45 protein-coding genes (2 of these 45 cut by a window edge) are annotated in these 57,671 nt (G+C 47.7%); 27 read left to right on the top strand and 18 right to left on the bottom strand.

Annotated features, from left to right (window positions below):
• Window positions 1-761, top strand: partial view of an ADP-ribosylglycohydrolase family protein gene (locus ACVA53_RS06055; protein WP_255040942.1) — the 3' portion only. The gene continues 208 nt to the left of window position 1, outside the view; the window shows 761 of its 969 coding nt (coding positions 209-969); its start codon lies beyond the left edge, outside the window; the stop codon is at window positions 759-761.
• Window positions 762-862: 101 nt separating this feature from the next.
• On the opposite strand, the gene ACVA53_RS06050 is transcribed toward ACVA53_RS06055, so the two are convergent.
• From ACVA53_RS06050 to pabB, 4 genes are all read right to left on the bottom strand, one after another.
• Entirely contained in the window at window positions 863-2,224 is a 1,362-nt protein-coding gene (locus tag ACVA53_RS06050) for an L-serine ammonia-lyase (RefSeq protein ID WP_446504709.1), read from the bottom strand.
• A 234-nt stretch (window positions 2,225-2,458) separates the two neighbouring features.
• Window positions 2,459-3,712 (bottom strand): aromatic amino acid transport family protein, encoded by a 1,254-nt coding sequence (locus ACVA53_RS06045; RefSeq protein WP_255040940.1) that lies wholly within the window; start codon window positions 3,710-3,712, stop codon window positions 2,459-2,461.
• 181 nt (window positions 3,713-3,893) lie between these two features.
• Window positions 3,894-4,502 carry a CoA pyrophosphatase gene (locus tag ACVA53_RS06040; RefSeq protein WP_446504708.1) on the bottom strand — a complete coding sequence of 203 codons (609 nt, stop codon included), beginning with the start codon at window positions 4,500-4,502 and terminating at the stop codon, window positions 3,894-3,896.
• A gap of 248 nt (window positions 4,503-4,750) precedes the next feature.
• Window positions 4,751-6,154: an aminodeoxychorismate synthase component I gene (pabB, locus tag ACVA53_RS06035; RefSeq protein WP_446504707.1), complete on the bottom strand. Its 1,404-nt coding sequence runs from the start codon at window positions 6,152-6,154 to the stop codon at window positions 4,751-4,753.
• Between the two features lie 264 nt (window positions 6,155-6,418).
• On the opposite strand from pabB, the gene ACVA53_RS06030 reads away from it, so the two are divergent.
• The 4 genes from ACVA53_RS06030 to ACVA53_RS06015 all read left to right on the top strand — a co-directional run bounded on the left by ACVA53_RS06030 (window position 6,419) and on the right by ACVA53_RS06015 (window position 13,612).
• Entirely contained in the window at window positions 6,419-7,927 is a 1,509-nt protein-coding gene (locus ACVA53_RS06030) for a fumarate hydratase (protein ID WP_446504706.1), read from the top strand.
• 462 nt (window positions 7,928-8,389) lie between these two features.
• Window positions 8,390-9,430: an efflux RND transporter periplasmic adaptor subunit gene (locus ACVA53_RS06025; RefSeq protein ID WP_255040936.1), complete on the top strand. Its 1,041-nt coding sequence runs from the start codon at window positions 8,390-8,392 to the stop codon at window positions 9,428-9,430.
• Window position 9,431: 1 nt separating this feature from the next.
• Window positions 9,432-10,514, top strand: coding sequence for an efflux RND transporter periplasmic adaptor subunit (locus ACVA53_RS06020; protein WP_255040935.1), 1,083 nt, complete (start codon window positions 9,432-9,434; stop codon window positions 10,512-10,514).
• A 2-nt stretch (window positions 10,515-10,516) separates the two neighbouring features.
• A complete protein-coding gene (locus ACVA53_RS06015) occupies window positions 10,517-13,612 on the top strand; it encodes an efflux RND transporter permease subunit (protein ID WP_446504705.1) in 3,096 nt (1,031 codons plus the stop codon).
• 126 nt (window positions 13,613-13,738) lie between these two features.
• On the opposite strand, the gene pyrC is transcribed toward ACVA53_RS06015, so the two are convergent.
• On the bottom strand, window positions 13,739-14,770 hold the full coding sequence (gene pyrC, locus ACVA53_RS06010) for a dihydroorotase (RefSeq protein WP_255040933.1): 1,032 nt from the start codon (window positions 14,768-14,770) through the stop codon (window positions 13,739-13,741).
• A 238-nt stretch (window positions 14,771-15,008) separates the two neighbouring features.
• Window positions 15,009-17,012 carry a methyl-accepting chemotaxis protein gene (locus tag ACVA53_RS06005; protein ID WP_255040932.1) on the bottom strand — a complete coding sequence of 668 codons (2,004 nt, stop codon included), beginning with the start codon at window positions 17,010-17,012 and terminating at the stop codon, window positions 15,009-15,011.
• A gap of 443 nt (window positions 17,013-17,455) precedes the next feature.
• Here ACVA53_RS06005 and hinT point away from each other — a divergent pair, with 443 nt between their 5' ends.
• The 8 genes from hinT to ACVA53_RS05965 all read left to right on the top strand — a co-directional run bounded on the left by hinT (window position 17,456) and on the right by ACVA53_RS05965 (window position 24,758).
• Window positions 17,456-17,806, top strand: coding sequence for a purine nucleoside phosphoramidase (gene hinT / locus ACVA53_RS06000; protein ID WP_107348449.1), 351 nt, complete (start codon window positions 17,456-17,458; stop codon window positions 17,804-17,806).
• A 299-nt stretch (window positions 17,807-18,105) separates the two neighbouring features.
• Window positions 18,106-19,491: a COG3014 family protein gene (locus tag ACVA53_RS05995; protein WP_255040931.1), complete on the top strand. Its 1,386-nt coding sequence runs from the start codon at window positions 18,106-18,108 to the stop codon at window positions 19,489-19,491.
• Window positions 19,491-19,877 (top strand): YcfL family protein, encoded by a 387-nt coding sequence (locus tag ACVA53_RS05990; RefSeq protein WP_255040930.1) that lies wholly within the window; start codon window positions 19,491-19,493, stop codon window positions 19,875-19,877. The genes ACVA53_RS05995 and ACVA53_RS05990 overlap by 1 nt, the downstream gene beginning before the upstream one ends.
• Window positions 19,878-19,928: 51 nt before the next feature.
• Window positions 19,929-20,522 carry a penicillin-binding protein activator LpoB gene (gene lpoB / locus ACVA53_RS05985; RefSeq protein ID WP_255040929.1) on the top strand — a complete coding sequence of 198 codons (594 nt, stop codon included), beginning with the start codon at window positions 19,929-19,931 and terminating at the stop codon, window positions 20,520-20,522.
• Window positions 20,523-20,540: 18 nt separating this feature from the next.
• Window positions 20,541-21,431 (top strand): phosphotransferase, encoded by an 891-nt coding sequence (locus ACVA53_RS05980; RefSeq protein WP_446504704.1) that lies wholly within the window; start codon window positions 20,541-20,543, stop codon window positions 21,429-21,431.
• Window positions 21,432-21,585: 154 nt separating this feature from the next.
• Window positions 21,586-22,431: a DUF6279 family lipoprotein gene (locus ACVA53_RS05975; protein WP_255040927.1), complete on the top strand. Its 846-nt coding sequence runs from the start codon at window positions 21,586-21,588 to the stop codon at window positions 22,429-22,431.
• An 85-nt stretch (window positions 22,432-22,516) separates the two neighbouring features.
• Window positions 22,517-23,059, top strand: coding sequence for an alpha/beta hydrolase YcfP (ycfP, locus tag ACVA53_RS05970; RefSeq protein WP_446504703.1), 543 nt, complete (start codon window positions 22,517-22,519; stop codon window positions 23,057-23,059).
• A gap of 409 nt (window positions 23,060-23,468) precedes the next feature.
• Window positions 23,469-24,758, top strand: a complete 1,290-nt coding sequence (locus tag ACVA53_RS05965; protein WP_446504702.1) for an NAD(P)/FAD-dependent oxidoreductase — start codon at window positions 23,469-23,471, stop codon at window positions 24,756-24,758.
• A 105-nt stretch (window positions 24,759-24,863) separates the two neighbouring features.
• On the opposite strand, the gene hflK is transcribed toward ACVA53_RS05965, so the two are convergent.
• From hflK to ACVA53_RS05950, 3 genes are read right to left on the bottom strand one after another with little or no spacing between them, the layout of a single operon-like run.
• Window positions 24,864-25,748 carry a protease modulator HflK gene (hflK, locus tag ACVA53_RS05960; protein WP_255040924.1) on the bottom strand — a complete coding sequence of 295 codons (885 nt, stop codon included), beginning with the start codon at window positions 25,746-25,748 and terminating at the stop codon, window positions 24,864-24,866.
• The gene (hflC, locus tag ACVA53_RS05955; RefSeq protein WP_255040923.1) at window positions 25,732-26,634 is read right to left on the bottom strand and encodes a protease modulator HflC; all 903 of its coding nucleotides are present in this window, start codon (window positions 26,632-26,634) and stop codon (window positions 25,732-25,734) included. The genes hflK and hflC overlap by 17 nt, the downstream gene beginning before the upstream one ends.
• 2 nt (window positions 26,635-26,636) lie before the next feature.
• Entirely contained in the window at window positions 26,637-28,286 is a 1,650-nt protein-coding gene (locus ACVA53_RS05950; RefSeq protein WP_255040922.1) for a cation transporter, read from the bottom strand.
• Between the two features lie 344 nt (window positions 28,287-28,630).
• On the opposite strand from ACVA53_RS05950, the gene ACVA53_RS05945 reads away from it, so the two are divergent.
• Together ACVA53_RS05945 and ACVA53_RS05940 are read left to right on the top strand one after the other, a co-directional pair.
• On the top strand, window positions 28,631-30,751 hold the full coding sequence (locus ACVA53_RS05945; protein ID WP_255040921.1) for a metallophosphoesterase family protein: 2,121 nt from the start codon (window positions 28,631-28,633) through the stop codon (window positions 30,749-30,751).
• A 78-nt stretch (window positions 30,752-30,829) separates the two neighbouring features.
• A complete protein-coding gene (locus ACVA53_RS05940) occupies window positions 30,830-32,539 on the top strand; it encodes an ElyC/SanA/YdcF family protein (protein ID WP_255040920.1) in 1,710 nt (569 codons plus the stop codon).
• A gap of 211 nt (window positions 32,540-32,750) precedes the next feature.
• Here the strand turns inward: ACVA53_RS05940 and ACVA53_RS05935 are convergent, their stop codons facing one another.
• The 5 genes from ACVA53_RS05935 to ACVA53_RS05915 all read right to left on the bottom strand — a co-directional run bounded on the left by ACVA53_RS05935 (window position 32,751) and on the right by ACVA53_RS05915 (window position 38,931).
• Entirely contained in the window at window positions 32,751-33,224 is a 474-nt protein-coding gene (locus ACVA53_RS05935; protein WP_373689541.1) for an FKBP-type peptidyl-prolyl cis-trans isomerase, read from the bottom strand.
• Window positions 33,225-33,344: 120 nt separating this feature from the next.
• Entirely contained in the window at window positions 33,345-33,917 is a 573-nt protein-coding gene (locus ACVA53_RS05930) for a GNAT family N-acetyltransferase (protein WP_255040919.1), read from the bottom strand.
• 135 nt (window positions 33,918-34,052) lie between these two features.
• Window positions 34,053-34,865, bottom strand: a complete 813-nt coding sequence (locus ACVA53_RS05925; RefSeq protein WP_255040918.1) for a peptidoglycan binding protein CsiV — start codon at window positions 34,863-34,865, stop codon at window positions 34,053-34,055.
• Between the two features lie 29 nt (window positions 34,866-34,894).
• On the bottom strand, window positions 34,895-38,350 hold the full coding sequence (mfd, locus tag ACVA53_RS05920; protein ID WP_446504701.1) for a transcription-repair coupling factor: 3,456 nt from the start codon (window positions 38,348-38,350) through the stop codon (window positions 34,895-34,897).
• A gap of 2 nt (window positions 38,351-38,352) precedes the next feature.
• Complete coding sequence (locus ACVA53_RS05915) at window positions 38,353-38,931, bottom strand: PilZ domain-containing protein (RefSeq protein WP_446504700.1); 579 nt, start codon at window positions 38,929-38,931, stop codon at window positions 38,353-38,355.
• A gap of 189 nt (window positions 38,932-39,120) precedes the next feature.
• On the opposite strand from ACVA53_RS05915, the gene lolC reads away from it, so the two are divergent.
• From lolC to lolE, 3 genes are read left to right on the top strand one after another with little or no spacing between them, the layout of a single operon-like run.
• Window positions 39,121-40,329 carry a lipoprotein-releasing ABC transporter permease subunit LolC gene (gene lolC / locus ACVA53_RS05910; RefSeq protein ID WP_446504699.1) on the top strand — a complete coding sequence of 403 codons (1,209 nt, stop codon included), beginning with the start codon at window positions 39,121-39,123 and terminating at the stop codon, window positions 40,327-40,329.
• Window positions 40,322-41,011: a lipoprotein-releasing ABC transporter ATP-binding protein LolD gene (lolD, locus tag ACVA53_RS05905; protein ID WP_255040914.1), complete on the top strand. Its 690-nt coding sequence runs from the start codon at window positions 40,322-40,324 to the stop codon at window positions 41,009-41,011. The genes lolC and lolD overlap by 8 nt, the downstream gene beginning before the upstream one ends.
• Window positions 41,011-42,255, top strand: a complete 1,245-nt coding sequence (gene lolE, locus ACVA53_RS05900) for a lipoprotein-releasing ABC transporter permease subunit LolE (RefSeq protein WP_255040913.1) — start codon at window positions 41,011-41,013, stop codon at window positions 42,253-42,255. The genes lolD and lolE overlap by 1 nt, the downstream gene beginning before the upstream one ends.
• Before the next feature lie 243 nt (window positions 42,256-42,498).
• Here the strand turns inward: lolE and ACVA53_RS05895 are convergent, their stop codons facing one another.
• Complete coding sequence (locus tag ACVA53_RS05895) at window positions 42,499-43,017, bottom strand: DUF2062 domain-containing protein (protein WP_255040912.1); 519 nt, start codon at window positions 43,015-43,017, stop codon at window positions 42,499-42,501.
• Window positions 43,018-43,048: 31 nt separating this feature from the next.
• On the opposite strand from ACVA53_RS05895, the gene ACVA53_RS05890 reads away from it, so the two are divergent.
• The 5 genes from ACVA53_RS05890 to kdsB all read left to right on the top strand — a co-directional run bounded on the left by ACVA53_RS05890 (window position 43,049) and on the right by kdsB (window position 49,264).
• Window positions 43,049-45,448, top strand: coding sequence for a DNA internalization-related competence protein ComEC/Rec2 (locus ACVA53_RS05890; RefSeq protein ID WP_446504698.1), 2,400 nt, complete (start codon window positions 43,049-43,051; stop codon window positions 45,446-45,448).
• Window positions 45,449-45,584: 136 nt separating this feature from the next.
• Window positions 45,585-47,342 carry a lipid A ABC transporter ATP-binding protein/permease MsbA gene (gene msbA, locus ACVA53_RS05885; RefSeq protein ID WP_446504697.1) on the top strand — a complete coding sequence of 586 codons (1,758 nt, stop codon included), beginning with the start codon at window positions 45,585-45,587 and terminating at the stop codon, window positions 47,340-47,342.
• The gene (gene lpxK / locus ACVA53_RS05880; protein ID WP_255040909.1) at window positions 47,342-48,358 is read left to right on the top strand and encodes a tetraacyldisaccharide 4'-kinase; all 1,017 of its coding nucleotides are present in this window, start codon (window positions 47,342-47,344) and stop codon (window positions 48,356-48,358) included. The genes msbA and lpxK overlap by 1 nt, the downstream gene beginning before the upstream one ends.
• The gene (locus ACVA53_RS05875; RefSeq protein ID WP_107348429.1) at window positions 48,339-48,518 is read left to right on the top strand and encodes a Trm112 family protein; all 180 of its coding nucleotides are present in this window, start codon (window positions 48,339-48,341) and stop codon (window positions 48,516-48,518) included. The genes lpxK and ACVA53_RS05875 overlap by 20 nt, the downstream gene beginning before the upstream one ends.
• On the top strand, window positions 48,518-49,264 hold the full coding sequence (gene kdsB / locus ACVA53_RS05870; RefSeq protein WP_255040908.1) for a 3-deoxy-manno-octulosonate cytidylyltransferase: 747 nt from the start codon (window positions 48,518-48,520) through the stop codon (window positions 49,262-49,264). Before ACVA53_RS05875 ends, kdsB begins: the two co-directional genes overlap by 1 nt.
• A gap of 57 nt (window positions 49,265-49,321) precedes the next feature.
• Here the strand turns inward: kdsB and ACVA53_RS05865 are convergent, their stop codons facing one another.
• The 3 genes from ACVA53_RS05865 to elyC all read right to left on the bottom strand — a co-directional run bounded on the left by ACVA53_RS05865 (window position 49,322) and on the right by elyC (window position 52,917).
• Window positions 49,322-50,197, bottom strand: a complete 876-nt coding sequence (locus ACVA53_RS05865) for a DMT family transporter (RefSeq protein WP_446504696.1) — start codon at window positions 50,195-50,197, stop codon at window positions 49,322-49,324.
• 204 nt (window positions 50,198-50,401) lie between these two features.
• On the bottom strand, window positions 50,402-51,790 hold the full coding sequence (locus ACVA53_RS05860; protein ID WP_446504695.1) for an L-cystine transporter: 1,389 nt from the start codon (window positions 51,788-51,790) through the stop codon (window positions 50,402-50,404).
• Between the two features lie 335 nt (window positions 51,791-52,125).
• Entirely contained in the window at window positions 52,126-52,917 is a 792-nt protein-coding gene (gene elyC / locus ACVA53_RS05855; RefSeq protein WP_255040905.1) for an envelope biogenesis factor ElyC, read from the bottom strand.
• Window positions 52,918-53,037: 120 nt separating this feature from the next.
• On the opposite strand from elyC, the gene cmoM reads away from it, so the two are divergent.
• The 4 genes in view from cmoM to mukB are tightly spaced (each overlapping or abutting the next) and all read left to right on the top strand, a layout consistent with a single transcriptional unit that may run on beyond the window.
• On the top strand, window positions 53,038-53,859 hold the full coding sequence (gene cmoM, locus ACVA53_RS05850) for a tRNA uridine 5-oxyacetic acid(34) methyltransferase CmoM (RefSeq protein WP_255040904.1): 822 nt from the start codon (window positions 53,038-53,040) through the stop codon (window positions 53,857-53,859).
• Window positions 53,856-55,178, top strand: coding sequence for a chromosome partition protein MukF (gene mukF / locus ACVA53_RS05845; RefSeq protein ID WP_255040903.1), 1,323 nt, complete (start codon window positions 53,856-53,858; stop codon window positions 55,176-55,178). The genes cmoM and mukF overlap by 4 nt, the downstream gene beginning before the upstream one ends.
• A complete protein-coding gene (gene mukE / locus ACVA53_RS05840; RefSeq protein ID WP_255040902.1) occupies window positions 55,159-55,887 on the top strand; it encodes a chromosome partition protein MukE in 729 nt (242 codons plus the stop codon). Before mukF ends, mukE begins: the two co-directional genes overlap by 20 nt.
• On the top strand, window positions 55,887-57,671 hold the start of the coding sequence (gene mukB / locus ACVA53_RS05835) for a chromosome partition protein MukB (protein ID WP_255040901.1). 2,679 nt of this gene lie beyond the right edge of the window; 1,785 of the gene's 4,464 nt are visible here — the first part of the coding sequence; its start codon is at window positions 55,887-55,889; its stop codon lies off the right edge, out of view. Before mukE ends, mukB begins: the two co-directional genes overlap by 1 nt.

The raw sequence follows: 57,671 nt of genomic DNA, 5'->3' as shown, positions 1-57,671 counted from the left end.
GCGAGTGGCTGGCACTGTATATTCGCCTGCTCAGTGAGCCTGGTATTGAAACCCATCGTTTACAGCAGGAAATTGTCGATTACTTCGGCCCTGGCGGGGAGTTTATTGGCTATGTCGATAGTCCGACCAAGGCTTTGTTACTGTCGCTGTTTTCCCTTCCACCGGAGGATTGGCCGGAAGACTCCGGGAGCGATGATGATCAGAACCCTGCGTTATGTGCGGTTCCCGTCTTGGTTGCCTTGAAGATGCCGTCTGAGAGGCTGGAAAGCGAAATAGACCGTATTGTCGGTGTCACCCATCAAAATGAACTGGCACTCGCCTGCGCCAAGGCATTTGCCAGCGCCCTCAATGAAGCATTACGCTCAAGGCGGATGGAGCCTGTACTCAATGTCCTGAAAGTAAAATGCCCAGAAGTGGTACAGGAAAAGATCGAGCAGGTACGGCTGCTCAACGGCGATGTGAACGATCTCTCGCACGTTTTGTCCATTGCCAACAGTGCTTGTCACCTTGCCGACAGCCTGCCAGTGGCTGCTTGGGTGTTGCAAAACAGTTCGAGTTATACCGAGGCGGTACTCAAAAATATTGCCGTCGGTGGTGATAGCTGTGGCCGCGGGATATTGGTCGGTGCTATAGCCGGAGCCTGCTATGGTTTTGGCGACAGTCAGGGGATCCCTATCTCATGGGTCACGACGTTGCAATGCGGCGAAGCATTGGCGGAAGATATTGAGCAGTTGCTCCACAATGCTGGTGGGGCGTTCTAGGCCGAGTCGTTCGATGAGCTATTCGGTTTTATACCAACCTCAGATACAAAAAAAGCTACCCACAGGGGTAGCTTTTCAATTTTTACAGTGAGTGGTGAAAATTAGCAAACAACCTTGATTGCTAGACCACCCTGAGACGTTTCACGGTATTTCGCGTTCATGTCTTTACCGGTTTCAAGCATCGTTTCGATAACTTTATCCAGTGATACGCGAGGCTCAGAAGAGCGGCGTAGTGCCATACGTGAAGCGTTGATCGCTTTAACGGCTGCGATACCGTTGCGCTCGATACATGGAACCTGAACCTGACCAGCAACAGGGTCACATGTTAGGCCTAGGTTATGTTCCATTGCGATTTCAGCTGCCATACAAACTTGCTCAGGGCTACCACCCATTAGCTCTGCAAGGCCAGCTGCGGCCATTGAGCAAGCTACACCCACTTCACCCTGACAGCCTACTTCAGCGCCAGAGATAGAAGCATTACGTTTGTATAGACCACCGATAGCACCGGATGCGGCAAAGTAGCGCGTGTACTCTTTCGGACCAACAGCCTGGATGAATTTGTCGTAGTAAGCCAAAACTGCAGGGATGATACCGCACGCACCGTTTGTCGGTGCTGTTACTACGCGGCCACCTGCTGCGTTTTCTTCGTTAACCGCAAACGCATACATGTTAACCCAGTCAACAACCGTCATTGGATCGTTGCTTAGCTTTTCTGTTGTCATGAGCTGCTGACGTAGGGCGGCAGCACGGCGAGGTACACGTAGAGGGCCTGGCAGGATCCCTTCTTCACTCATACCGCGATCCATACACTCACGCATGGTACGCCAGATGTTGGCAAAGTAAGTGTTGATCTCGTCTTCGGCGTTCATTGCACGCTCGTTAGACATAACCATTGAGCTGACTGACAGGCCGTGTTCCTTACACTGGTTTACCAGCTCTTCGGCTGTAGTAAACATGTAAGGTACTTTTACCGATGATTCTGATGCTTTGCCGAAGTTTTCTTCGTCAACAATGAAACCACCACCGATAGAGTAATAAGTCTTGGTGTAGGCATTTTCTTCGCCGATGAAGGCGTTGATAGTCATGCCATTTTCGTGAAGAGGAAGATTGGTAGTATGGAAATTCATCCCGCCTTCACGCGGGAAGTCTACCGTGTGGCAGTGCATGCCAACAGGAAGACGCTCTGTTTCTTCAACGCGCGCGATAAAGCCAGGGATGCTGTCGATGTCAACATGTTCAGGGCTGTTACCAGCCAGACCCATAATGATTGCGATATCAGTGTGGTGACCTTTACCGGTAAGAGAAAGCGAACCGTAAACATCCACGGTAATTTTAGTCACGTCACGAAGTTTGCCCATGGTACGCAGGTCATCGATAAACTCTTTGCCTGCTTTCATTGGGCCGACAGTGTGTGAACTGGAAGGACCCACACCGATTTTGTAGATATCAAAAACACTGATCATTGCTAATACCTCAGTCAGGGTAGCTATCTAGTTACCGTTAGACTGTAATAGTTTTTATCATTCCCGCCCCTTCCTTGGCGAGATAATTAAAACAAAAGAGCAGGGGCTAATGCGTCCTGCTCTTTAGTGCCTCTATTGTACGGAATCTGAGTCAGAAGACTATGCGTTGTAGCACATTTTCTTACTAATTCAATTCATACTGGTTAATTATCATTAAGTTGATGATAATTAACCTTACAGTGCACCGTAGATTACAGAAGTAATCGCCGCAATACCACATAGTGCTGTGAAAACCTGAGCAGGAACAGAAGTCTTGTACTTAGCCATTGCTGGTACTTTCTGCATTGCAAAGATTGGCATTAGGAACAAGATGCCCGCAATCATTGGTGCGCCCATTGTTTCGATCATGCCCAAGATGCTTGGGTTAACGACTGCAACAACCCAAGTTGTTACTACGATGAAGCCTAGAGAGATTTTCTCGATCTTGCTCTTTGGCATTTTAGAGCTTGATTTAACCAGACCAACTAGACCTTCGTGAGCACCTAGGAAGTGGCCGAAGTAGCTAGAAGTAATCGCAGCGAAAGCAACCATTGGGCCCATTAGGGAAATCATTGGAGACTCGTGGATGTTTGCTAGGTATGACAGTACTGAGATGTTTTGTGCTTGTGCGTCAGCTAGCTGCTCTGGAGATAGAGATAGCACAACAGAGAATACGAAGAACATCACGAAGCCCATCAGCATCATTGCTGCGCCACCAGTGATCATGTCTGTTTTCTGAACGGCGTTGTCACCGTATACGCGACGTTGCTCTTTAGAGAACTGAGAGATGATTGGGCTGTGGTTGAACGAGAATACGATGATTGGGATGGCTAGCCAGATGATTGAAGGCATTGCGCTCCAGTCTGGGCTAACAGAAACCATTGAAGAGTTCCAATCAGGGATTAGGTATACAGATAGCGCTAGTAGAACAAGTACTAGTGGGTAAACCATCGCTGAAGTTGCTTTCAGCATTAGTTCTTTACCAAATACAACACCCGCAGTCATTGCCATGATCAAGCCACCAGACAGGATCCAGCGTGGTAGAGATTCCATTTCTAGTTGGTTAACCATGAAAGAGTCAACAGTATTGGTAATACCAACACCGTAGATAAGAACGATTGGGTAGATGGCGAAGAAGTAAGCAAAAGTGATGATGTTAGCGCCAGCTTTACCGAAGTGTTCTTCAACAGTATCAGTGATATCAGCTTCAGGGTTTTTCGCAGAAAGAACGAAACGCGCCAAGCTCTTGTGAGCAAACCATGTCATTGGCAGAGCAAGCAGAGCAAGAATAACAAGAGGCCAGAAACCACCCGCACCTGCTTTGATAGGCAGGAACAGTACACCCGCGCCAACAGCAGTACCGAAAAGTGATAGCGCCCATGTTACGTCTTGATACGTCCATCCTGCTTTTGCAGCAGTAGTCGCTGCGGTGCTTGTAGATGTTTGCATGATTATATATCCAAAGTTAATTACGGAACGGAAATTAGGAACGGAGCGCATTTTCGTGATTTATTGCAGGAAAACTTTGATCGAGATCTCGTTCTGTAACGGGGCTAAATTGCAATACAATTTAGTGTGACTTGGGTCACATTGAGTGGCGGGGTAAAATTAGGGCGATTAACGTGTCAGATTAGATTTTCTCATACCAAAGCTGATCTGACAGTACTTTGAGCATTTGGGCTGTAGCCCCCCAGATTGAATACTTGCTGAATGGAATTGAATAAATATTGTGATTATTGCCTCTGAAAGTAACTTTTTGTATCCGTATATTCATCGGGTTTAATACGTGCTCAATAGGTGCTTCGAACAACTCATCAACCTCGTTAGGATCCAGCTGTGGCCTGTAATCTGGTGAAATCACCGATAAGTATGGTGTGACGATATAACCGCTGATTGTTGGTAAGCTTGGTAGCTGTCCAATAATACTGTCACGGTTGCATAAAACTCCAATCTCTTCTTCTGTTTCCCGTAACGCAGTATCAATTAAATCAATATCTTGTGGCTCATATCTACCGCCAGGAAATGAAACTTGTCCCGGGTGGTGTTTTAGGTGGTCAGCCCTACGGGTGAAAATCATACTGAAAGAGCCGTGGCGGGGAACCAGAGGGATCAAAACAGCAGCAGGTTTTAACGGACGGTTTTCAAGGTTGTACTGGCGAACACGAAGCGTGTGGCTTTTATCGTAGTTGGCTTGCGGGGCCAATAAGAAGCGGGTGATGATCTGTTGTTGAAAATTCATAAACCTTCCGTGGTGTCGCTATTACGGCATACTAATAACTATAGATGTTGAAACAGCCACTTAGCGAATTTCTTTTGACTCATTGTTGTTTCAGCGCTGCGGATCCATGCAGCTTTTGATAAGCAAGACTATAGATAAAAATGTGCAAATACAAACAAACCCACCGATAACCAAAACGAAAAGACCAAGACAAACACAGTGTTTTTCTTGGTCTTTATTTTGTTCTTAGTCGGTGTTTTTTGCTCAGACTAGTTTTCGAGTACAGGCAGGATGCGGCTCAGTTTGTCGAGTGTTTCCTGGTACTCGCTATCGACCTGGCTGTCGGCAACAATGCCACCACCAGCCCAGACATGGAGTAACTGGTCATTAGCAACCAAGGTGCGGATTGTGATGCTGGTATCCATCTGTCCGCAACGGCTGATATAGCCAATACTGCCACAGTAAGCACTTCGACGATTTGGTTCTAGCTCTTCAATGATCTCCATGGCCCTGACTTTCGGTGCCCCGGTAATCGAACCTCCTGGGAAGCAGGCTCGCAGCAGATCGGTAGCTGTATATTGCTGATCAAGCTTGCCAGTCACCGTGCTTACCAAGTGGTGGACAGCAGGAAAGCTTTCGATATCGAAGAGTGACGGGACTTTCACTGAGCCCGGTTTGGCAACACGGCCGATATCGTTTCGCAGCAAATCGACGATCATCAGGTTTTCAGAGCGATCTTTTTCCGCAGAGCGTAGGTCGTCTGCCAAAGCTTCATCAACAGATGGGTCTGTGTTCCGTGGTCGGGTTCCTTTGATCGGCTTGGTTTCAATATAACCATCTCGATGTTGAAGGAATCTTTCCGGTGATACAGAAAGGATGGCGCTGTCACTGGTGCGGAGAAAACCTGAAAAAGGTGCTCCGTTGCGCTCTTCCAGTAACCGATACGCCTGCCATTCATCACCCTGATAACTGGCGGAAAAGCGCTGGGTTAAATTGATTTGGTAACAATCCCCTGACAGCAAATACTGCTGGATACGGTCGAATTTGTTGCAATATTCGTCTTTATCCATGTTGGCTTGCCATGGCGATGTTAATGCAAAAGCAGCAGGCTGTTGCGAATTCGTCGCAGCGGTTGTTTGCTCTACAGATAAGCGGTGCTGTTGCAGCCATTGCATGCGATCACTGCCTTCCGGATAGACGAGGTAAAGCTGCTCGGTTTGATGATCGGCAATAAGCGCCCAGTCGTAAATGCCCACAGCCATGTCTGCAGTGGCAATATCATGCTGGGCTGTGGTTGCTATTTTTTCGACTCGCCGTCCTAAATCATAGCTGAACAAGCCAATGGCACCGCCGATAAAAGGGACATCTTTCAAAGGGGTTGTCGATGGAGCTAACTGTGATTGTATCGCTTGGATTAGAGTGAATGGGTCGTCGTTGCTCGTTTTTTCATCACTATTTGAAAAAGTAATACGGGTTGTTTCACCATATGTCTCTAAAGTGGCCAAAGGATCAGCAACTAATATGTCGAATCGATTATCAGGATGATCCGAAGCTGCTGAGCGTAATATCATAGCCCACGGCAGTCCCGCAAACGATTCAAACCACGTTAGCGAGGCGTCTTTGTGGTACTCGAGTTGTTCAATACTCAGTTCTGGATGTGATTTACAAATCATTTTCTTTTTTGTGACAGGTGTACGTCTGGCGCATGGCGCGAAATTATTCGCAAGAGTATCATAAACACAGAATTTAATCCGACGCCCAAGGACGTCCTGAAAGCATTATTTTTAGTGAGTAGCACTTAAATAAGCTGAATGGAGAAATGCCATGAGGATCATGGCCGTGTGGTTGCATTTCATTACTGAGAATGTGAATCACAACCTACACTGGAAGCAGAAAATCGGGCGCCAGGGAATGATAAAAAATCAACGAGGGCAGATATGACCGTCATCCGTAAACAAGATGTAATTAGTAGTGTGGCCGATGCGCTGCAGTACATTTCTTACTACCATCCGCTCGACTTTGTTCAAGCTTTGGAAAAAGCTTATAACAAAGAGCAGAGCCAAGCTGCGAAAGATGCGATTGCTCAGATCCTTATCAACTCGCGTATGTCAGCTGAAGGTCGCCGACCAATCTGTCAAGATACCGGTATTGTGACCTGCTTCGTTAAAATTGGTATGAATGTACAATGGGATAGCGATCTAACTGTACAAGAAATGATTGATGAAGGTGTACGCCAAGCGTATACCAATCCGGAAAATCCGCTACGAGCCTCTGTCGTAGCCGATCCAGCCGGTAGCCGAAAAAACACCAAAGACAATGCGCCTGCTGTTGTGCATATTGATATGGTTCCGGGCGACAAAGTTGAAATTCAAGTGGCGGCCAAAGGGGGCGGCTCTGAAAACAAAACCAAGATGGTGATGTTAAACCCGTCAGATGATGTGGCTGAGTGGGTTGAAAAAACAGTTCCTCTAATGGGAGCTGGTTGGTGTCCTCCGGGTATGCTGGGTATTGGTATCGGTGGTACTGCTGAGAAAGCAGCGGTATTGGCGAAAGAATCCCTAATGGAGTCAATCGATATCCACGAACTGCAAGAGCGTGGTGCGCAGAATGCAGAGGAAGAGCTGCGTCTGGATATTTACAACCGAGTGAATAAGCTGGGTATTGGTGCACAGGGCCTTGGCGGTCTAACAACTGTGTTGGATGTCAAAATCAAAACAGCGCCAACACATGCAGCCTCTAAACCTGTTTGTATGATCCCTAACTGTGCGGCGACTCGCCATGTACATTTCACGTTAGATGGAACGGGTCCTGCTGATTTGTCTCCACCTAAGCTGGAAGATTGGCCTGAAGTGACATGGGAAGTCGGTGACAACGTTCGCCGTGTTAACCTTGATGAAATTACCAAAGCAGACGTGCAAGATTGGCGCTCTGGCGAGACCGTACTGCTATCAGGAAAAATCCTGACCGGTCGTGATGCGGCACACAAGCGCATCCAGGATATGTTGGCCAAGGGTGAAGATTTCCCGGTTGATTTCAACAATCGCTTTATCTACTACGTCGGTCCTGTTGATGCAGTTGGTGATGAGGTTGTCGGCCCTGCTGGTCCTACGACATCGACACGTATGGATAAGTTTACCGATATGATGCTTGAGCAAGCCGGTCTTACCGGCATGATCGGTAAAGCTGAGCGTGGTCCTGCTGCAATCGAATCGATCAAGAAGCACAAGGCGGTTTACCTGATGGCTGTTGGTGGTGCCGCTTACCTAGTGGCTAAAGCAATCAAACAGGCGCGCGTGGTCGCATTTGAAGATTTGGGTATGGAAGCGATTTACGAATTTGACGTCGTAGATATGCCTGTCACGGTTGCGGTTGATGCTGAAGGGGTAAATGCTCACCAAACTGGTCCAGATACCTGGAAAGTGAAAATTGCAGAGTTTGAAAGTTAATAGTTTAGCCCTAGAAGGTTAGTACACATATTTTCATCTATTTAATAAGGAGCCGAAAGGCTCCTTTTTTGTTATCCGTGTTATTGGGTCGTATGACGTCCACTATTGAGTCATACAAGAATAGCTATACCAACCGACATAAATACTGATCAACTACTTATCCAGACTGGTATTAAGCCTGCTTCAAAAAATCAACGAATCGTTTGTATTTAGATTTCTTAACCTGATTTTTTCTGACTTCTGCTGATTTCGTTTTTTGCCTCTCGTTGTCGTCTAACGCTCTGTTAGTTTCGTTGCTTTGTTTAATAAGCTGTTTTTTTGTTGTTTTTCTGATGTTTGTTTAATTTTTGTAGCGATATGTGGGCTATAGTATTAACAAGCATTTTGGTGTTATGTGGTAGCGCTTTGCGTGATTAGCATCATAAATAAATACAACAATAATGAAGAAATACAGAGGATTTTATGGGACGCGTGATGTGGGCCCCGGCCTTGCTAGCATTATTGGTACAAGGATGTGGGGACAAAGAAGTCGTCATTCCTGAACCCGACTCTAGGCCTGTCAAGCTTGAGGCTGTATCAGTAGGCAATACTGAAAGTTTTCGGACATTCCCCGCGGTTGTAGAAGCGGGAGATAAAGCCGTACTGGCTTTTCGAGTATCCGGACAATTAGACAAGGTCAACGGCAAGCCTGGTGATGTTGTCAAGCGGGGACAGGTCCTCGCTCATCTTAATACCGATGAACTAAGCCTTAAGCTTGAACAGGCAATGGCCGATTATGAATTGGCCTATGTACAATACAAACGAGACAAAGAGTTACTCAAAACCAATGTGGTATCGGAACTGGACTTCGACCGCTCGGAAGCTGAATTAAATCAGGCTAAGGCCGATTTAGACAAAGCCAAAGCCAATCTCAATTATGCTAGCTTGGTTGCGCCATATGATGGAACGTTGTCACTTTCTTTGGTGGAAAACTACGAATATATTACGGCTAAGCAACCAGTGATGCACATTCAAAGTGCCGGTTTGATTAACGTGACTTTCCAGTTACCGGATCAGTTGCTTGCCCGTTTCCAGCACCATTCTGACTTTGAGCGGGATCCCACCGTAACCTTCGATACTATTCCCGACCAGACTTTTTCGGCAGAGTTTAAGGAAATCGATACCGAAGCCGATGAGAAAACCTCAAGTTATAAAGTCACCCTATTTATGGAACGTCCACAAGGCTTCAACTTGCTACCCGGTATGGCTGGGCATGTACGTGTGATTATTCCGCTAAATGCCAGTGGTTCAATTCCTTCTCGAGCGATTTTGACCGAAGGCGAAAGCACGTTTGTTTGGCATGTTGATGACCAAGGGATTGTCTCTAAGGTGCCAGTCCAGCTTGATGATAGAAGAAGGGTTTTAAGTGGCTTGAACGACGGTGACTTGATTGCGACATCTGGCGTACAGGAGCTGCAAGAGGGACAAAAAGTGCGTAAGTGGGTCAAGGAGCGGGGACTGTAGGATGAAGATGTTAACGCTAATACCTTTAGTGCTGGGAGTGACACTCGTTACTGGTTGTGAAAAGGCAGCCGTAGAGCCTCGCACCGTTGTTGCACCCGTAGCCATTGCTGAAGTGCACATGGCGCAGTCGGCGCCTCAGTTGATCTTTCCGGCAGTAGCGGCAGCAGCAGATAAATCGAGCTTGTCATTTAGGGTACAAGGCGAAGTGAGCTTTATCGGGGTACGCCCCGGCGATCAGGTTAAAAAAGGCCAGTTATTGGCCCGCATTGACCCGACAGATTACAAGCTAGAAGTAGATGATGCCCAAGCCAAGTTCAATGTGTCTGATAGCCAATACCGTCGTTCGGCCAAACTGGTCAAGCAAGGCTTTTTGCCGCAATCGCAATTTGATGAGTTAAAAGCACAGCGCCGGATCGCCAAAGCCAATTTGGATTATGCCAAGCTCAACCTCGGTTTTACTGAACTTAAAGCGCCTTTTTCAGGAGTGATCTCACGGGTGCCCGTTGAACAGTTTGAGAGTGTACAGATAGGCCAGTTAGTGATGAACCTGCACCTTGCTGACAAGGTCGATATCATCATTCAGGCACCAGATCTGATTTATTCGCAAAGCACGGCGGTGGAAGTTCAGGAGTCTCAACCGGGAGCGACAATCTTGCTTGAAGATGGCTCTGAATTTAAAGCCTATTTGAAAGAGTTCACCACCGAGCCTGATCCTGATTTGGGCTCATTCCTTGTTACGTTATCTATGCCGATGCCTAAAGATCGCTTTATTCTTGATGGAATGGCTGTTGAGGTGAAAGCGGATGCCCAAAAGTTAAAAGTTTACCCTAAGGGAGAAGCGGTCATACCGCTTGAAGCCATCTTTAATGAGGATGGTGATGATTTGGCGATGGACAATAAATTCGTCTGGGTTGTTAACGACGATAACACAGTGACCAAACGCAAAGTTGTTACTGATAAGGTGGTGCCAGAAGGTGTTCGCCTGTTGGAGGGACTAGAGACAGGCGAGCATATTGTTGTCGAAGGGGCAAACAGATTACGTGAAGGCCAGTCGGTCACCATAGTAGACAAGGAGGCAGGCTGATTATGAAACAGGATATTGCAGCTTATTTTATTCGCAACAAAGTGATCAGCTGGATGCTGACACTGATTTTCCTGATTGGCGGGACCATGGCCTTCTTCGGGCTGGGGCGTTTGGAAGACCCGGCATTTACGATTAAAGATGCTATGGTGATCACAGCTTACCCAGGGGCGACACCTCTGCAGGTTGAAGAAGAGGTGACTTATCCGATAGAAAAGGAGATCCAGCAGCTGATCTATGTTGATGAAGTCAATTCGGTTTCCAGCCGCGGTCTTTCTCAAATCACCGTCACCATGAAAAACAATTATGGACCGGATGATCTTCCGCAAATCTGGGATGAAATGCGGCGTAAGGTCAACGATCTCAAGCCTTCATTGCCGCCGGGCGTGCAAGAGCCCTCGGTGGTGGATGATTTTGGCGATGTGTTCGGTATGCTGCTGGCCGTTACAGGTCAGGGCTACAGTTACAAAGAGCTGAGCGATTATGTTGATTATCTGCGTCGTGAAGTTGAACTGGTGGATGGTGTCGGTAAGGTATCGGTTACCGGTACCCAGCAAGAACAGGTGTTCATTGAAATATCGATGCAGCGCTTGAGTAGTTTGGGGATTTCGCCGCAAACAATCTACAGCACGCTCGAGACCCAGAACCTTGTCACCAGTGCAGGGGCGGTGCGTATCGGGTCTGAATATATCCGCGTCCATCCAACCGGTGAGTTTCAGAATGTCGATGAACTGGGTGATTTGATCATTACAGATAGCGGCGCCGAAGGATTGATTTACCTTAAAGATGTCGCCGAAATAAAGCGGGATTTCCAAGATGTCCCGAGTAACTTGATCAATTATAACGGGCGGCAGGCACTCCATGTTGGGATTTCCGCTGTTGAAGGGGTCAATGTTGTTGAAGTCGGAAAACGGGTTGAACAACGGCTACGTGAACTCAAAGAGCAGCAGCCCGTCGGTATCGATATCGGGGTGGTGTACAGTCAACCGACAGAGGTCGACAAATCGGTCAGCGGCTTCGTCATCAGCCTAGGTCAAGCCGTTGCGATTGTAATCATTGTCTTGTTGTTCTTTATGGGGTTGCGTTCTGGCCTGTTGATTGGCTTGATCTTGTTGCTGACCGTGTTAGGCACATTTGTCTTTATGAGTTGGCTGGCGATCGATTTGCAGCGGATCTCATTGGGGGCACTGGTTATTGCGCTGGGTATGCTGGTGGATAATGCGATAGTGGTGGTCGAAGGGGTGCTGATCGGCATGCAGAAGGGGCGAACCCGGATGCAGGCGGCTTCAGATATAGTGACCCAAACCAAATGGCCGCTGCTTGGCGCGACGGTGATTGCCGTGATGGCGTTTGCACCGATTGGCTTATCTCAGGATTCAACCGGTGAGTACTGTCGAACGTTGTTTACCGTCTTGCTGGTTTCACTCATGCTGAGCTGGTTTACGGCAATCTCACTGACGCCGTTTTTCAGTGACCTGTTCTTCAAAAGTGTTAAGACCGGTAATGATGACCCTGATGCCGACCCTTACGCCGGCAAGCTTTTTGTTTGGTATAAGACCTTCCTTGAGTTCTGTATGCGCCGGGCGTGGATGACCGTGATAGTACTGATTGCCATGCTAGGGGCGAGTTTGTATGGCTTTACCTTGCTTAAGCAGTCTTTTTTCCCGTCATCGACGACACCTATGTTTATGGTGGATGTTTGGTTACCGGAAGGCACTGACATCCGTGCTACCAATGCGACGTTGAAAGAGCTGGAAGGTTTTGTGGCGCAGGATGAGCGGGTCGATTACGTCAGTACCAGTGCTGGTAAGGGCTCACAGCGTTTCATGCTGACTTATACGCCAGAGAAGAGCTATTCTTCTTATGGTGAGCTGGTTATTCGGGTTAAGAGCTTCGAAGATGTGTTGCCGGTAATGGCGACTATCGGGGAGACGCTGGATACGAAACATCCTGAGCTTGAATATAAGCTCAAGCAGATCATGCTGGGCCCATCATCCGGTTCGAAAATCGAGGCACGCTTGGTTGGACCTGATCCTACCGTACTACGGACCCTTGCCAAACAGGTTGTGGATATTCTCAATGCTGATCCTGGTGCATTTAATATCCGCCATGACTGGCGTGAGCGTAATAAGGTTATTGAACCTATCTTTAACGAAAGTCAGGCCCGTCGCTACGGGATCACCAAAAAAGATGTCGATGATTTGTTGCAGATGTCCTTCTCTGGTTTAACTGTCGGAATCTACCGAGACGGGACGAACTTGATGCCGATTGTCGCTCGTTTGCCTGACGAAGAGCGAGTGGATATCAGCACTATTGAAGGGATGAAGATTTGGAGCCCGGCAACGGAAGGATATATCCCTCTTCAGCAGGTGATTAATGGCACAAATGTGATTTGGGAAGACCCATTAATTGCACGAAAAGACCGTAAGCGAATGCTTACAGTGATGGCTGACCCTGATCCATTAGGTGACGAAACTGCTGCAACCGTGCAGGCTCGCATCCAGTCGAAGATTGAAGGGTTGGATTATCCTCCAGGTTATTCGTTGGAGTGGGGCGGTGAGTATGAGTCATCGGCTGATGCGAAAGCCTCTCTGTTCCAAACCATGCCAATGGGCTATTTGGTGATGTTCTTGATCACGATTTTCTTGTTCAACAAGGTCAAGGAAGCCCTGATTGTCTGGGCGACAGTACCGTTGGCAGTCATTGGGGTAACGACAGGCTTGCTGTTGCTCAATACACCATTTGGTTTTATGGCCTTGCTCGGTTTCCTCAGTTTATCAGGCATGTTGGTGAAAAACGGAATCGTCTTGTTGGATCAAATCGAAATCGAGATAGCCAGTGGTAAGGAAAAATACCAAGCGGTTGTAGATGCGGCTGTGAGTCGTGTCAGACCGGTGTGCATGGCGGCCATTACCACCGTTTTGGGTATGGTGCCATTGCTACCGGATGTGTTTTTCAAACCAATGGCGGTGACCATTATGTTCGGCTTGGGCTTTGCTACGGTACTGACGCTAATCGTGGTGCCTGTGCTTTATCGCCTGTTCCACCATTTGCCGTTGCCGGGTACCAGCCCTGCAGCGCCGGAGCCAGTACCTAGCTAAATCCAATTAGGATTTAGCTAGGTTGAATGAACAAAAGGGGCGCAATATGCGCCCCTTTGTTGTTTAGCAGATTGTTTGCTGAAGAGTCTTCGACAGCCTGCTTGTCTTATTTTGTCTGACTGCAGGTTAAGCCGTTACTGTCCACGTCATTTCTTCGCCAGCGCGAATCGGTACCACGACATCGTTACCAAAAGACATGGTCTCAGGTACAGCCCAGTTTTCTTTGGTCAGTGTGATGGTATCGGCGTTGCGAGGAAGACCATAGAAATCCGGACCGTTGAAGCTGGCAAATGCTTCCAGCTTGTCTAATGCGCCTGCTTGTTCGAAGACTTCGGTGTATAACTCGATGGCAGCATGCGCCGTGTAAGAGCCAGCACAGCCACAAGCCGATTCTTTGCGCTCTTGGGCGTGTGGTGCCGAGTCAGTACCTAGGAAGAACTTCGGGCTACCGCTAGTGGCTGCTTCTACCAGCGCCTGCTGATGGATATTGCGCTTAAGGATTGGTAGGCAGTAAAAGTGCGGGCGGATCCCGCCGACTAGCATATGGTTACGGTTGAACATCAGGTGGTGTGCCGTGATGGTGGCAGCCACATTAGGGCCTGCATTGTTAACAAACTCTACCGCATCTTTGGTGGTGATATGTTCAACCACGATTTTTAGGTTTGGCATCTGTTTAACGATAGGGCCCAGCACTGTATCGAGGAATTGCTTCTCGCGGTCGAAGATATCGACATCGTGAGTGGTTACTTCACCGTGGATCAGCAGAAGCATGCCTTCTTCCTGCATTGCTTCGAGCGTCGGTATTAATTTGTCGATGGATGTGACACCCGAATCGGAGTTAGTGGTTGCACCTGCAGGGTAAAGCTTGGCGGCATAGATATGTCCGGTTGCTTTGGCTTTGCGAATTTCGTCTGGCGTGGTGTTGTCGGTGAGGTAGAGGGTCATGAGAGGAGAGAAATTGCCTTGAGGCTTTTCGGCAAGGATACGATCTCGGTAAGCAAGAGCTGCTTCAGTATCGGTTACCGGCGGAACCAAGTTTGGCATGATGATGGCTCGACCCATATAGCGGCTGGTATCGCGAACAGTGTCATTAAGCACGTCGCCATCCCGCAAATGTAGGTGCCAGTCATCAGGACGTGTAATCGTAATAGTCGTCATTGTTGCTTCCCTCCCAAAAAAAATCGACCGATTCTAAAACCTCAGCTGGAGCTTGTAAAGCGGCATCTTCAAACTATTGAATTAATTGACGCAGAAAAGAGCAAACGATTGCTTACTATAGTTAATTCAACGGTTTTTTTTGACTATACAGATGAATCAAAAGCCAGCGGGATTGAACTGCCCCCCAATAGTTGGACAACCATTATTGGGGGCTTTTTATTGAGTTAAGAAGCAAATGCTAGAGCTTGAAACGGTGAACTAGGTCATTTTGCTGGTGAGCTAGGTGATCAAGCTTGCCACTGGCTTCAGCAACATCCTCCATGGAGCGGTAGTTTGAATCGGCTATATGGCTGATATCTTCCAATGAGCGGGCAATAGACCCTGTCGTACTGTGCTGCTCTTCAGCTGCTTGGGCGATTTGGGTGCTCATCTGGCTGATTTCGAGAATAATCGCTTGGATCTCTTCCATCGCGCTATTGGCATCTGACGCTTGGGTAATGCTGTTATCCATTTCACTGACACAGCTCTGCATGACTTCGACAGCTTGTCCCGAGCTGGACTGTAGACGCTGGATCATCTGCTCGATTTCTGATGTTGAGTCGGTTGTCCGCTTGGCCAGTACCCGCACCTCGTCAGCGACCACGGCAAAACCTCGACCTTGCTCACCAGCTCGTGCCGCTTCAATGGCGGCATTGAGTGCTAGCAGATTGGTTTGATCGGCGATATTACGGATCACATCGAGGATCGAGCCGATATTGCTGCTCATCACCTGTAGATCTGAGACGGCGTGAACCGATTTATCCAAACGCGTAGAGAGCTGGTGGGTTGTGTTGATATTGCGGCTCATGACTTCGCGGCCGGTGCTTGATGCTTTCTCAACCTCGTGGACGCGCTCCATGGTGATCTGCGCGCTGTGGGAAACGTCAGCGACAGACTGCTCCATCTCGGTCATCGCAGTGGCGACAGAGGCCGTCTGCTGGCGTTGCTCAAGCAGTCGATTCTTGGCCTTGGTGGTTGTAGATTGGTTTTCTTCAGCGACAGCCGTGAGATCACTGGAAGCCTGGCTGAGCTTGCCGAGGATCTCTTGCAGGTTGTCGGCAAGTGTATTGATGTAGTTACCCAGTTTGCTGAACTCAACGAATTGGTTCACTTGGCTGCGTTTGGTCATATCACCTTTTGCTAATGCTTCAAGGGTCGATAATGTTGCATTCAGCGGTTTGCGAACGCTTTGTGCGAGATACCATCCGATGAACAGGGCAAACAGGGTGGTACCAACCCCAAGTAAGGTCGCATTGCGGTAACCTTGACTGTAGGTCCTGTCTGCATTGGTGATAGCGGTATCCATTTGGGTACTCGCCTGAGCACTGAAACTACCAAGCAACTCCATCGCTTGGTCTATTTCATTCGCAAGGATGGCAATATTCTCATAGAGGCGGTTGCGTGCTTCGATATACTGGAAGTGTGTATCAAGCACACCGCCGGATTGGCCAATATCCTGGGTGTACTGAGTTATTGGCTTATCAAATATCGGTTTGAGCTCAGGCATCATTGCCAGCAGTGAGCGGTAGGCATTATTGAGGTGATTGATATTACGCCTGTTACTTTTCATCGCTTTATCAATGATATCTATATCTTCTGTTGCCAGTGCATCTGAAGTGACGACTTCGGTTTCCTGCAGTTTGACAAAATAGTTCTTGGCGATCATTTTGACCGAAATGCTTTCTTGATCGTCAACATAATCTTTCATCCTGCTATTGAGACTACCGTGCAGCTGCTGGAAGCGTCGGGCTGATTGCTGGCGCTCTGCTTGGGCAATCAGTTGGGTCCGGTAATTGTCCATCGCAGTATGAGCTTCGCGAAAGTAACGATTTTCCAGCGCGATAAGTGCTTCAAGCTGGCTGCTGAGAGCCATATTATCCTGCGCGGCACTTTCGAGCTGTTCAAAGGCATCGAGAAATTGTTGGTGAGCGTGGCCGAATTGGTTTGCATAAGTATCCATTCGCGCCAGATCTTGGCTGGTGAGATAATCCTTGTAGATTTTATCGGCAGCTAAAAGCCTGACACTGACTTGGTTTGACAATGATACCAAGGGTAAAGATTGGTTGGTGACGATTTGGAGTTGTTGATGGATCCGACTGGTGCCGTCGAGCATCATTACCAGTGTGGCAGCAAAAAGCATGACCATGACGGCGATACCGGTATACATACGTCGAATGACGGAGGTCTGTTTCGTTGTCTTCATAATATCCCTAAAAAAATACAAGCAAGCGACAGCCGATCTTACTTATGGCAATGTAATACGAAGTTAGAGTTATGGTTTTGGTCTTCGTACAAAATGTGACGCTTAAATTTTCGGAAGCAAAAAAGCAGCCTAAAATGCGTCAAAATTGACTCTGTTGAGTAATAAATCCTTGATATGGTTCTTGATGTTCGTGCCAAATAGTAAATGATTTCGCTTCTTACATTCTTTGACCGCTGCATCAAAAAATAACTTTGTTATCTAGCCTGTTGGTATTTGTTCAAGGCTACGTTCGATGGACGACGAAAGGTGTTTGGAGTAAGTGAATGTGACGGATAGAAAAAAATCACTGGAAAAAAGATTAAAAACAACGTTCAATATTGCTCTTGTTTATCTAGTCGAGCATACTGCAAGTGTAGATTCGATAACGATATATGGAGCAAGACATGGCTGAAGAGACCATTTTCAGTAAGATTATTCGCAAGGAAATCCCAGCTGATGTTGTGTATCAGGACGATTTAGTGACAGCTTTTCGCGATATTAACCCGCGTGCACCAAGCCACATACTGATCATCCCTAATAAATTGCTACCGACCGTCAATGATGTGGAAGCAGAAGACGAGTTGATGATGGGGCGCCTGTTTACCGTTGCCCGTAAATTGGCAGAGCAGGAAGGTATTGCTGAAGACGGTTACCGTTTGATCATGAACTGTAATCCACATGGCGGCCAAGAGGTTTACCATATTCATATGCACCTGTTGGGCGGTCGCCCGCTAGGGCCAATGCTTGTGGGTTAACACAAGACTTGGTTAGCCAGCGGGCTAACTGAGGACGCGTGAACTTCTGTTCCAAGTTGAAGTCTGAGTGCGTGTATTTATACCAACCCACATACATATTTGATCAGTCTTGCTGGTTAAAATCGCTGTTCTCTGCGTTAGATATTTTGTAATTAGAGCCACTAGTGACTGCAATATCTGCCTTGATAACAACGATTTTTCCAGTGCAAATACTTGATCAACGACTTATCCAGATTGGTATTACGGCGATTTTGCCGGTGGTAAGGGCACTCAGGCTTTTTATTAGGGTTAGTTATAAGATGTTGAAACATGCCGTTGTTGCGGTACTGTCTTTGGGGTTGGTCGCTTGTGCGAACCTGTCGACCCAGAGCTTATTTAGTCATTATAGTGCGGCAAACAGCAAGACCCATCAGGCAATGCAGCAGGGCTTGTACCAGCAAGCGTTGGACGTATTGCCTGATGCGCCTGCAGGTGAAATCCTTGATGGAATGGAAAAAGGGCGGGTCGGTTTTGTCGCTGGCCAGTATCCGCAAAGCTATGGTGCACTTCAGTCTGCTGACAATGCGGTAAAAGAGCAGCAACGCCAGGCCAGTATCCAGATATCGGAAGGGTTCAATCAGGTTGGCTCGTTACTGACCAACGACAATATGATCACCTACCAGCCTGCGGACTATGAGCTGGGTTTTTTGCATTTATATTTGGCGCTTAATTACCTGCAACAACGTGATCTTGGTGGTGCTTTGGTCGAAGTACGACGGGCTAATCAGGTACAAGAAGCTGCCAAAAGACTGCGGGAAGCTGAACTCAACAAAGCAGCGAAAGAAGCACGCCGCAAAGGGATGGAGCAAAACCTTGGAGCCGTTTTGGCTCGGTACCCGGATGTTGGTAGTCAGTTAGGCAACATTCAGAACGGCTACTTGTTTTTTCTCTCAGGGGTGTTGTACGAAGCCGACGGTGATCTGAACAGTGCATACATCGACTATAAGCGGGCACTGGCCGTGGCACCAAACAACCCGTTTGTTGCCGAAACAGTACTGCGTTTGGCAACACGTATGCGTATGGATCAGGACCTACCATCTTTGCAAGCGCGATATGGCATATATCAAGCACCTTCTGCCAGTACTGGCAGGGTGGTCGTGTTTGACGAACAAGGTGTGGTATCGGCAAAAGACGGCTGGCGTTTGCCTATTTGGCTGACAGACAGCCGAGGTGATGGTGTCATTTACAATCTGGCGTTGCCTTATTATGGAAACCCGTCCAAAAAAGTTTATTCGCCATTGCAACTCAACGGCAAACCGCTGGTTGACAGCACCGTCGCCAATGTCGATGGGATGGCACGTTACAGCTTACAGGAAGATCTACCCGTGATTGTGCTCCGACAGGCTTTGCGAGTCGCAGCCAAGAACGAAGTGCGCAAAACTGCGGCGAGGAAAGGGGATGATATCGGCAACGTGTTGACCAATATTTTCAATACCCTAACTGAACAGCCAGATACTAGAAGTTGGCAAAGTTTGCCGGCCTCGGTAGCAATTGCTCAGCAAGATATCGCGGCAGGGCAGTATGCTCTTGCTTGGAATGGCCATCAGATAGATGTTGATGTAAAAGCAGGCAGAACAACCATGGTTTGGGTGTCACGCCAGGGAAATCAGCTGACCGGTTGGTCAGTCTTATTGGGGAATAACTAATGAGAATATTACTTGTATTAGGGATGGTTTTGGGCTTAGCCGCTTGTTCCACGACAACCTCCGGGATCAGCATTGAAAGCAGTAACCAAAGCGTGGTGATTGGCAACTCTCACTTGGCCAGTCGCCTATCGATTGAACAAGCCAGGATTTCTGACGTCAACGGACTGATGAAGGCAGGGGTGCCGGTGACCAGCCAGATTGATTCTGATCTCAACCTGCAATACCGCTTTTATTGGTATGACGCTCAGGGCCTTGAGGTTAGCGGTAGCGATACTCCATGGCGCCAGGTTGTGCTGCACGGTAAAGATACAATGACATTACAAGCGGTTGCCAGACATCCTCAGGCAACGCAATACCGGATTTATATCCGAAAAGCAGACTATTAATTTTGGGATTAGCACCGTAGTAAGTGCTGTTTGACTGATAAAGGTAAGACAATGAAAAAAAGCGTAATCGCATTAATGGGTGTGGCTGCACTGATGGGCGGCTGTGCCCAGAAGGTGAGCTATGGTGATGCTCAGCAGGCTGAAACAACCACTATTGAGTTTGGTTCGACAGATTTACAAAAGATTGCTGAAGAAATGACAGACAGCATGCTGACATCTGGCTCGGTTGCTTACATTACCGGTAATGGCCAGCGCCCAATCATTGTTGTTGATAGCATCAAGAATAAAACCAGCGAGCATATTGATACCGAGTCGGTAACCGACTCGGTCAGTACGCGTTTGCTAAACTCGGGTAAATTCCGTTTTGTGGACATGACTCGTGTCGAAGATGTACGCAAACAGCTTAACTTCCAGAATAACGATGAGCTGGTTAACCAGAGCACAGCTATTCAGTTTGGTAAAATGGTCGGTGCGGAATACATGCTTTACGGTAACCTGTCGAGCATTGTGAAGTCAGCGGGTAGTGACAAAGATGTTTACTACAAAATGACCATGCGCTTGATGGACTTGGAAACTGGCCTGATTGAATGGGCTGACGAAACCGAGATCCGTAAGCAGGAGTCGAAGAGCCTTCTGGGCTGGTAACATAGGCCTTCCGGTGACATGAGTATCGAAAACTTACAGGCTCTGCTTGGAGCTAGGATGCCGGAGTACCATTTAGACAGAGCCAAACCTCTCAGCGGCGGTCTCAGCAACCGCTGCTGGCAGGTCGTTATTACGCACTGTCAGACCGGGCGGTGCCAAACCCTTGTATGGCGGCCTTGCTCTGCGTCATCAAAGGCTTTTGGAGTATCACGCCAGCAAGAGCATGATGTACTCCAGGCCATTTCCCCTTATGGCAAACATGATATAGCACCGCGCCCCTTTGCCCTTCTCGCTGAGGGGCTATTCGTTGAGTGGGCCGACGGTCAAACCGCTACACCAGATCTCCCTGTTAAAACCGTCATGGACTTATTAGGGACTATACACCAACTTCCTTCTCCTTCGTGGCGGCTGGACTGTCAGCTCCGGGGTGCACATTATTGGCAGTATGTCGGTGGTGCAGTGGAGGAGTCTCAACTTTGCCGTATCCATGCTTATTTCCAATCTCTGCCTATTAAGACATGGTTTGCTGACACGTGCTGTCATCATGACTTGGGGTGGTATAACGTGATTGTTGCACCAAACGGTCAGCACCAAGTGATTGATTGGGAGTATGCGGCCGCAGGCGACCCGTCATTGGATTTAGCGCTGACTATTGCAGCCAATCAGCTTGAAATATCAGAGGCTATCTCTCGCTATTGTCAGTGTATGGGCATTACCGATGCTACCGAGCAGGCGCGGTGGTTGTCGGCCGTTACGTATTGGCAGCCATGGTGTGATTATTTGGCTATGCTATGGTTTTACGTTGGATCACAATATTTTTCTGACCAAGAGCAACCCGATGAAGGCTATCTTTCGCAAGCTCGATTATTACAAGAAAAGCTGTGGAACGATCTGCAATTATCTGATTAGTTGATACTTTTAACTTTCCTTCGTCTACAATCAGAAACGGTAAGTAATTTGTGTCCATAGGGCTTGTATACTGTAGTAATGATTCTATATGACGTTCAGCTGCGTCATTTCGCTAAGTGGGTACTAAGCATCAAGGTTCGATGAGGGGAATGTGATGAGTACGAAGATCCCAAAATGGGCAGCGTTCACCTTGAGTGTGGTAATGGTTGCGGGGTGTACCACTCGCTTGGCCTATAACAACCTCGATGTATGGTTAAGCTACCGTCTTTCTTCATATGTGACGCTTAATTCTTCCCAAGACTCGACATTTGACCGTGGATTGGATCGTGCTCTAGCACTCCACCGACGGCAGGAGCTACCCAAAATCCACCGTGCGATTGATCGTCTGCAGGCTGATCTGCTTTCTCCCATGACATACGGTCAGGTGCAGGAATACTACACAGTGTTTACCCAATTGGGGCAGGACTCGGCAGCAATTCTGGCCGAGCCTTTAGCGGATGTATTCTCCCAGTTTAGCAACACTCAAGTTGCGCAAGTTGAAGCGAGTTTGCGCCAGCGTTTTGCTAAATTTGATCAAGAACGCAGTAAATTAAGTGACTCTCAAAAATTAGCCAAACGCGTAGATCGGCTACAAGATTTTACCCAAGACTGGGTAGGATCACTGACTAGCAGGCAAAAAGAGTTACTGACAGAATTGGCAGGCTACCAATTGGAAATGGCGCCAATCTTTCGCTCAATGCGCAACGGCTATTTTGAACGTTGGCAGCAATTGATGAAAAACCGTACCCAACCTGAGTTCAAGATACAACTGACTAAGCTGGCACGAGACATGATGGCGCTGAACAGTCCACAGTATCAAAGTGAGATCCGCTTCTACCTCAATCGCCGCTTTGAGCTAATGCGACGCCTCAACCATACCATGTCGCCGTCACAGCAATCTTACCTGAACCGTAAGCTGGTCGACCTACGGAAGGATGTTGCATTGCTGATCAATCAATAACGGATATTTACTGTGAAAGTAGTGTCAACAAACCCTACAAAACGTGGTAGATTGATTTTACTGATAATCACAATAGGGAAGAATAATGATTATTTATCTGCATGGCTTTGACTCAACAAGCCCGGGGAACCATGAAAAGGTATTGCAGCTTCAATTCATTGATCCTGACGTACGTTTTGTGAATTACAGTACCCTGCACCCCAAGCATGATATGCAGCACTTACTCAAAGAAGTGCTCAAGCTAAAGGAAGAGTCTGCTGATAAGCAACCGCTGATTTGTGGCGTGGGACTTGGCGGATATTGGTCTGAGCGCGTTGGCTTTCTTTGTGGCATGAAGCAGGTTATTTTCAACCCAAACCTGTCCCCAGAATGCAATATGGAAGGTCGCATCGACCGCCCTGAAGAGTATGCTGATATTTCCACCAAGTGCGTAACAGATTTTCGTAGCAAAAACGCAGGTAACTGCCTGTGCATACTGTCCACAAATGATGAAGTCTTAGACAACAATCTCACTAAAGATGCGCTAGGTGACTTTTATCAGATTATTTGGGACGAGAACGAAACGCATAAATTCAAGAAAATTTCTCAGCACCTGCAAACAATAAAAGCATTCAAAGAAGCCTCCTAACTTCTATTTGTAAGCAGACGGTATGTGTCCGTCTGCTTTATGCCTGTCCTATCTATGTCAATTGTGGCATCTACTGCTCGCTTCTTTCGTCAACAAATTAGCATGGGTGTTATTTGCCGTGCCTCAGTACGCCATACTATGCTCTGGGGAGCATGGCGAACCCGATTGTGCTGCTAGTTTTGATCTTAATCAATTATTTCTTGCCTTGAAATAATATTTGCTTATAATGAAAATCTTAACTTTTTTTGAGATTAATCAAAAAAAGTTAAGATAACCAAATAAAGAAGGTGCAGTAAGCATCCTGAGTGTACCTGAACTTAAATTATTGATAGTAAAGAATTATACTGACTGGATTTAGTTCGGGTCAGCTTGAATTTGTAAGTTTTTAAATTTGTGAAAGGAAGTAGTGATGACACGTATTATTGTTGTCGGTGGTGGTGCTGGTGGTTTGGAGCTAGCAACTAAGCTGGGTCGTACCTTGGGCCGTAAAGGCCGTGCTAAAGTGACGTTGGTCGACCGTAAGGGGAGCCATTTGTGGAAACCACTGTTGCACGAAGTCGCAACAGGCTCTATGGACGCAGGTGTTGATGCGCTTAGCTATCGTGCACATGCGAAAAACCACTCGTTTGATTTCCAAATGGGTAGCCTGAAAGATATCGACCGTGAACGTAAAGTGATCACACTTGCTCCATTGCATGACAAACAAAATGAATTGCTGATGCCTGAGCGTGAGCTAGAGTACGATATCCTTGTGCTGGCTATCGGGTCTACTTCTAACGACTTCAATACTCCTGGCGTGCGTGAGAGCTGTATTTTCTTGGACAGTCCAGAGCAGGCGCACCGTTTCCGTACAAAAATGAACAACCAGTTCTTGAAACTGCATGCAAACAAAGAGCAAAAAACGGTTGATATCGCAATTGTCGGTGCCGGTGCAACCGGTGTTGAGCTCTCTGCTGAACTTCATAATGCAGTGCAAGAACTTAAAAACTATGGTTTTGGTGATCTGGACAGCTCACGCTTGAATGTTAACTTGGTTGAAGCTGGTGAGCGTATCTTGCCTGCACTACCACCGCGTATTTCTTCAGCTGCCCACAGTGAGCTAACCAAGCTTGGTGTAAATGTTCGTACTGCGACTATGGTAACCAAGGCTGATGAAACTGGCCTGACAACCAAAGATGGCGAGCATATCCCTGCCCAAATCATGGTATGGGCGGCAGGTATCAAGGCGCCTGATTTTATCAAGGATATCGCCGGTCTTGAGACTAACCGTATCAACCAGTTAGTGGTTAAGCCGACCCTGCAGACAACGCGCGATGACGATATCTACGTGATTGGTGATTTGGCTTCCTGTGCACAGGAAGACGGTAGCTTTGTCCCACCACGAGCTCAGGCCGCTCACCAGATGGCAAGCCGTTGTTTCTCTAACATTGTGGCAAAAATGACAGACCGTGAACAGAAGCTATATACCTACAGTGATCATGGCTCGTTGGTTTCGTTGAGCCGCTTCTCAACGGTTGGTAGCTTGATGGGGAACCTGACCAAAGGCTCGATGATGGTTGAGGGACGCATTGCTCGCGTGGTGTATATTTCCCTTTACCGCATGCACCAAATCGCGTTGCACGGTGTGGTGAAAACCAGCCTGATGATGCTGGTTGGTCGTATTAACAGGGTTCTTAGGCCTAACCTCAAATTGCATTAATCGATATAAAGTTACATTAATCGCAATTACATCAGAACCGGAGCGGCTGCTCCGGTGATGTTTTATACCTCATCAAATACACAGTCGCTTAATTGGGGACGATGATTATCGTCCATCCGTTACTTGAAGCTCTACCTTGGATGTAATTGCTTCTAATGATTCATAGTAATAACGTTCTAATGCGACTGGCGTTTCTAGGCCTGACATAATTGATTGATATCGAGATGCATCACCTTGTGCAGATTGAACAATCTCTTGGTACTTGGCTTTACTTTGTAGTTCTATTTGATTAATGGCGCTTCGTGCCGCGACTTGTGCTGTTTCCCTGTTTGCCAGGGCTTGTTCTATCCGCTGCATTTTTTCAGCGGGTGCGGCCTGGACTCTATCAAAAGCGCGTTTGGCAGAGCTAGGGGGCTCCAACCGGCGAATGGTAATCGAGTTAACTCGTAACCCCATCTTTAAGTCATCAGCCATAAATTGCACATTATCACGCAGTTCTGATTGCAACTGAGAGCGGCCCGTTGTCAACAAGGTTTCAAAATCTTGTTTGGTCGTGTAGTAGATAGTCTTTGACATGGTGACTTGCTTAAGCAAGTTCTCAACATCATCTGCAGCGTAATAAAAGAGTGCAGGCTCTGCGACGGTGTACTGTATTTCCAAGCGCATGTTGACTAAATCTCCCCCACGGGTGGTCAACTCCGATTGCAAATAGGCGGCTTGATACTCTCTAGAAAAGTCGATAACGAGTGATCGCAGTTCAGTCACCGAGATTAATTCAACGTCATCAATCGGGTAGGGTATACGGTAATGCATACCTGGCAATACATTGTCATTGATTACTTTTCCGAGACGTGTCACCACGCCTCGTTGTTCGGCATCAATCAAATAAAAACCGCTTAACAGATATATGACCGGAAAGGCGGTCGTTATAATCATCAACCAACGCCGAGCCGATTGAAATGTGTGAACGATATCATGACGCAGGTTCATCTGTACCTCCAGATGGGCGATTGAAGAGTGGTTCAAACATTTCCAGATCTGCAGGTAACACTATGCGGCTTCCTTCGCCAAACATAGATTGATAGGCTTCCATAGAGCGGATAAGTCGGTATAGTTCTGGATTACTCTCAAATACATCCGTAAATAATTCGGCCGCTTGCGATTCGGCTTCACCCAATAAATGCTGATCATCACGGTAGGCTTTCGCTCTCATCTCTCGTATTTCAAGCTCTGTTTCCGCCTGAATCTTCGAGGCGGTTTCCATTCCTTCTGCACGATATTGCCTTGCGAGACGATCCCATTCTGATGCCATACGCTCGTAGATAGCTTGCAAGTTTTGGATTGGATAACCGAACTGATAAGGCGCCACAGATACAACCTCAATGCCAAGTTCGCGCATTGCTTTGGTCGTGACGGATTCAGTGACACGCTCGAACAGTGCATCGATCTGGTTATCTGTTGCATCGGCACTGAATATGCCTGAGATTGGAACCGATGCTATCTCAGAGCCAATTTCACCATTGGCCAGTGTTTCTAAGCGCAGTTGTGCAACTTCAATACTACGAGCACTTGTTAGAAAATGAATGGGATCTTCGATACGCCAGACGAGATAAGCACCCATCACCACATTTCTACGGTCACGAGTACCGTATTCCGTCGATGGAAGTGACAATGTTTGTAATCGCTTATCAAGGCGTACTGTCGTTTCAATCGGATCAGGCCATTTTAAGGCGGGACCAGCGCTAGAGATAACCGAATTAGGCCGACCAAATTGACTAACGATGACTATCTCAGACTCTTTGACTTGAATGATGCTCGATATTACTGCGATGCCTGTCAGTAAAAATAGAATCGCAATAGTAAGGTACTTGTTCATGGTTATTCTGTTTCCGGTAATGACAATGGCGTACGTAAGTCCCACTTGTCGACATCTGGATGTAAGAGGGTGATAAAGGCGTCTTCAAAGCTATTCTCTAGCGTATCTGCAAGCAAGTTAAATGCGAAGGCATCAGGTTTAGCACGCTGGATGTCGCCGAGAGGCTTAAGTTTGGCAATCTCTCCATCTGCCTGATAAATCCTTTCAGCGGCAATGGCTTGGTTGCGCTTTTGTTGCAGAACGAGTTCAGATCGAGCAATCGGTATGTCGTGTAATCGCGAGGCAACGGCTTGGTTAACCATATCTCTGCTTTCATGAAATGCATTGTGAACATCTCTATACACATCGGCCAATCCTGCTGGGGGCTGTAAGCGATTGATGGTCACACTTATAATTTCAATGGGTAGCGCTAGGTTAGCTAGGTTCTGCTGAATTTTATTTGCGACTTTCGTGTTGAAATCAGAATAACGTTGACCAACGAAGTGTGATTGCCTTTCGATGGCTACTGACTGCCACAGTGCATTGCTCGCAGTCATTTTTATTAGTGACTCAACACCAGCCACATTTCGTTCTACGCTAATAACATCACTGATACGGTATTGCACTTCAACCTGTACGAACATCAGCGATTCGTCACCGGTTAATAGGTAATCGGTTCCATCGCTGCTATTGGCTTGGTTTTGAGTCTGTAGCCACAGGTTTTCACCAGGCGCTCGCGCTCCATTGCCTATGACCGAACCGACTTGAATCGATAGTACTGAGCCATCTTCCCATTTTTGTAATACACCTAGTGGGTATGGCAAATTATATTGCAGTCCCGGCTCTAGGTACTCATTGATTGGTTTTGATAAGAAATATGACACACCGGTTTCACCAAGGTTTACTAGGGAGAAGCCTGAACATAAATAAATACTGATACTTGTAATGTAAATATGTTTTGAGTGTTCTTGTATATGTTTTTTCGCTAATAAATATCTATTCTTTACTCTACGAAATTGCAGCCTGTATTTAGATCTTAAAGAATGAAACCTATGTAATCCCAATCCGAAAAAAGAATGTAACGATGAGTATAATAATTTCAATCCAGAAAGTGTTATTAGCAATAAAATAACAGAGGCAACGTATTTGTCTATGTTAAGGCTGACCATTTCACCGATTAAGGAAAGTAGCACTGCAACAGAGGTCAGTAAGTCCATATGACTGTGATGAGCATCGGCCTCTAGCGCTAAAGAGCCTGTTTGTTGTCCTACATACCACTTGAATTTTGATATTAATAATAAAGCAATAATAACGACGATGGTGCCAACTATACCAATAGCGGGATTAGTGATCTGTTCGCCTAAACCTGCTCTTAATTGTCCCCATAAATAAAAAGGTGCTGATAGCAATAATATTGCAACACCCATAGACAATAAAGATTCTAGCTTATCAGCTCGTTGATCTGCTCTATCACGGCACTTGGAGTGCAAGTAAGTCCGGTAGAGAAGCCCCGCCAGTAGTACAATAGAGACGAAAAGGTCACCTCCAGAATGTATTGCATCAGCCCATAATGCAGCACTCGTTGTGATCACCGCTAATCCTAAACGTAGGATTGTTAGGAATAGGTCTGTTCCAATAGCAATCAGCGAAGTTCGTATACGTCGGTCAAACATAATTAATTCAAATGAAATGTGAGAAGCGCATGTTAGTTATCTATTGTGAAGGAAATATTACGATTAATTAAGTTTTACTATATTTATCGACAATATTAATTGTGTCGGTAACTGTTTGTTGGTTTGATTTTATGCTCGTAATTATGCTCGTAATTATGCTCGTAATTATGCTCGTAATTATGCTCGTAATTATGCTCGTAATTATGCTCGTATTGTTTCGGCGGTTGTATATTTTTAACATCATAGATTTATCTGTATTATAAATGAAGTAAAACTGAAACTATTTTTGTATACGATTACATCCCGCAATATCACGCATAAGTTGTAATCATTTAGGGAATATAATGAAGTTTCAATTGTCAACCATCGCAGTATTAACTGTTGCGCTTCTTGCTGGGTGTAATTCTAGCTCTGACTCGTCAACCAATACCGTCATTCGTGATGGAGATCCTATCACTCCAGATATGAAAATTGGATTATTGGCTGATACCCAAGGATTCACATCCACTAATGGCCACGGTACTGCCATTGCCCAGCTGACAGAAGTTCTGCAATTATATAAGGATAATGGCGTTACTCATGTTATTGCGGTTGGTGACTTGACCGATTGGGGTTCAATAAATGAATATGAAGATTGGATACGATTAGCAAAGGATTCGGGAATGAAATTCCTATCTCTCGCAGGTAACCATGAGCAAAATGGTGGTAGTGCGGGGGATATGACGCCAAAAGAACGTTTTACGCACTACATGAAGCCATTTATTGATGATGTCGTAGCTGATGGCGGAACACTAGTGCATTACGATGATGAACAGCCGTATTACTCTTATGCAGCAACCTTCGGTAATGCCATGGTAATTAACCTATCTTGGGGTGATTTCACGGGCGCTTTTGAGTGGGTTAAAACTCAAATTGAGAATCGTCCGGAACATATTCAGCATGTGTTTGTCGGCTCTCATGAAACATTCCTTGGTGGCAACCGTGGAGGTATGGCATGGAGTGCGCTAAATGGTGGCGGTATCGCAGAGAACTTCGATAACTGGCGCCAGTTGTTTGCCCAGAACAACGTAACACTTGTGACCGGACATGACCATATTTACAGCCGTTCGGCTATTTGGACTGAAGGCGCGGCAGAGCAAGGACTTAACATCGGTCAGGGTGACTATTTCACGGAAATCGTCGCTGGTAGTGCATCTGATAAAGCTTATGTTTATGAAAAACAGCAAGAGCGTCTGCAAAGTACTATGATGGCCCGTAACCTATTGATTAATGGTTGGGGAATCGGCGGTGATATGAGAGATGACTGGGATGCTGATATCTTCGCTCAGGAAGGTTTGAAACCTACTCAGCAACAGGTTAACGCATCCTGGTTTACGATCACTAATGACGAACTAAGTTTTGAAGCTTATTACGATGATTTTGAACAGTCTCACACATGGCAAGATATGGGTGTGACGTGGAAAATGCTAGATCGCTTCACCGTGGGCGGTGAACGTTGTGAAAAACTGGTTCACCCTAGCCACATTGGAGAAACCGTAGCGGAGCAAGGGTACTATGACTTCCGCTACACGACTGAAGATTGCTGGTCACCAGAAGGCACTAAAGCCAGGCTCATTGATGGTAGTAATGAGGTCTATAGTCGCATTAACAGTATGCTCGCATACGCTCGTAATCAGTCTGGCAACAAGGGCGATACGTGGATAGAAAACTGGTATGACTGGATGGTTTATGATGCCGAAATCCCAATTGGAAGCAACAATAATTCAGGAAAGCACTACCAAGTTGATGTAACTAAGCCATTCAATACAGGCCATCCAAAATTTACAGAACTAATGACTACAGGCCAGGACTTGAATGATCTTTACATGATCTCTCAAACTCATGATATGAAAAAGCTAGTTCAGCTTAGCTGGTCGGCACAACAAACCAATACCGTGAGTGAAGTACTAACCATCAGTGGTATTCAGGGTCAAACAGGTAGCTTTGCTAACTCTTCTGGTTATGCACTAGATATTACTCAAGATCGTGCTCGTCACGGTACAACCGTTGTTGACGGTGGTGACCCACAATATATGGATGTGACCAATAAGCCATTACTTGATCCGACTTTGCTAAATGAAAAGTCACCTAATCGCACTAAGACAGGCCATGAGTGGGAACTTGACCATGATATGCGTAATGGTTTCCTACGCGCCGATGACTACGTGTTTGAATTCAGCATTCCTGCTGGTCTTGATGCACAAGATGTGACACTTGCGCATTTAAGCATTGATAACAAGTGGGTACCGTTACTTGATAGCGATCAGTGCTTGAGCAAAGAGAGTTACTCTTCAGAATTCTTGAGCGTCCTCCCTAACGACATCGCGAGTAACGGTTGTAGCCAAGATCTCGTTATGGGCTTAAAAGACAACACGTTCTGGGCGAAAGTCGATTTCGAAGGTAAGTTTGCGATCGTAAGTAAATAAGCATTGTTCTTTACCGAGTAGCCACCTGTGATGTGCTACTCGGCATTTCCGTATATTTGAAGATATAAGAGTTTTTTGATGAAAAATAAAGTAGCTTTGGCAGTTTCATTAGCTTTAGTTGGCACATTGGCTGGCTGTAACAGTTCAAGCAGTGATAGTGATGGTAGTTCTAACTTATCGGCACCATTTGATAAGCCTGTAGATTTAGTCATTGTTCCAGGTATGGAGTTGAGTGTCGAAAATTGTACGCCACGTGCAAAGTTTGAACACAGAGTATCCCTTGCCCACTCTGTTGCAAGCGAAATGGCTAACCCTGTATATTTTGTAACAGGAAAAGGCAATAACGAAACAAGTGTAAGCTGCTTTGATACCTCTGAAGCGGAAATTATGCAAGATTGGTTAATCACCAACTATAAAGTTTCACCTGACCGTATTGTTATGGATGCCGAGTCAATTTGGACTGCGGATAGAGCTGCCGCCGCGAAGCAGTTTGTAGATGAGAAAGAAAGTCTTGGTGCTGAATTTTCGTCTCTTCAGCTGGTTTCGAGCCATGCCCACCTTTATCGTGGACGCAATACCGGTGTTGACTCCTCTGCAATGCTTATTTTTAACAATGCATTTGGTCATGATGCGTTTAATTTTGAAAATAGCCATGCATCTAGTGCGTTTGGCGCCGATGAGGAGTGGAGTGATGAGTTCTCTACTAGTAATGGGTGGACTCCCACTAATACGAAATTTGTATTAGCTGATGTAACCAATAACGGTCTTGACGACTTAGTTGCTATCAGAGATAGTGAAATATTCGTTGCTCCCTCTGACGGAACTCAGTTTATGCAAGGTGAGGCATGGCTACAAAACCATTTACCTCCTCAGGCAGCAATGTGGTCTGATACGATGACCCGGCTACTTGGCGATGTAAATGGTAATGGGTTTGTCGATCTAGTATCCATAACGAATAGTGGCGTTTATGTCAACTTTGGCAATGGCCAGCACTTTGGTGATTTTTTTGCTCAATGGAGTGACGAGTTTAAAACATTAGGCTCTGAGCATACGCCACACACTGATGATGCGTGGGATGCCCGTAAACATCAATTCCAGTTAGTTGATATGAATAATAATGGCATGGCAGATCTCGTTGCTTTCGGTGATGACGGTGTTTACGTAGCCTATTCTGAAGAAGACAAGTTTTCTAGTATTATTAAAGTACATGATAACTTTGGTGCCGATCAGCCATACCACCCCGATTCTGATGTCACGTTTGATGAAGACCGAATTCAAGACGATCGCGTCATTAGGACAATTGTTGATGTTGATGGTGACGGGTATCCAGATATTGTGGTTCATGCTCAGTTCGATATGCTGGTTTCTCTTAACGATGGAAACGGTAACTTTGGTGAAGCTAAACCATGGCTGATCAACGATGATGGTGAAGGTCATATTACGGGAACAGAAGGACGTGATTTTATTCATGGTCCTAATGATATGTTCTTTTCAGATATCGTAGATATGACAGGTAACGGTCGTGGCGACATGCTTGGCATGCTTGAATATGGTATTTTTGTTGGAGACTCTACCGGCAGTCGTTTTGAAATGATTGATGTCAATAACTATTCTACTCGTGACCGGATCGCAGAAGTTGCTGATGAAAACAATCAGTTTGTAATGAGAGCTGATTGGAAAAAAAGCAGCCACTTCTGGTTGGTTGGTGATGTAACCGGTAATGGCTTGAATGATATCGTTGGTGTTGGTGAAGATTACACCTACGTTGCTCCTAACCTAGCACCATAATCTTTAGACTAAGCGATTAAGCTGGTAAGTGTAGTGATAACAACCCGTCAATACTGGCGGGTTGTTTCGTAAATGGTGAAGCTATTTCTGGAAGATAGCGGCTATCGTATCTCTTACAAGTAAACACTTCGTTAGTCAAAAAAACGCCAATCAGGCGTTTTTTATTTTTAATGCGGTGTTATACCAACCTATAAATATTTGAGAACTGCGATTAGTTGATTTTAAACAGCTCAACATCAAAAATCAGCACGGAGCCTGGTGGGATAGATCCAATAGCGCGGTTGCCATAGGCTAGGTCGGCCGGGACGAAGAAACGTGTCTTCTCACCCTCAACCATCAACTGCACACCTTCTGTCCAGCCCTTGATAACCTGATTTAGGCCAAACTGGATGGTTTCCCCACGCTCTACTGAGCTATCGAATACCGTGCCATTGAGCAGTGTGCCATGGTAATGGACGGTCACTTTATCACTTGCTTTAGGGTGTACCGAACCTGTTCCGTCTTGAAGAACTAAGTACTGTAGGCCTGATGCCGTTGTTTGTACTCCTTCCTTTTCCTTATTTTCGGCAAGGAACGTTTCACCAGCTGTGATGTTTTCGGCTGCAGCCTGCTTATTACCTTGCGAGCGTTGCATAAAGAAGATAACCAGCGCAATAAGGGCGATACCAAGAATAATTTTAAACACGTAAGTTCCTTATTTTGTAATATAAAGCTGAATATACTCGACGATAGTAGCAGAGCTGACCTACAGGTGAAAGGTAGGTTAACGGGTACTTAAGCTAAGGTTATAACTCGTTAGGCGTAGTCATAGTCTGGGCGGCGTGGAATTGGTAATGTCACTGGGGATCAGCGAAAACAGCAGACCATCGACGGGCCCGTCTTGGGTGACAATGCGGTTTCGTGCTGTGCATTCGAAATGGGCCTTAGTGGCAAGGGCGGTGCGCTGGCTAGCCAGGTTGCCGGGGTGGCTAACAATTTCAATGCGTGTCAGGCCGACGGTATCAAAAGCAAACTGAGCAATCGCCTGGCAAGCTTCTGTGGCATAGCCTTTTCGTTGTGCGCTGGAGCGGATCCAGTACCCCAATTCAGCCGAATTAGTGAGCTCGGATACATTGCTCAAGGATGTACTGCCAAGAAATATATCGGTAGTGCGCTCAAAGATGGCAAATTCATAGCTGATGTCATACACCCAGTTCTGCTGGCTGGCATGAATCCACTCATGGGCGTCGTGTTGGTTGTATTGAGGGTGGCACCAAGGCAGCCAAGGAGAAAGGCTTTGTTGTGAGCGGTGGATCGCATCGAGCAAATCCAATAGATCAACATTCTTATAGGGGCGAAGTAGCAAGCGTTCGCTTGTTAATTGGTAGTCTGCTTTCATCCTGTCAACAGTCTCCGTCGAAATACTTTCCTAGCATAAACCGGGGTAGAGTGAAAGTCGTGGGTGTTGTTGGAATTGGTGCTTAAAATGTGAAAAGGGCTGCGTTTACAGCCCTTTATCTAGATAGTGAGCGGGTTAACCGTCGATGCGACGGATTTGAATTACCATACCCATCAGTGGATGGTCAAGGTAGTGGGTTTCGCCACTGCGCATCTTACGCTGTTGCTGGAATGGGTAGGATTTGAGGAATTCTTCCACTTTCACCTGTTTTTTGACTTCCTGCAGATGGCCGATTTGGACGTTACCTTCCGGCTCTAATGCACTTTCCATTGGGTCAAGTGGCTCAGCTCCGATGATGACTTCGCGCCGGCTTGGTTCGCGCAGAGCAAAATTGGCTTCAGTAAACAAGAAGTGCTGAACATAGACACGCAATGTGCCGTCAAGCTCACGTAATGCACTTGCTTGCTCCTCGGCTTCATCAGACGCAGTATCCAGTGATTCTTCGGTAAACCCTTGGTCTGAAGGAATGTCCTTTTGCTCATCGGCTTGGGCTGACTTCAGTGTACCATCTGCTAAGAACTGAGCGGAAAAGTCTTTACCTGCAGTAAAGTGAATGCGCGGCGCTGCCGCACGGCTCAGATCACCCTGGCGCCAGCCAAAGTGGGCGAGAGGGGTGAAACCTGCATGTTGCTTTAGCTTGCTATACTGGCTATTGAGCTCGAACTGGGACGATGGCATCGGAGTGAGCCCTCGTGCTTGAAGGCGAGCGGTATCACCAAAGTCTATTGAACCTTTTAGGTTGACAGGCTTCGGGTTGTCCGGCCAAGATTCGCTCACTTGCTCTGGTGCGATGTTACGCTTGAACAAGATCACTTCAATATCGAACTGTCGCGCTGCAAGGCTTGGCCAGCTAATGGCGAACAGCAGCAAATAAATGAGATTTTTCAAGATAATACTCCGCACTTAAGTGCTATCTATTATAGAGCGTTTTCGGCCAACTTTGTTAGAAGACCGTCAACATACTTTATTCTGTCTTTTCTGTCACTCATCGGGGCCATGACTTTCAACTTGGTTGGCCCTTCCATCCGGAAATGTTGTGGCTGTGACTGAAGTAAACCGACGATGAGACTCGGGTCGATATTGGCATTCGGATTAAACTCGATAAATCCGCCTTTTTCACTCGCTTCAATCTTGCGTACACCAATATTTGCAGCTTTAAGCTTGATCTTATTGAGCACTAGCAAGTTACGTGTTGGATCTGGCAATAGTCCAAAGCGGTCGATGAGTTCAACTTTGAGCTCATCCAGTGCTTTTTCACTGTTTGCGCTGGCGATGCGTTTGTACAACGACAAGCGGGTATTGATATCCGGAATAAACTCTTCGGGTAGCAATGCCGGTAGGCGAAGTTCCACCTCGGTTTGCTGGCGTAGCAGGTCATCTAGCGAAGGCTCTTTACCTTCTTTCAGTGCTTCGACAGCTTGCTCGAGCATCTCCATGTACAAGGTGAAACCGACTGATTGGATTTGGCCACTTTGCTCGTCACCGAGTAGCTCACCAGCCCCTCGAATTTCAAGATCGTGCGTTGCAAGTGTAAAGCCTGCACCCAAATCTTCCAGTGAGGAAATGGCCTCAAGTCTCTTCACCGCATCTTTGGTCATTCGCTTAGGGTGCGGCGTCAGCATGTATGCGTAGGCTTGGTGGTGCGAACGTCCGACGCGACCTCGTAGCTGGTGAAGCTGGGCCAGACCAAGGTGATCTGCACGGTTGATAATGATGGTATTGGCAGTGGGAACGTCAATACCGGTTTCGATTATAGTGGTACATACCAACAGGTTAAAACGCTGGTGGTAGAAGTCACTCATGATTTTCTCAAGCTCACGTTCGCGCATCTGGCCATGAGCAAAGGTGACTCGTGCTTCTGGGATCAGCTTGGCGAGATCTTCTGCCATCTTCTCGATTGAGTCGACATCGTTATGCAGGAAGTAGATCTGACCGCCACGCATCACCTCGCGTAAAACAGCTTCTCTGACTAGGGCATCATCTGACTCGCGAACGAAGGTCTTGATGGCCAAACGGCGGGCCGGTGGCGTAGCAATGATCGAGAGATCGCGCATGCCGCTCATCGCCATATTCAGCGTGCGCGGTATTGGCGTTGCGGTCAGGGTCAGGATATCGACATCGGCACGGATCGCCTTGAGCTTTTCTTTCTGGCGAACCCCAAAGCGGTGCTCCTCATCGACAATCAATAAACCAAGATCATGGTACTTCACCGAGGCATTGAGCAGCTTGTGTGTCCCGATCAGGATATCGATTTTGCCTTCGGCCATGTCGGCCAAGATTTGTTTTTGCTCTTTGGCGGTTTTGAAGCGTGAAAGGACTTCAACCCTAACCGGGGTGTTGGCAAAACGGTCGCGGAAATTCTCAAAGTGTTGTTGAGCAAGCAGGGTCGTCGGCACCAGTACGGTGACCTGCTTGCTGTTATCGACGGCAACAAAGGCTGCGCGCATGGCGACTTCTGTTTTACCAAAGCCGACATCACCACAGACTAGACGATCCATGGCTTTGGCTTGGCACATATCAGATAGGACAGCATTAATAGCCAGTGCCTGATCATGAGTTTCTTCGAACGGGAAACCGGTACTGAAGTCGGCATAGGCTTCGCGATCAAGTGTGAATTTGTGGCCCGGTTTCATTTCTCGCTTGGCGTAGACATCAAGCAGCTCGGCGGCAACATCACGGACTTTTTCAGCCGCCTTGTTTCGAGCTTTCACCCACGTTTCACCGCCTAGTTTGTGGATCGGAGCGGAATCTTCCGCACCGCCCGAGTAACGGCTGATCAAGTGCAGTGAGGCTACCGGGACGTAAAGCTTGGCACCACCTTGGTATTCCAAGGTGACGTATTCGGTTTTCATTCCGCCAGCTTCGAGTGTCTGCAAGCCCTGAAAGCGACCGATACCATGATCTAGGTGGACCACCGGCTGGCCGACCTTGAGTTCAGCAAGGTTGCGGATAATGGTATCGGCATTGACCGATTTTTTTTCATCCCGGCGACGGCGCTGAACCACGCGTTCACCCAGTAAGTCACTTTCACAAATCAGGGCGACTTCTGGCTGTTCGAGCAAAAAGCCTTGTTCAGCCGAGCCAATAACTAGGCTAAATTTGCCCGGTGTCGCCAAGGCTTCTGTCAGGGTAGGTGCTACTACCGGGCGCAGCTTGATTCGGGCTAGCAGGTCAAGCAATGCTTCGCGGCGGCCTTCAGAGGCGACCGAGAAGACAATTTTGCCCTGATAGCTTTCCGAATAACGTCGAAGTTCAGCCAATGGCTCTTTGAGCTGGTGGTTGATGGTTAGCTCAGGAACCGCTTTAACTGGCAGGTTGTAGCGGCCAGCTTTGTCGGGCTCGCTTTCTTGGCGGATACGCACTTGAGGCAGCGTTTTGAAATGAGTGAACATTTCCTCTTTGGTCAACCATAGCTCGTTAGGTTCGAGCAGTGGGCGAAGAGGATCGACTCTGCGCTGGTCGTAGCGGTACTCGGCATCGGTTAAAAATTGGTCAACGGCGGACTCAAGTGCCCCGATGGTGAGCAGCAGGCTATTTTGCGGCAAGTAATCGAAAAGTGTTTCGGTGTGCTCGAAGAACAAGGGTTGCCAATATTCGATACCGGCAGGCCAAGTACGCTTGCTGACCTGTTGGTAGATAGACTCTGGCTCACGGCGGGCCTCGAAGCGCTCACGCCAGCGCATACGAAAATTCTCGATGGCAATTTCATCGGTTGGGAATTCGTGGGCTGGCAATAGGCGGATTTGTTCAATCTCACCGGTAGAGCGCTGGTTTTCGGGGTCGAACTGGCGAATAGAATCGACTTCATCATCAAAGAAGTCAATGCGGTACGGTTGGTTACTGCCCATTGGGAACAGGTCAATCAGTGAACCACGACTGGCATATTCACCGTGTTCGATAACCTGATCAACGTGACGGTAACCTGAGGCTTCGAGTTGTAGGCGTAGCTTATCCAGCGATAATCTATCACCATTACGAACCATCAGCGCATGCTGGTGGATGAAAGCCCTTGGTGTCATGCGCTGCAGCAGGGTGCTGATTGGTACTAGCACCACCCCGTTAGCTTGCTGGGGGAGGTTATATAAGCGAGTCAGCCTATCTGAAATGATATCTTGGTGCGGCGAAAAGTTATCATACGGCAAGGTTTCCCAGTCTGGGAAGACACTGACTTCTAATGAGGTAAACTGACTGACTTCGGGTTGTAGGCGTAATGCGGTCTGGGTGTCTGGCACCACAGCCAAAATAGGGCCTTGATGATCGTGGGCTACTTCTGCAACAGAGAGCGCCAGCGCAGCACCGGATACATTACCGACGAATCGGCTGTCACCCGGCTTGGACGGTAATGGAAGAGAGAGAATAGACTGTGCTTTCATGGTTAACTTTTATTATCTGATCGCTGTTGGGCGCGTTGGCGCAGAATTTTTTGCTGGAAATACAGGGCGGCTCGGATCAGCAGATCCCTGTCATCTTCCATTAAGCGTACGTACTTCAAGGCAATTTCGTAGCTGCCGTCTTGTTGAGGTTGGCATTGGGTTACTTCAGCATAAGCGTAAACGGCCGCCGCGGGGTTATCAAGAAACAGCTTGAGCCTTACCTTGCCGCCTTCGATTAACGCCTCTGTTGAAAAGTAGGACAGTTGACTAGCGCCGAAAGTGTGCGTGGTAAAGCGAAGCTCGGCATCATCTTGTTGGGCTAGCACGAAAGATAATAATAAATTTATCTTGTTGTTTTGCACGGTAAGGTAATTCGAAAGTGCTTTGAATTCGTCTTTTTTTAGTTGGGATAATGAATGCTCTAAACCGTCATCTAAGCTGCTGCATTCACTGGCGATACGAAACAGGGGCGGGATTTCTTGCTGGAAAGCCAGCATCTCGGGAATATTTTCACCGGGTTGGAGTGGTTCTACATTGATGGTCAATCCGGCATGGACTGAAAAATACTCGTCCTGATTCATGTCGCACTCGATATAAATTAACTATTCTTCGATTATCACCCACCTATTGCTTTGGGACAAGTAAAGTGGTCGCAGAGTGGGGGTTTTACCCGCTGTTTTTACATTAGTTTTACTGTGCTTAATGGTAATCAGACGCGGCAACGGGTATGCTTTCGAACAGTTTTTATAAGGATGGTATCTTTCTTATCTATGTTTCATCCCGTCTCATTTTTTATCGGCCTGCGTTATCTCAGAGGACGTTCTGGTGATAGGTTCAGCCGTTTTGTTTCTTATATGTCGACCGCGGGTATTACCGTTGGGGTATTATCCTTAGTTACGGTCTTGTCAGTGATGAATGGTTTTGAGCAGCAACTCAAGGAGCGGATCCTTGGGGTGATGCCTCAAGCTGTTATCTCGACTCCCGATGGTCACTTATCTCGTACAGAGCAACCGCCAGAATTTCTAAAGGGGATCCCAAAAGTCGATATGGTGTCACCGCTTACTCGTAGCGAGGCGATTTTGCAAAGTGCTAAATCGTTAGCGGCGGGGATGCTGCTGGGTGTCGATCCTGACGCCTTTGAGCCGGTCGGCTATTACATTAACCATGGCGATATCAAGGGTTTGGAAGCGGGCAGCTATAAAGTTATCCTAGGCCAAAGCCTGGCCAATCAACTGGGCGTCAAAGTTGGTGACAAGGTACGCTTGATGGTCACTAGCGCCAGCCAGTATACCCCGCTCGGTCGAATTCCTAGCCAGCGAAACTTTGAAGTCGCGGGCTTATACAATACCGGATCGGATGTTGACGGCCAGATTATACTGACTCATATCGAGGATGCTGGACGATTGTTACGCCTGAAACCCGGTGAGATAACAGGATGGCGCTTGTTTGTCGATGATCCGTTCGTGGTCGCCGACCTGGCTAACCGGCCTTTACCCGATGGAATGACTTGGTCAGATTGGCGAGAACAACGCGGTGAGCTATTCCAAGCAGTGAAAATGGAAAAGAACATGATGGGCTTGATGCTGGGACTGATTATCGGTGTGGCGGCATTCAATATTATTTCGGCGTTGATCATGGTGGTGATGGAAAAGCAGGCCGAAGTGGCCATTTTGAAAACACAAGGTATGAGCAGCCGTCAGGTCCTGTTGGTGTTCATGGTACAAGGGGCTAGTAGTGGTGTGATCGGCGCTATCATTGGTGGAGTACTAGGCACCATATTGGCGCTGAACTTGAATTCTTTCCTCACTGTTATTGGCGTGAATTTGATCACCGCTGGCGGTCAGCTACCGATTGTAATATCACCACTACAGATTGCTTTAGTTATTGTCGGCGCGATTGTTTTGAGTTTGCTGGCAACTGTTTTTCCTTCCTACCGGGCGGCATCTGTTCGTCCAGCAGAGGCACTTCGTTATGAGTAATGCATTATTGGTTTGTCAGGGCCTGAGAAAAGTTTATCAAGAAGCCCAACTTGAAACAGAGGTGCTAAAAGGGGTGGGTTTCCACCTTGATGCTGGTGAGCTTATCGGTATTGTCGGTGCGTCAGGTTCGGGCAAGAGTACGCTGCTGCATTTACTTGGAGCATTGGATGAGCCTACCGAAGGCGAAGTGTTTTTCAAGGGGCAAAAACTCAATGCAATGAGTGCCAATAAGCAGGCTAAGCTGCGTAATCAGGAGATTGGCTTTGTCTATCAGTTCCACCACTTGTTGGCTGATTTCAGTGCGTTGGAAAATGTGGCTATGCCATTGCTGATTGGCGGTGTTGCCGCGAATAAAGCACGCGCGCAGGCCCACAGTATCTTGGATCTGGTTGGACTTGGTCACAGGCTGGAGCACCGTCCTTCCGAGCTCAGTGGCGGTGAGCGTCAACGGGTCGCTATTGCAAGAGCACTGGTTAACAAACCGTCTTTGGTTTTGGCCGATGAACCAACGGGTAACCTGGATCATAAAACCGCACTGGAAATCTATGATTTGATGCGCAAGCTCAACAAGGAGTCGGGTACCGCCTTCTTGGTGGTAACCCATGATAATGAGTTAGCTGGCAAACTGGATCGCTGCATGCATATGCAAGACGGCGAGTTGCAGCTAGTAGAGGTGGCTTGATGTTCCGACCGCTTTCTCTATACATCGGCAGCCGCTTCAGCCGCGCCAAGCAAAGAAACCGGATGGTATCGTTTATTTCGATTTCATCGACGCTGGGTATTGCGGTAGGTGTTGCCGTGATCATTATTGGTCTTTCGGCGATGAATGGTTTTGAGCGTGAGTTGCAAAACCGGGTCCTATCGGTGATCCCCCATGGCGAACTGGAGGCGGTGACACCGCCTTTTGAAGATTGGCAACCCGTTCTCGATTTGGTCGAGCAGCACCCAAGGGTGACTGCGGCGGCCCCTTATATCAACTTTACTGCCTTGCTTGAGAAAGGTAACAGCCTCAAGGCGGTGGAAGTGCGTGGCGTGAACCCAGAAAAGCAACGTGACGTCAGTGTGTTGCCGCAATTTGTCAAGGATAATGCTTGGGATAGCTTTGAAGCGGGTAAGCAACAGGTTATTTTGGGGCAAGGCGTGGCCGACAAGCTGGGTATCGACGTGGGAGATTGGATCACGGCAATGATCCCTAACCCAGATCCGAGCTTGAAGCTTAAGGCACCGCATCGTATCCGACTTCAAGTCTCTGGCTTACTTGCGCTGGCTGGACAGATTGATCACAACTTTGCATTAGTGCCTCTCAAAGATGCTCAATCGTACCTATCGATGGGCGAGGGGGTAACCGGAATCGAGCTTAATGTTGACAAGGTGTTGGATGCCCAAAGCATCGTGCGAGAAGTCGGTTTTACTCTGCCTGTTTACGTATACCTAAAAAGCTGGAACCAAAAGTATGGCTACTTGTACCGTGATATCCAAATGGTTCGTACCATTATGTATCTGGTGATGGTGCTGGTGATCGGGGTCGCGAGTTTTAATATCGTGTCTACGTTGATGATGGCTGTAAAAGACAGGGCGGCGGACATTGCGATATTGCGTACTATGGGGGCGACTGATAAGTTGATCCGATCCATTTTCGTATGGCACGGTGTGTTGTCAGGTGTTGTTGGTAGCTTGGTAGGCTCGTTGCTGGGCTCTTTGGTCGCTGTCAATCTCACTACTCTCATTAGGGGGCTGGAAACCCTAATTGGCCATCAGTTCTTGTCTGGCGATATCTATTTTGTCGATTTTCTTCCGACGCTACTGTCTATGCAAGATGTATTGCTGGTGACAACAACAGCGGTGATCTTGAGTTTCTTGGCTACATGGTATCCCGCTAAGCGAGCCGGTGCACTTCAGCCCGCAATGGTATTGAGTGCAAAATAGACAGTCCGGGCACCAAATAAAGCGTTTGCTTCCCTCTTGGTGAGTCTTAAGGGCCGCTGCTGAAATGGCGCTTTGGGGGAAAGGTCGACTTTTTGATGAATGAGATATGGCAGTTTTCAGTTTTCTGCAGACCGCCTCGCTAATTCGATAGTGCTATTTGAGACTGCCTTATTATAGAGCTAAAAAAACCTCGCATCTGCGAGGTTTTTTGTTTTAGCTGCCGAAAATTATATTTGCACAGAACTATTTCAGCATGCGGAATCGACGTTTTTGCCAGCTTCTGACCACTGAGTAGCGCCAAAGTCCGCGGATGCCAAAGTAGCCGAGAGTTGAAAAGAACACGGCACAGACGGCACAGCCCAATAGAAAAGGTGGACCAATCTGATTCATTTGGTGCAGCAAAAACGCCCAAGACAGTTCAAAGTGGAAGGCTTGGTGCGGTGTATTCATCAGCCAGGCACCGACTTTGTATGCACCATAAAACATGACAGGCATGGTGATTGGATTGCTGATCCAAACCAGACAGATCGAAAGTGGCAAGTTGACGCTGAAAAATATGGCGGCGCCGGCAGCCATGATCATCTGACTGGGAAGGGGGACGAACGCCATAAACAAACCGACTGCAAATGCACCCGACGCCGAGCGGCGGTTGAGACACCACAAATTTGGGTTATAAAGCACATTGCCGAATATCTTCAACGCTTTTTGGCGTTTGATGACATCATGGCTTGGCATCATTCGTTTAATTACTTGTCTTGGCATTGTAATTCTTTTGTTCACAGGCAGGTTTGAAATGAACACAAGCGCTGCCGGGGTTGCAATTGGACTGCTATCGCTTCACTTATGGTTGGCATTACCAACCTACCATGGATTTATTACAGCCTTAATGATAGGCAGTGTAGTGTGTTTCTATTCCAAATGGCGATTATTGATCTATATCGCCATCGGCGCTTGTTTGGCAAATCTCGCCGCAACATCCTATCTAAAAAACGTCCAACTGACTTTTATTGAGCCGAGGAATATTACCATAGTTGGGGAAGTTAGCAGCCTATTAAATCGTAAGAAATTAGATACTTTGTTTGATTTTGTAACGTCAGAATTACGTCAGCCAGATTTTAGGCTGAGTAAAAAGCTGCGTTTAAGGTTGAGTTGGCAAAATCAAACCAATATGCCGGTGATGAAGCAGGGAGAGCGCTGGCAGTTGCAAGTGAGGCTAAGGCCACCACATGGTCGCGTTAACAGCGCCGGTTATGATCGTGAACGGCAGTTTGTTGGTAAGGGAATCCACGGGGTAGGTGTCGTGACCGGTGGTGTTCGCTTGGCCAGTGGCCAACATTCGTTAGCTGGCCTTCGTCAAATGGCTTTTGACCGCGCTCTAGAATATACCGATGAACTCAACCATCAAGGGTATCTGTTGGCGCTGGGTTTTGGTTTTCGCGGGGCATTAGAGGCACAAGATTGGGGACTACTGCGTGACAGCGGTCTTGCTCACCTGATGGCGATTTCCGGCTTGCATATTGGCCTTGCCATAATGCTGGGGTGGTGGGGCGGTGGCGTTTTGCGAAATCTGTTTGGTGATTGGCCACATGCAATATGGCTACCGTTATGGGTGGGGTTGACCACTGGAGGGGTATACGCTTGGCTTGCAGGATTTACCCTGCCGACGCAACGAGCCTTGTTGATGAGCTCGGTCGTACTGCTGTTACTTCGGTTTCGAGTAGTTTGGCCGAGTTGGCAAGTGTTGTTATTGGTTTTTACGGTTAGTCTGGCGTTGGATCCGCTCGCCTCATACAACGCTGGATTTTGGCTTTCATTTGCCGCGGTCGCGGTTATCGCTATGGCACATGTCGGCGGCGTAAGATTCGAGGAAAGCTCAGAGATGAAACTTCACCAGAGGTGGCTGGGTAAATGGCGGGCGCTGCTGTTGCTCCAGTTATCATTGCTGGTGTTGATGCTGCCGGTTCAGTGGCTATGGTTTGGTGGTTTTTCACCTTGGGCACCGTTGGTGAATTTGCTGGCCGTGCCATGGGTCAGTATGACCACAGTACCGTTGGTACTGGCAGCTATCGTGTTTTCTTCCGTTGAGCAATTGGCTATGGTGTGCTGGCAGATGGCTAACATGACATTATCACCGGTACTGTGGATAGCTGAATGGGCTCGTGGCGGCTGGTGGGTGTTAGCAGATAGCGCTGGGCGTTGGGTCTTGGCGGCATCGGCTATGTCGGTTTTGCTCTGGTTACTGCCGCTAAGGCGCTTTGCGGCTTTATTAACCGTGCTTTCAATGGTGGTTATGCTGTGGAATCAACCAGCTGTCATTCAAGGCACACAAATGGCAGAAACAGATGATAAGCCAACGTCTCATGATCCCTTTGTCTCAATTAAAAATCGAGAGCCATGGCAGATTGATTTACTCGATGTCGGGCATGGCTTGGCGGTATTGATATCGACCCAGAATCGCAGTGTACTTTACGATACCGGTAACCGCTGGCCTGAAGGCTCTATTGCGCATTCAGTCATAGAGCCGGTATTGAAGCAGCGAGGACAAACGTCACTGGATGGTTTAATCCTGAGCCACGCCGATAGCGATCATGCCGCTGGTGCCGACTATTTGGTGGAGGTTTTTGACCCGGATTGGAAGCGTAGTAGTGACTTCCGTGAGGGCTACCAAGCTTGCGTACGTGGTGAAAAATGGCAGTGGTACAGCTTGCGCTTCCGTGTGCTGTGGCCACCAAAACAGGTGGCGAGAGCAGCTAACCCACATTCTTGTGTTGTTGAGGTGAAGCAAGGTGTCGGTGGCAGTATGGCAAACGACACCTCTTTGCTACTAACCGGGGATATCGATGCGATATCTGAGCTGTTGTTGGCAAGGCTTGAGCCTAACTTGTCACCGGACATTCTCTTGGTACCGCATCATGGCAGTCGCAGTTCGTCAACGGTAACTTGGCTTGATCAAATGGGCTGGTTCGACCGGATGGATCCTAAGTATGCACTGGTCTCGGTTGCACGGTTTAACCCTTGGGGTTTACCATCAAGCGATGTGCAGCAGCGTTACTTAGACAGAGGCGTTAACTGGTTATCTACGGCTGAATCAGGTCAGGTTTCGCTGCATATTAATGGTGAAGAGGTCGACGTCGTTCGGTACCGCCAAGACCGGAAAGCGGCTTGGTTCAGGCCTGCCACTTCACAAGAGTAGCAAGGAAACCTTTCTTCCCAATATGACTGATTGTTTGAAAATCAAGCAGTATTGTGCCTTGTTCAATGAACTTATTTGGTCTCCGGCATTTATGCGAGTAGAATGGGAAAATTGTCTTTAAGAAAAAATGGTTTCCATGACTACTTCGAACGATCAAACCACTTGGGAGACGTTTAAGCGACTTTGGCCTTTAGTTGGGCTTTATAAAGCTGGTCTTTCTGTTGCTGTTGTTGCTTTGATTATTAATGCTTCAAGTGATGCCTTAATGATTTCTATGATTAAGCCGCTGCTAGATGAAAGTTTTGGCGGGATTGATGGTATTGAATCGAATTTTCTGGCAATGATGCCATTTTATTTGCTGGGTCTGATTATCTTACGCGGCATCAGTGGCTTTATCTCTACCTACTGCCTTTCTTGGGTTTCTGGCAATGTGGTTATGAGTATGCGTAGGCAAATGTTCAACCACTTTATGAAAATGCCAGTTAGCTTTTTTGATAAAGAGTCCACGGGCAAGCTTCTTTCTAGAATTACCTATGATTCTGAGCAGGTAGCGTCTGCAACGAGCCATGCTCTTGTGAATCTGGTACGTGAAGGTGCAAAAATAATCGCCTTGATGGTAATTATGTTTTACAACAGTTGGCAGCTGTCAGCTATTTTGCTGGTGATTGCTCCTGTTGTGGCTATTTGTGTTCGGGTTGTATCAAAGCGGTTCCGTCGTATTTCCAAAAATATGCAAGATGCGATGGGCTCGGTGACATCCTCCGCAGAGCAAATGTTGAAAGGCCACAAAGTGGTGTTGAGCTACGGCGGCCAGCAAGTAGAGAAGGAGCGCTTTGAACAGGTGAGTAACCGCATGCGTCAACAAAGCATGAAGTTGGTTTCGGCACAAGCCATAGCTAACCCTGTTATTCAGGTGATTGCTTCATTGGCACTGGTTGTGGTTCTGATTCTAGCCAATACTGATTCATTGCGACAATCGTTGACACCGGGAACCTTTGCCTTGGTTTTTGGCTCCATGTTTGGCTTGATGGCTCCGCTTAAGTCTCTTACCAATGTGACTTCTCATTTTCAGCGTGGTATGGCAGCCTGCCAAACCTTATTTGGCATTATGGAGCTGGAATCAGAAAAAGATAACGGCCAACACGAAGTCAAGCGAGTGAACGGTGATATCCATATTAAAGATGTTACTTTCACTTACCCGACCAAAGATACTCCAGCACTGAGAAATGTGAGCTTTGATTTGCCTGCTGGGCAGACGCTTGCTTTGGTGGGGCGTTCAGGCTCAGGTAAAAGTACTATTGCCAACTTGCTCACCCGTTTCTACGACATTGACTCGGGCAGTATTATCATCGATAACCACGATATTTGTGACTACAAGCTGTCCAATCTGCGTGATCAGGTTGCTGTTGTGTCGCAGAACGTTCATCTGTTTAACGATACCGTCGCCAACAATATTGCTTATGCAAGTGGTGATACTTACAGTCGAGCGGATATCGAAAAAGCAGCCGAACTCGCCTATGCGATGGACTTCATCAACGGCATGGAGAATGGCTTGGATACCATGATTGGCGAGAACGGTGTGAGCCTGTCTGGCGGTCAGCGTCAACGTATCGCAATTGCCCGTGCCTTGCTGCGTAATGCACCGATTCTTATCCTTGATGAGGCAACCTCAGCACTGGATACCGAATCAGAGCGTGCGATTCAGTCTGCACTGGATGAACTGCAGAAAGACCGGACGGTATTGGTTATTGCCCATCGCTTGTCGACCATTGAAAAAGCTGACCTAATCTTGGTGGTTGACGATGGTGAAATCGTAGAGCGTGGTGTACATGCTGAACTTTTGGCGCAAAACGGCGCTTATGCCCAGCTACACCGTATCCAGTTTGGTGAATAATGGCTTCGGTTATTGAACAAATTTGGTTTGAAGGGCATCCGGCGGGAACGGTGTTAAAGCCGTTTCTGTGGCCATTGAGTAAACTGTTTGGCGCAGTGAGTCAGCGTCGTCGGTTACAATATCAAACTGGTCGGAAAGCGGTATACCGCTCTTCTGTTCCGGTTGTGGTGGTAGGTAATATCACAGCAGGAGGAAATGGTAAGACGCCTGTTGTGATTTGGCTGGTTGAACAGCTCAAGGCGGCGGGACTCAATCCCGGTGTGGTCTCCCGAGGTTATGGTGCTAAAGCACCGCATTACCCGTATCGGGTTGATAGCCAGAGCACCACGGCTGAAGTTGGTGATGAGCCAGTGCTGATATTTCGCCGTACTGGTGTGCCTGTCGCCGTATCGCCCAAGCGCGCTGAGGCAGTACAACTGATTGAGCCGGATGTTGATGTGATCATTACCGACGATGGCTTGCAGCACTATGCACTGGCAAGGGATATCGAAATTGTGGTGATTGACGGTCAGCGCCGATTTGGCAATCAACAGTTGATCCCGCTGGGGCCACTGCGTGAAGGCTGTGATCGCTTGCAAGAGGTAGATTTTCTTATTTGTAACGGCGGCAATGCCGAAGAGAATGAAATCCCAATGCAACTGGTCCCGTCCGATTTGGTTAATCTTAAGACCGGTGAGCGCTTAGGCGTGACCAAACTGCAAGGTGATGTCGTCGCCATGGCGGGGATTGGCCATCCGCCCCGATTTTTTAATACACTAGAGCAGCTCGGCATCACACCGGTAAAGTGCCAGCCTTTTGCAGATCATCAGGCATTTGCCGAGCAAGAATTACAACAGCTGTCCGAGCTAGGCCAGCACCTCGTCATGACAGAGAAAGATGCGGTGAAATGCCACACTTTCGCTCAGTCTAATTGGTGGTATTTACCGGTTGATGCCGAGATGCCCGCCGAGCAGGCTGATAGCTTGATTAACCGGATTATTAAGGTAAAGGAAGAGTATGGATCATCGTCTGCTTGAAATCGTTGCGTGCCCAGTTTGTAAGGGGAAATTGAACTTCGATAAAGACAAAAATGAGCTGATCTGCAAGTTTGATCGTCTAGCTTATGCTATTAAAGATGGTATCCCTGTATTGCTTGAGCCAGAGGCACGTACTCTGAGCTCGGAAGAGGTGAAGTAATGTCTTTTACGGTGATTATACCTGCTCGTTACCAATCATCACGCCTACCAGGCAAACCGTTGGCTGATATTGCTGGTAAACCAATGATTCAATGGGTTTATGAGCAGGCCAGCAAAGCGGGTGCCGAGCAAGTCATTGTTGCAACTGACGATCAGCGTATTGTCGATGCGGTGAAGGCGTTTGGTGGTGAAGTTTGTATGACTCGCGATGACCATGAATCAGGCACTGAGCGTCTCGCTGAAGTGGTTGCCAAATACCAATTGGCCGATGATCATATTGTGGTTAACGTACAGGGCGACGAACCGCTGATCCCGGAAAGCATTATCCGTCAGGTGGCGACCAATCTTGCTGGTAGCAATGCACCGATGGCAACGCTGGCGGTTGAAATCGACCATGCTGATGAAGTGTTCAACCCTAACGCGGTTAAAGTGGTTACAGACAAAGATGGTTATGCGCTGTATTTCAGTCGGGCTTCTATCCCTTGGGACCGCGATAACTTCGCCAAGCGTCCGCAGGAAGTTCACCAGGATCTGATGCGTCATATTGGTATCTATGCCTACCGTGCAGGCTTTATCAATACTTACATCAATTGGGAGCCGAGTACGCTGGAGAGAATCGAAGCGCTGGAGCAACTCCGTGTGCTTTGGTATGGCGAGAAAATCCATGTCGAGGTTGCTATTGATGCGCCCCCTGCTGGCGTTGATACACCGGAAGATTTGGAAAAAGTGCGCCAATTGGTTGGTTAATGTTCAAGCAAAAAAAGCGGGAGAGCCTTGGCTCTTCCGCTTTTTTTTGAGACTCATTTATGAGTCAATGACGGCTTCATTGGTTTTTCGGTTAAATAAGCGTTGCCATTTCACCGGCATCATAGGTACCACAATCAACAAGATCCCCATTACCGTAAGTAGATCTGGGATTTCATCAAACCACATCACGCCAAAGGCGGTAACGAACACTAGACCTGAATATTCAGCCAAAGCAATTTGCCCTGCTGCAGCCTTTTTATAGCCAATCACCACCAAGGCGTGATAACCCAAGACAAACAGGTTTATCGCCATTATCCAGCCGACATGACGCCACTCAATGGCCGCCCATTGCGGGACAGCAAGTGCTAGCGATAACGGTAAGGTCATTACCCCGGTCCAGAACAAGGTCGATACCAAATGCTGATCTTTCGGTAATTTACGGATCAAGATATTTCCCAGCCCCATGGCCAGTGCACTTCCTAGGCCTACGATAGCAGCCCAGTGAAAGTGCTCGGGACGCAGAACAACCAACACACCGGCAAAACCAATACATGTCGCAATGACTTTCGCCCTGGGTGGCGTTTCCTTAAGTAAAAACACTGATAACGGTAACATCAGTAGGGGGCCGACATAGAACATCGCATTGGCGGTTGCTAGGGGCAAGAAAGTGATGGCGACCATAGCACAGGCGCTGCCCATCAGAATGAGTTGGGCTCGCCAAAAAGCAATCTTGCAGCAGCCTTGCTGGCGTTTGGCCTTCGGCAGTGCAAGCCAAAGTGGTAGTAGCATGATAACGCTAAGTAGCTGGCGGATGAAAACATACTGAAAAGTGGGCACTTCACCGTTGAGGATTTTCAGGGAAACATCCGAGAAGGACGCCAGCAAGTTGGCGGCAATGAGAAGGACGATCGCTTGGTTAACTGGATTACGCATTGAGACTCAGTGGCAGAATTGGTTAAGTGATAGATTATTTATGCCATATTGTATGGCAAGTGGGCGTATTCTACCGATCACCAATGAAAATTCACTGAGTATTTTTACTTATCACGTTAGGTAAAAGTTTACTGATTGATTTTTAATAAAAAAGCCACCCTTCAATAATGAGGGTGGCTGATATTTTTTGTCTCGCGTCTGGCTTTATGCTGTCGCTGTTTTCTCTTCGATATCTTCGTCAGATTCGAATACGGTATCGTCAGCTTGGCCTAACACTCGAGAAGTAATCGTGCCGGCAGTCATCGCACCGCTTACATTAACAGCAGTACGGCCCATATCAATCAATGGCTCAATAGAGATAAGCAGACCAGCAAGGGCAACAGGCATATCAAGTGCTGACAGTACAATCAGCGCTGCAAAAGTTGCACCACCACCCACACCAGCAATACCAAATGAGCTAATGGTAACAATGGCAATCAAGGTCAGCATGAAGCCTGGGTCCAGCGGGTTAATACCTACCGTTGGTGCAATCATCACTGCTAGCATAGCAGGGTACAGACCGGCACAGCCGTTTTGACCCATGGTTGCGCCGAAAGAGGCCGAGAAGTTTGATACCGCATCGCCATTACCCAGCTTCTTCACCTGCGTCTCAACGTTAAGAGGAATGGTACCGGCACTTGAGCGCGAGGTGAACGCGAAAGTTAACACCGGTAGGATCTTCTTCAGGTAACGGATTGGATTCACACCAACGAAAGCCACTAGTACCATGTGCATGACCAGAATCAGGGCAAGACCCACGTAAGAGGCGACCACGAAGTTAATTAGGCTCAAGATATCGTCGTAGTTTGATCCCGCAACAACTTTGGTCATCAGTGCCAATACACCATATGGTGTTAGGCTTAGTACCATGCGAACCAAGGTACGTACGACTTCTTGGGCAACATTGATGAACTTCTCGAAGCTGGCACCAAGCTCAGGCTGAGTGCGGATCACCGTCAGACCAGCGACACCGATAAAGGCTGAGAAAATTACCACGGCAATGGTCGAGGTTGGACGACTGCCTGCGAGATCAGCAAATGGGTTGGCTGGGAAAAAAGAGATAATCATGTCAGCGAAAGACATTGCTTCCACTGAGGTCAGACGGGTTTCCAGCATTTCACCACGGGCAATCTCGCGCGCGCCCTGAACGATACCTTCAGCACTCAGACCGAACATACTGCTAACCAGAATACCGATCAGCGCGGAAGCGGCTGTGGTCGCGAGAAGAATACCGATACTCAGCCCGGATATTTTACCTAGCGAGCCAGAATCTTTAACCTTGATGATGGCGCCAATGATAGACACGGTGATCAACGGCATGATGATCATCTTCAACAGGCTGACGTAGCCCGCACCAACAATGTTGACGTATTCCAGCGTCTCTGTGATGACTTTGCTGCCGCCACCATAGGTAAGCTGCAATGCGCCACCGAAAAGCACACCAAGACCCAGTGCGGTAAAGACACGCTTTGACAGTGTTTGTTCTGTTTTCTGTTGTTTAACTAACAGGGCAATAATAATGGCGAAGACCGCCAAGTTGAGTATCTGGAACATCGAACCTAATCCTACCGTTGTTATTAACTCGCAATTCCGTTTTGCTAAGTCATCAATCACTAATTGGCAGCAATAGTATGATGTGAGTCGCAGAAGCTGAACCGGTTTTGGTTGATTTTTATATGAGTAATTGGCATTTAATAAAACCAAAAGGAATAAAGTTCAAAAGATAAACAAAATAGCTGTTTTTATGCGAAAAACTGCTCTTGCATTAAGAAATGAGAAGGCTTGGTCGTTGATATAGGGGGAGAAACACGTGATACCCAAGTAACTTGGCGTTACTTGGGTACGAGTTTTAGCACCGCTGGTAAGGTGGGCCTGCGGAGTAGGGAAGGCTATTGAGCAACAGTGTGTTGGTCGCTTCCTTCACCGCTCAGGGTACGTATTTGCTGCCACCAACGGCCGAGTGTTTCATGCCAGTAGCGTTCAGTTTGCTCTAAGTATTTCGCCTGAGGGCGGTAGCGCTCCCAGGGTTGCTCGATTTTGTTACTGGCAAGGAAGTTGGTCGGGGCCGCTGTTGGGGTTAACCCAACACGGAAAAACTCTTCCATTGCTCTTGTCATATGGCTGGCTGATGTAACAACGACTAATTTGTCATCGCCGACAACAGAAGCTGCCTGGAAGGCTTCCTCCCAAGTATCCTTTGCAGTCTCTAGCAGCAAGATATCATTTTTATTGACCCCAAGTGCCAAAGCGACCTTCGCCATCATGCGTGCTTGGCTGATATCGGTGCCGCCGCCATAACCGGACAGAATCAGCTTTGACCCCGGGAACAAACGGTGAATCCGCACGCCTTCATTTAAACGCATTAAAGCCGTGCGTGAGAGTTGCGAGGTGATTGGCATTGCGTGATCAATTACATGCCCACTCCCCAGCACCATGACATAGCCCACCGACTGGCCAGACGGCACATAAGGTGGGTAGGCTTTTTCCAACGGGCGCAGTAAGCTAGTTGCTATCGGCTGGAAGGAGACGAGAAAGATCCCCAAGAAAGCAAAGCTAATGAAAAAGGTTGCCAGCCCCTTGCGGCGGGTAAACCAGAGTAGTAACAGCCCAAACAAGCCGAGTATAAGCATGGCTGGTAGGGGCATGAGTAAAGCAGAGACAATTTTTTTTAGTTCAAACATGCAATGTCGTCCGAAAAATCAGCAGTTGAGCTCGAAAAAGCACCACAAGCCTTTATTCCTTTATCGCTTGTGAGAAAATAAGCCACATTTTTAGAACCGCTATCATAACGTAAAGCTGACGTGATCGAAGATCGAAATTTTGACGACTTAGCGCAAAAATTTGCAAAAAATATTTACGGAACTGGCAAAGGCCAGATCCGCCAAACGGTAGTTTGGGAAGATCTTGAGCAAATTTTAGCCCTATTGAAGAGCGATAAACCATTGCATCTGCTAGATGCAGGTGGGGGTGTTGGCCAGCTGTCGCAAAAAGTGGCAGAGTTAGGGCATCACGTTACTTTGTGTGATCTTTCTAGCGAAATGCTGAAGCTAGCGGAGCAAGATATTGCTAAAAACGGCTTGCTTAATCAGTATCGTTTAGTTCACAGTCCGGTACAGGAGATTGGTGAACACTTAGATAGTAAGGTGGATCTGGTTCTGTTTCATGCTGTGATGGAATGGCTGGCCGATCCACAGGCTGCGCTGGAATACCTTTTGGAGCAGGTAAGGCCGGGCGGTATTATTTCTATTATGTTCTACAACTATAACGGCCTGCTGTTTAAGAATCTGATTTGTGGCAACCTGACCCATATCGAAGAAGGGATGCCGCATAGAAAGCGCTTCAAGCTACAACCTTTGCAAGGGATCAAACCCGATGAAGTATATAGCTGGCTTGAAGAGGCTGGTTTTAACATCCTGGGTAAGACCGGTGTACGTACTTTCCACGACTATATGCAGACAACAATGGTCGGGGATTACAGTTTTGAACAGGTGCTGGCGATGGAGCAAAAACTTTGCCGCCAGGAACCTTATTTGTCTCTGGGCCGATATATTCATGTTTACGCCCAAAAGCCGTTAGCGGGCCCAGAGGCTGAGAAATACAAAAGCAATAAGGACAACGGATGAGTGAAGTAACCCAGACCGTTCCCGAGTTGGTCAGTTGGGTTAAGCAGCATAAATTCGAGCTTAACCTGCCAACCGAGCGGCTGGCGTTCCTGTTGGCGATTGCTGTGTTGAGCGGTGATCGTTTTGATGAAGAATTAGGGGAAGGTGAACTGATCGATGCATTTCGCATTGTGAGCGACTTGTTCGAGCAGACACCGGAAACCGTGGCCTTCCGTGCCAACAACGCCATAAATGAGTTGGTTCGCCAACGCCTGATTTCCCGATTTACCAGTGAGGTAAACGACGGTGCAAGTATTTACCGTTTGAGCCCGCTGGCCCTTGGGATCACCGATTACTATGCTCGCCACCGCGAGTATTCAACGCTGAAACTTTCCATTCAGCTTGCCATGGTTGCCGATGAAATTAACAAGGCAGCCACTGCAGCACAGGAAGGAGGCGATGAACGACATTGGCGGCAGAATGTCCATGCGGTACTGAAGTACTCAGTCGCAGAGATCTTTGACCGGATTGATCTCAACCAACGCACCATGGACGAGCAGCAGCAACAAGTTAAGCAAGATATTGCCGAGCTGCTGAACCAAGATTGGCGAGCGGCGATCAGTAGCTGTGAAGTGCTGCTGAACGAAACCTCAAGTACCCTGCGTGAACTGCAAGACACCTTGCAGGCCGCGGGTGACCAGTTACAAACCCAATTGTTGATTATCCAAGAAGAAATTCAGGGTAACTCGGACCTGGAGTTTGTCGATGCAATGGTATTCAACTTGCAGGCCAAGCTGGACCGCATCATTAACTGGGGTCAGCAGGCGATTGATTTGTGGATTGGTTATGATCGTCATGTTCATAAGTTTATTCGTACGGCTATCGACATGGACAAGAACCGTGCCTTCAGCCAGCGCTTGCGCCAATCGGTGAAAGATTACTTCGATGCGCCATGGGTACTGACTTATGCCGATGCCGAGCGTTTGCTCGATATGCGTGATGAGGCACTGGTTCTGCGTGATGACGAAGTGACCGGGATCGTACCGGAAGAAATGGAATTTGAGGAGCTGGATCTGGTTAACGACCAACTAGCTGAACAAATTGCCGCGATGTTGCAGGCCCATAAAGAAACCGGCGCTGCAATTAACTTGAGTTTGCTTCTTAAAGATTATTTGGCTCAGCACCCATACGCCCAGCATTTCGATATGGCGCGTTTGGTGATAGATCAGGCGGTAAGACTGGGTTACTCCGAGTCGGATTTCAATGCCATTCAGCCTGATTGGGAAGCTATTAATGACTATGGAGCCAAGGTACAAGCAAATGTCATTGACAAATATTGAAGAATTTATGCCTGAAAAGCTGGCCAAGGCGATTGCCAACCCGCTTTTCCCGGCACTGGATAATGCCCTTCGCTCGGGTCGTCATATCTCCAGCGAAGATTTGGATAACCACGCCCTGCTGATTGAGTTCGAGCAGGAGTTGGTCATGTTTTACAAGCGCTATAATGCCGAATTGGTGCGTGCGCCGGAAGGGTTCTTCTACCTGCGCCCGCGCTCGACATCATTGATCAGCCGCTCGGTACTGACAGAGTTGGATATGCTGGTGGGCAAGGTACTGTGTTTCCTTTATCTCAGCCCAGAGCGTTTAGCGCACGAAGGTATTTTCAGCAACCAAGAGTTATTTGACGAACTGATCCAGTTAGCCGATGAGAAGAAGCTAATGAAGTTGGTGACTCACCGTGCGACAGGCTCTGATCTTGATCGGGAAAAGCTGTTCGACAAGACCAAGACCTCTCTGCGTCGTCTACGTCGCCTTGGTATGCTTATCCCTATCGGTGAAAACGGTAAATTCCGGATCAGCGAAGCGGTGTTCCGTTTCGGTGCTGATGTCCGTGTCGGTGATGATGTTCGCGAAGCGCAAATCCGCTTGATTCGTGATGGTGAAGCGCTGGTTGTTCATCAGCAGGAGCCAAGCCAATCGAGCTTGCTTGATGCTGACGAAGCATCCGATAAAGAGTTAGACAAAGCCGATTTGGAGGATGAAGCCTAATGGAACGCGGTAAGTATCAATCGTTGACCATGGTCAACTGGAATGGCTTCTTTGCCCGAACCTTTGATATCGACAACTTGGTTACCACGCTATCTGGCGGTAACGGTGCCGGTAAGTCGACGACCATGGCGGCATTTATTACCTCCCTTATTCCGGATCAGAGCCTGCTTCATTTCCGTAATACTACCGAAGCGGGGAGCTCGAATGCTTCACGCGACAAGGGCCTGCACGGTAAGTTGAAACCGGGTACCTGTTACTCGGCACTGGATGTGGTGAACTCGAAGAACCAACGTATTATTTTTGCGGTAAAACTGCAGCAAGTTGCTGGTCGTGATAAAAAGGTGGATATCAAGCCGTTTATCATCCAGGGCTTGCCATCGCATGTTAAACCAACGGAAGTATTGGTTGAGACGTTGTCAGACAACCAGGCCCGTGTGCGTCAAATCAACGAAGTGAAAGAGTTGGTGACTAGCGAGTATGAAGGCGTTGTATTCAAAGCCTTCAACTCGGTCACTGATTATCACGTTCAAATGTTTGAATTTGGTGTGTTGCCGAAGAAATTGCGTAACAGCACCGACCGCTCGAAGTTCTACCGCCTGATTGAAGCCTCGCTTTACGGCGGTATATCCAGTGCCATTACCCGTTCGCTGCGTGACTACTTGTTGCCACACAACAGCGGTGTCAAAAAAGCCTTCCAGGACATGGAAGCCGCATTGCGCGAAAACCGCATGACACTGGAAGCAATCAAGCTTACCCAGAGTGACCGTGATCTGTTCAAACACCTGATCACCGAAGCGACTCACTACGTGGCGGCGGATTACATGCGCCATGCCAACGAACGTCGCCAGAAGCTCGAGAAAACACTGGGTCTGCGTGGCGAGCTGATGGGCTCTCGTAAAAACTTGGATGATCAGCAAACGTCGCTGACTAACATGACTGCAGAGCTGGATGAGCTGACTGAGCGTGAAGGTGCGCTGGAGCAGGATCACCAAGCGGCATCTGATCACTTGCAGCTGGTACAAACCGCCGTGCGGCAGCAGGAAAAGATCGAACGCTACCGTGAAGATCTCGAAGAGCTGACCGAGCGCTTGGAAGAGCAAGTGATGGTGGTTGAAGAAGCCGCTGAACAGCTTGCCATGGCTGAAGAGCAGTCCCTGCTGACTGAAGAAGAAGTCGACAGCCTGAAAACCCAGCTTGCTGACTACCAGCAGGCGCTGGATATGCAGCAAACCCGTGCCCTGCAATACCAGCAGGCGGTACAGGCGCTGGAAAAAGCCCGTGATATTACTGGCGAGCACCAGATGCTGGCCGATCAGGCAGTGCCTTATCTTGCTCAGCTAAAGCAGGATCAAGAGACACAGACTACAGCATTGCTTGCGCTTAAGCACAAGTTGGATATGTCGTCGGCTGCAGCAAAACAGTTCGATAAAGGCTTACAGATTGTTACCACTATTGCCGGTAGCATCGAGCGTTCACAAGCCGGTAGCAAAGCCCGTGAACTGATAGCCAAAGCCCGCCAGTTAGGTGCAATCACCGAGCGTAGTGATCAGCTAAAAGCCCAGTACCGTGACCTTGAGCGCTCAGTGCGCAATCAACGTCAGGCTCTTGAGCTTGCAGAAACCTATACCAAACGTTTTGCTGTCCAGCTTGACGGTGAACTCGCGCTGGCTGAAGAGCAGGCCCGCCATGAAGCAACACTGGAAGAGCTTGAGCAACAGCAGGAGACCTTGGTCGAGCAGCGCAATGATCTGCGTCGTCAAGAGCAGCAGCTAACCAGCCAGATT

It is taken from the genome of Photobacterium sp. DNB23_23_1 (genome assembly GCF_052873815.1).
The sequence above is the reverse complement of the archived record's forward strand: the minus strand, read 5'-3'. Positions and strand labels throughout refer to the sequence as shown.

Coding starts and splice junctions, on each gene's coding strand:
- ACVA53_RS06020 (WP_255040935.1), top strand. CDS start 9,432: ATGAAGATGTTAACGCTAATACCTTTAGTGCTGGGAGTGACACTCGTT.
- lolE (WP_255040913.1), top strand. CDS start 41,011: ATGTTCCGACCGCTTTCTCTATACATCGGCAGCCGCTTCAGCCGCGCC.
- ACVA53_RS05860 (WP_446504695.1), bottom strand. CDS start 51,790: ATGTTCCAGATACTCAACTTGGCGGTCTTCGCCATTATTATTGCCCTG.
- ACVA53_RS05945 (WP_255040921.1), top strand. CDS start 28,631: ATGAAGTTTCAATTGTCAACCATCGCAGTATTAACTGTTGCGCTTCTT.
- lpxK (WP_255040909.1), top strand. CDS start 47,342: ATGGCTTCGGTTATTGAACAAATTTGGTTTGAAGGGCATCCGGCGGGA.
- kdsB (WP_255040908.1), top strand. CDS start 48,518: ATGTCTTTTACGGTGATTATACCTGCTCGTTACCAATCATCACGCCTA.
- ACVA53_RS06025 (WP_255040936.1), top strand. CDS start 8,390: ATGGGACGCGTGATGTGGGCCCCGGCCTTGCTAGCATTATTGGTACAA.
- ACVA53_RS05895 (WP_255040912.1), bottom strand. CDS start 43,017: ATGCCAAGACAAGTAATTAAACGAATGATGCCAAGCCATGATGTCATC.
- ACVA53_RS05950 (WP_255040922.1), bottom strand. CDS start 28,286: ATGTTTGACCGACGTATACGAACTTCGCTGATTGCTATTGGAACAGAC.
- ACVA53_RS06015 (WP_446504705.1), top strand. CDS start 10,517: ATGAAACAGGATATTGCAGCTTATTTTATTCGCAACAAAGTGATCAGC.
- ACVA53_RS05990 (WP_255040930.1), top strand. CDS start 19,491: ATGAGAATATTACTTGTATTAGGGATGGTTTTGGGCTTAGCCGCTTGT.
- mukE (WP_255040902.1), top strand. CDS start 55,159: ATGTCATTGACAAATATTGAAGAATTTATGCCTGAAAAGCTGGCCAAG.
- ACVA53_RS05940 (WP_255040920.1), top strand. CDS start 30,830: ATGAAAAATAAAGTAGCTTTGGCAGTTTCATTAGCTTTAGTTGGCACA.
- lpoB (WP_255040929.1), top strand. CDS start 19,929: ATGAAAAAAAGCGTAATCGCATTAATGGGTGTGGCTGCACTGATGGGC.
- ACVA53_RS06040 (WP_446504708.1), bottom strand. CDS start 4,502: ATGAATTTTCAACAACAGATCATCACCCGCTTCTTATTGGCCCCGCAA.
- ACVA53_RS05980 (WP_446504704.1), top strand. CDS start 20,541: ATGAGTATCGAAAACTTACAGGCTCTGCTTGGAGCTAGGATGCCGGAG.
- mukF (WP_255040903.1), top strand. CDS start 53,856: ATGAGTGAAGTAACCCAGACCGTTCCCGAGTTGGTCAGTTGGGTTAAG.
- ACVA53_RS05965 (WP_446504702.1), top strand. CDS start 23,469: ATGACACGTATTATTGTTGTCGGTGGTGGTGCTGGTGGTTTGGAGCTA.
- ACVA53_RS05995 (WP_255040931.1), top strand. CDS start 18,106: ATGTTGAAACATGCCGTTGTTGCGGTACTGTCTTTGGGGTTGGTCGCT.
- ACVA53_RS06050 (WP_446504709.1), bottom strand. CDS start 2,224: ATGATCAGTGTTTTTGATATCTACAAAATCGGTGTGGGTCCTTCCAGT.
- elyC (WP_255040905.1), bottom strand. CDS start 52,917: ATGTTTGAACTAAAAAAAATTGTCTCTGCTTTACTCATGCCCCTACCA.
- ACVA53_RS05865 (WP_446504696.1), bottom strand. CDS start 50,197: ATGCGTAATCCAGTTAACCAAGCGATCGTCCTTCTCATTGCCGCCAAC.
- ACVA53_RS06030 (WP_446504706.1), top strand. CDS start 6,419: ATGACCGTCATCCGTAAACAAGATGTAATTAGTAGTGTGGCCGATGCG.
- ACVA53_RS05975 (WP_255040927.1), top strand. CDS start 21,586: ATGAGTACGAAGATCCCAAAATGGGCAGCGTTCACCTTGAGTGTGGTA.
- ycfP (WP_446504703.1), top strand. CDS start 22,517: ATGATTATTTATCTGCATGGCTTTGACTCAACAAGCCCGGGGAACCAT.
- ACVA53_RS05875 (WP_107348429.1), top strand. CDS start 48,339: ATGGATCATCGTCTGCTTGAAATCGTTGCGTGCCCAGTTTGTAAGGGG.
- ACVA53_RS05915 (WP_446504700.1), bottom strand. CDS start 38,931: ATGAATCAGGACGAGTATTTTTCAGTCCATGCCGGATTGACCATCAAT.
- ACVA53_RS05930 (WP_255040919.1), bottom strand. CDS start 33,917: ATGAAAGCAGACTACCAATTAACAAGCGAACGCTTGCTACTTCGCCCC.
- pabB (WP_446504707.1), bottom strand. CDS start 6,154: ATGATTTGTAAATCACATCCAGAACTGAGTATTGAACAACTCGAGTAC.
- ACVA53_RS05890 (WP_446504698.1), top strand. CDS start 43,049: ATGAACACAAGCGCTGCCGGGGTTGCAATTGGACTGCTATCGCTTCAC.
- msbA (WP_446504697.1), top strand. CDS start 45,585: ATGACTACTTCGAACGATCAAACCACTTGGGAGACGTTTAAGCGACTT.
- mfd (WP_446504701.1), bottom strand. CDS start 38,350: ATGAAAGCACAGTCTATTCTCTCTCTTCCATTACCGTCCAAGCCGGGT.
- lolC (WP_446504699.1), top strand. CDS start 39,121: ATGTTTCATCCCGTCTCATTTTTTATCGGCCTGCGTTATCTCAGAGGA.
- ACVA53_RS06045 (WP_255040940.1), bottom strand. CDS start 3,712: ATGCAAACATCTACAAGCACCGCAGCGACTACTGCTGCAAAAGCAGGA.
- ACVA53_RS06005 (WP_255040932.1), bottom strand. CDS start 17,012: ATGAAGACAACGAAACAGACCTCCGTCATTCGACGTATGTATACCGGT.
- hinT (WP_107348449.1), top strand. CDS start 17,456: ATGGCTGAAGAGACCATTTTCAGTAAGATTATTCGCAAGGAAATCCCA.
- lolD (WP_255040914.1), top strand. CDS start 40,322: ATGAGTAATGCATTATTGGTTTGTCAGGGCCTGAGAAAAGTTTATCAA.
- hflC (WP_255040923.1), bottom strand. CDS start 26,634: ATGAACAAGTACCTTACTATTGCGATTCTATTTTTACTGACAGGCATC.
- pyrC (WP_255040933.1), bottom strand. CDS start 14,770: ATGACGACTATTACGATTACACGTCCTGATGACTGGCACCTACATTTG.
- hflK (WP_255040924.1), bottom strand. CDS start 25,748: ATGAACCTGCGTCATGATATCGTTCACACATTTCAATCGGCTCGGCGT.